Source organism: Moellerella wisconsensis ATCC 35017 (assembly GCF_001294465.1).
GTDB lineage: Bacteria > Pseudomonadota > Gammaproteobacteria > Enterobacterales > Enterobacteriaceae > Moellerella > Moellerella wisconsensis.
The window spans coordinates 1-57671 of record NZ_LGAA01000011.1; the positions used below are offsets into that span (position 1 = coordinate 1).

43 protein-coding genes (1 of these 43 running past the window's edge) are annotated in these 57671 nt (G+C 41.1%); 21 read left to right on the plus strand and 22 right to left on the minus strand.

Features of this window, described 5'->3' with window-relative positions:
• Both M992_RS05815 and M992_RS05820 read right to left on the minus strand, forming a co-directional pair.
• Window positions 1–147, minus strand: a 147-nt coding sequence (locus tag M992_RS05815; RefSeq protein ID WP_455768825.1) for a PTS sugar transporter subunit IIA domain-containing protein, incomplete at its 3' end; no start/stop codon positions are given.
• Between the two features lie 420 nt (window positions 148–567).
• Entirely contained in the window at window positions 568–1200 is a 633-nt protein-coding gene (locus M992_RS05820; RefSeq protein ID WP_053907728.1) for a response regulator transcription factor, read from the minus strand.
• 497 nt (window positions 1201–1697) lie between these two features.
• On the opposite strand from M992_RS05820, the gene M992_RS05825 reads away from it, so the two are divergent.
• Complete coding sequence (locus M992_RS05825; RefSeq protein WP_053907729.1) at window positions 1698–2693, plus strand: LacI family DNA-binding transcriptional regulator; 996 nt, start codon at window positions 1698–1700, stop codon at window positions 2691–2693.
• Between the two features lie 208 nt (window positions 2694–2901).
• Here M992_RS05825 and M992_RS05830 read toward each other — a convergent pair whose 3' ends face one another.
• Entirely contained in the window at window positions 2902–4356 is a 1455-nt protein-coding gene (locus M992_RS05830) for a glycoside hydrolase family 32 protein (protein ID WP_053907730.1), read from the minus strand.
• Between the two features lie 410 nt (window positions 4357–4766).
• On the opposite strand from M992_RS05830, the gene M992_RS05835 reads away from it, so the two are divergent.
• From M992_RS05835 to purT, 3 genes are all read left to right on the plus strand, one after another.
• Entirely contained in the window at window positions 4767–5711 is a 945-nt protein-coding gene (locus M992_RS05835) for an aminoimidazole riboside kinase (RefSeq protein WP_053907731.1), read from the plus strand.
• Window positions 5712–5966: 255 nt separating this feature from the next.
• Window positions 5967–6887: an EamA family transporter RarD gene (gene rarD / locus M992_RS05840; protein ID WP_053907732.1), complete on the plus strand. Its 921-nt coding sequence runs from the start codon at window positions 5967–5969 to the stop codon at window positions 6885–6887.
• Between the two features lie 164 nt (window positions 6888–7051).
• Window positions 7052–8230, plus strand: a complete 1179-nt coding sequence (gene purT, locus M992_RS05845; protein ID WP_053907733.1) for a formate-dependent phosphoribosylglycinamide formyltransferase — start codon at window positions 7052–7054, stop codon at window positions 8228–8230.
• Window positions 8231–8353: 123 nt separating this feature from the next.
• On the opposite strand, the gene M992_RS05850 is transcribed toward purT, so the two are convergent.
• Window positions 8354–9964, minus strand: a complete 1611-nt coding sequence (locus tag M992_RS05850) for a GMC family oxidoreductase (protein WP_053907734.1) — start codon at window positions 9962–9964, stop codon at window positions 8354–8356.
• A 671-nt stretch (window positions 9965–10635) separates the two neighbouring features.
• Between M992_RS05850 and M992_RS05855 the strand changes: the two genes are divergently transcribed.
• Entirely contained in the window at window positions 10636–12786 is a 2151-nt protein-coding gene (locus M992_RS05855; RefSeq protein ID WP_053907735.1) for a carbon starvation CstA family protein, read from the plus strand.
• 215 nt (window positions 12787–13001) lie between these two features.
• Window positions 13002–13970, plus strand: a complete 969-nt coding sequence (yjiA, locus tag M992_RS05860; RefSeq protein ID WP_047256905.1) for a GTPase — start codon at window positions 13002–13004, stop codon at window positions 13968–13970.
• A gap of 102 nt (window positions 13971–14072) precedes the next feature.
• On the opposite strand, the gene M992_RS05865 is transcribed toward yjiA, so the two are convergent.
• Together M992_RS05865 and M992_RS05870 are read right to left on the minus strand one after the other, a co-directional pair.
• Entirely contained in the window at window positions 14073–15398 is a 1326-nt protein-coding gene (locus M992_RS05865) for an L-cysteine desulfidase family protein (protein ID WP_053907736.1), read from the minus strand.
• A 329-nt stretch (window positions 15399–15727) separates the two neighbouring features.
• Complete coding sequence (locus M992_RS05870; RefSeq protein ID WP_053907737.1) at window positions 15728–17074, minus strand: MATE family efflux transporter; 1347 nt, start codon at window positions 17072–17074, stop codon at window positions 15728–15730.
• Window positions 17075–17458: 384 nt separating this feature from the next.
• Here M992_RS05870 and M992_RS05875 point away from each other — a divergent pair, with 384 nt between their 5' ends.
• Window positions 17459–18355: a diaminopimelate dehydrogenase gene (locus tag M992_RS05875; protein WP_053907738.1), complete on the plus strand. Its 897-nt coding sequence runs from the start codon at window positions 17459–17461 to the stop codon at window positions 18353–18355.
• A gap of 148 nt (window positions 18356–18503) precedes the next feature.
• On the opposite strand, the gene M992_RS05880 is transcribed toward M992_RS05875, so the two are convergent.
• Together M992_RS05880 and M992_RS05885 are read right to left on the minus strand one after the other, a co-directional pair.
• Window positions 18504–19334 (minus strand): phosphoenolpyruvate hydrolase family protein, encoded by an 831-nt coding sequence (locus M992_RS05880; RefSeq protein WP_053907739.1) that lies wholly within the window; start codon window positions 19332–19334, stop codon window positions 18504–18506.
• A gap of 66 nt (window positions 19335–19400) precedes the next feature.
• Complete coding sequence (locus tag M992_RS05885) at window positions 19401–20636, minus strand: Tm-1-like ATP-binding domain-containing protein (RefSeq protein ID WP_053907803.1); 1236 nt, start codon at window positions 20634–20636, stop codon at window positions 19401–19403.
• Between the two features lie 555 nt (window positions 20637–21191).
• Between M992_RS05885 and M992_RS05890 the strand changes: the two genes are divergently transcribed.
• On the plus strand, window positions 21192–21839 hold the full coding sequence (locus tag M992_RS05890; RefSeq protein WP_053907740.1) for a TetR/AcrR family transcriptional regulator: 648 nt from the start codon (window positions 21192–21194) through the stop codon (window positions 21837–21839).
• Between the two features lie 168 nt (window positions 21840–22007).
• Here M992_RS05890 and M992_RS05895 read toward each other — a convergent pair whose 3' ends face one another.
• Window positions 22008–22355, minus strand: a complete 348-nt coding sequence (locus M992_RS05895) for a YacC family pilotin-like protein (protein ID WP_053907741.1) — start codon at window positions 22353–22355, stop codon at window positions 22008–22010.
• Window positions 22356–22755: 400 nt separating this feature from the next.
• Between M992_RS05895 and hpt the strand changes: the two genes are divergently transcribed.
• Window positions 22756–23292, plus strand: coding sequence for a hypoxanthine phosphoribosyltransferase (gene hpt, locus M992_RS05900; protein ID WP_053907742.1), 537 nt, complete (start codon window positions 22756–22758; stop codon window positions 23290–23292).
• A 115-nt stretch (window positions 23293–23407) separates the two neighbouring features.
• On the opposite strand, the gene can is transcribed toward hpt, so the two are convergent.
• Window positions 23408–24061 (minus strand): carbonate dehydratase, encoded by a 654-nt coding sequence (gene can / locus M992_RS05905; protein WP_047256896.1) that lies wholly within the window; start codon window positions 24059–24061, stop codon window positions 23408–23410.
• 379 nt (window positions 24062–24440) lie between these two features.
• On the opposite strand from can, the gene M992_RS05910 reads away from it, so the two are divergent.
• The gene (locus M992_RS05910; RefSeq protein ID WP_047256895.1) at window positions 24441–25379 is read left to right on the plus strand and encodes an ABC transporter ATP-binding protein; all 939 of its coding nucleotides are present in this window, start codon (window positions 24441–24443) and stop codon (window positions 25377–25379) included.
• The gene (locus tag M992_RS05915; protein WP_047256894.1) at window positions 25376–26146 is read left to right on the plus strand and encodes an ABC transporter permease; all 771 of its coding nucleotides are present in this window, start codon (window positions 25376–25378) and stop codon (window positions 26144–26146) included. The genes M992_RS05910 and M992_RS05915 overlap by 4 nt, the downstream gene beginning before the upstream one ends.
• Window positions 26147–26315: 169 nt before the next feature.
• Here M992_RS05915 and panD read toward each other — a convergent pair whose 3' ends face one another.
• The 8 genes from panD to sfsA all read right to left on the minus strand — a co-directional run bounded on the left by panD (window position 26316) and on the right by sfsA (window position 33233).
• On the minus strand, window positions 26316–26696 hold the full coding sequence (gene panD, locus M992_RS05920) for an aspartate 1-decarboxylase (RefSeq protein ID WP_053907743.1): 381 nt from the start codon (window positions 26694–26696) through the stop codon (window positions 26316–26318).
• Between the two features lie 117 nt (window positions 26697–26813).
• Complete coding sequence (panC, locus tag M992_RS05925; RefSeq protein ID WP_053907744.1) at window positions 26814–27677, minus strand: pantoate--beta-alanine ligase; 864 nt, start codon at window positions 27675–27677, stop codon at window positions 26814–26816.
• Between the two features lie 126 nt (window positions 27678–27803).
• On the minus strand, window positions 27804–28595 hold the full coding sequence (panB, locus tag M992_RS05930) for a 3-methyl-2-oxobutanoate hydroxymethyltransferase (protein ID WP_053907745.1): 792 nt from the start codon (window positions 28593–28595) through the stop codon (window positions 27804–27806).
• A 62-nt stretch (window positions 28596–28657) separates the two neighbouring features.
• Window positions 28658–29149, minus strand: coding sequence for a 2-amino-4-hydroxy-6-hydroxymethyldihydropteridine diphosphokinase (folK, locus tag M992_RS05935; protein WP_053907746.1), 492 nt, complete (start codon window positions 29147–29149; stop codon window positions 28658–28660).
• A 5-nt stretch (window positions 29150–29154) separates the two neighbouring features.
• Window positions 29155–30549, minus strand: coding sequence for a polynucleotide adenylyltransferase PcnB (pcnB, locus tag M992_RS05940; RefSeq protein WP_390892484.1), 1395 nt, complete (start codon window positions 30547–30549; stop codon window positions 29155–29157).
• A 356-nt stretch (window positions 30550–30905) separates the two neighbouring features.
• Window positions 30906–31805: a tRNA glutamyl-Q(34) synthetase GluQRS gene (gluQRS, locus tag M992_RS05945; RefSeq protein ID WP_053907747.1), complete on the minus strand. Its 900-nt coding sequence runs from the start codon at window positions 31803–31805 to the stop codon at window positions 30906–30908.
• A gap of 70 nt (window positions 31806–31875) precedes the next feature.
• Window positions 31876–32331 carry an RNA polymerase-binding protein DksA gene (dksA, locus tag M992_RS05950; protein WP_053907748.1) on the minus strand — a complete coding sequence of 152 codons (456 nt, stop codon included), beginning with the start codon at window positions 32329–32331 and terminating at the stop codon, window positions 31876–31878.
• 185 nt (window positions 32332–32516) lie between these two features.
• Window positions 32517–33233 carry a DNA/RNA nuclease SfsA gene (sfsA, locus tag M992_RS05955; RefSeq protein ID WP_053907749.1) on the minus strand — a complete coding sequence of 239 codons (717 nt, stop codon included), beginning with the start codon at window positions 33231–33233 and terminating at the stop codon, window positions 32517–32519.
• 120 nt (window positions 33234–33353) lie between these two features.
• On the opposite strand from sfsA, the gene hrpB reads away from it, so the two are divergent.
• Together hrpB and mrcB are read left to right on the plus strand one after the other, a co-directional pair.
• Entirely contained in the window at window positions 33354–35876 is a 2523-nt protein-coding gene (gene hrpB / locus M992_RS05960; RefSeq protein ID WP_134473631.1) for an ATP-dependent helicase HrpB, read from the plus strand.
• A gap of 358 nt (window positions 35877–36234) precedes the next feature.
• Window positions 36235–38751 carry a bifunctional glycosyl transferase/transpeptidase gene (gene mrcB / locus M992_RS05965; protein WP_053907751.1) on the plus strand — a complete coding sequence of 839 codons (2517 nt, stop codon included), beginning with the start codon at window positions 36235–36237 and terminating at the stop codon, window positions 38749–38751.
• Window positions 38752–38944: 193 nt separating this feature from the next.
• On the opposite strand, the gene hemL is transcribed toward mrcB, so the two are convergent.
• Complete coding sequence (gene hemL / locus M992_RS05970; protein WP_053907752.1) at window positions 38945–40231, minus strand: glutamate-1-semialdehyde 2,1-aminomutase; 1287 nt, start codon at window positions 40229–40231, stop codon at window positions 38945–38947.
• Window positions 40232–40645: 414 nt separating this feature from the next.
• On the opposite strand from hemL, the gene erpA reads away from it, so the two are divergent.
• Window positions 40646–40990, plus strand: a complete 345-nt coding sequence (gene erpA / locus M992_RS05975) for an iron-sulfur cluster insertion protein ErpA (protein WP_053907753.1) — start codon at window positions 40646–40648, stop codon at window positions 40988–40990.
• Window positions 40991–41140: 150 nt separating this feature from the next.
• Here the strand turns inward: erpA and btuF are convergent, their stop codons facing one another.
• Window positions 41141–41986, minus strand: coding sequence for a vitamin B12 ABC transporter substrate-binding protein BtuF (gene btuF / locus M992_RS05980; protein WP_082335395.1), 846 nt, complete (start codon window positions 41984–41986; stop codon window positions 41141–41143).
• A gap of 121 nt (window positions 41987–42107) precedes the next feature.
• On the minus strand, window positions 42108–42800 hold the full coding sequence (mtnN, locus tag M992_RS05985; protein ID WP_047256883.1) for a 5'-methylthioadenosine/S-adenosylhomocysteine nucleosidase: 693 nt from the start codon (window positions 42798–42800) through the stop codon (window positions 42108–42110).
• A 257-nt stretch (window positions 42801–43057) separates the two neighbouring features.
• Here mtnN and dgt point away from each other — a divergent pair, with 257 nt between their 5' ends.
• From dgt to M992_RS06020, 7 genes are all read left to right on the plus strand, one after another.
• Window positions 43058–44581 carry a dGTPase gene (dgt, locus tag M992_RS05990; protein WP_053907754.1) on the plus strand — a complete coding sequence of 508 codons (1524 nt, stop codon included), beginning with the start codon at window positions 43058–43060 and terminating at the stop codon, window positions 44579–44581.
• A 431-nt stretch (window positions 44582–45012) separates the two neighbouring features.
• Window positions 45013–46347 (plus strand): 23S rRNA (uracil(1939)-C(5))-methyltransferase RlmD, encoded by a 1335-nt coding sequence (gene rlmD, locus M992_RS05995; protein ID WP_053907755.1) that lies wholly within the window; start codon window positions 45013–45015, stop codon window positions 46345–46347.
• Window positions 46348–46363: 16 nt separating this feature from the next.
• Window positions 46364–48598: a GTP diphosphokinase gene (gene relA, locus M992_RS06000; protein ID WP_047256880.1), complete on the plus strand. Its 2235-nt coding sequence runs from the start codon at window positions 46364–46366 to the stop codon at window positions 48596–48598.
• Window positions 48599–48806: 208 nt separating this feature from the next.
• Window positions 48807–49610, plus strand: coding sequence for a nucleoside triphosphate pyrophosphohydrolase (gene mazG, locus M992_RS06005; protein WP_053907756.1), 804 nt, complete (start codon window positions 48807–48809; stop codon window positions 49608–49610).
• Between the two features lie 253 nt (window positions 49611–49863).
• On the plus strand, window positions 49864–51501 hold the full coding sequence (pyrG, locus tag M992_RS06010) for a glutamine hydrolyzing CTP synthase (RefSeq protein WP_053907757.1): 1638 nt from the start codon (window positions 49864–49866) through the stop codon (window positions 51499–51501).
• Window positions 51502–51565: 64 nt separating this feature from the next.
• Complete coding sequence (gene eno / locus M992_RS06015; RefSeq protein WP_053907758.1) at window positions 51566–52867, plus strand: phosphopyruvate hydratase; 1302 nt, start codon at window positions 51566–51568, stop codon at window positions 52865–52867.
• 443 nt (window positions 52868–53310) lie between these two features.
• Window positions 53311–54696 (plus strand): DASS family sodium-coupled anion symporter, encoded by a 1386-nt coding sequence (locus tag M992_RS06020; RefSeq protein WP_053907759.1) that lies wholly within the window; start codon window positions 53311–53313, stop codon window positions 54694–54696.
• 337 nt (window positions 54697–55033) lie between these two features.
• On the opposite strand, the gene M992_RS06025 is transcribed toward M992_RS06020, so the two are convergent.
• Window positions 55034–57671, minus strand: the 3' portion of a protein-coding gene (locus M992_RS06025; protein ID WP_053907760.1) for an efflux RND transporter permease subunit. The gene runs 512 nt beyond the window's last position; the window shows 2638 of its 3150 coding nt (coding positions 513–3150); its start codon lies beyond the right edge, outside the window; its stop codon occupies window positions 55034–55036.

Here is a 57671-nt window from a genome sequence, read left to right on the forward strand (position 1 = left end):
GGCGTCAGTACCTATAGGATAGGTAGGATCATCAATACCGGCGGCAATTTTTATCTGGCAATATGCACTATTTTGCATTTCAGCAGCTAACTCTTCTATCCCTGATGCGAGTTTTTCGCTATGTGAAACAATGACTAAGCCTATCATTACTACCTCTCAACATTGGAATAATCTCTAAAGAGATAAACAATATACTTCAATAGCGTTTGAGGGGCAGGTAGGATGATGATTAATGTTAACTATCTCCCGATTTAGTCAATAAGTTAATCAAAAAATCATTCGATCGTGCAAAGGATATCTCGATAAAGATAAATAAATTAATACTAAAGGAGTGGGTATTAAAAAAGTATTATAGGGCACTAATCTTTAATCATTGCACAATAAAATTGGCATATAATTTATACAAAAATACGCCAAGTTAGTAAAGTTTTATATTTAATACCTTACTTATCAATTAATATGAAATTAACAACAAATCAAAATTAAAAGTTAAATCTCATAGCTATTTTTACTTAAAAAAATACTAAAACAACTAAATTTATTAAATTATAAAGAATGAAGTTCTAGTTATATATTTTCAGCATAAGTCATTATATAGTTATATTCATTAACTAGTTGTGGCAATGATTTTATTTTTAGCTTGGTATATATGTTGGAACGATGAACTTCAATTGTTCTCGGTGATAGGGATAATTTCTCAGCGGCTTCTTTGCTAGTATTACCATCAAATATCATTTCCATCACTTCTTTTTCTCTATTTGATAATTTTTTGAATTTTTCTGATAAAAAAGTAAATAATTGATAACGCTCAAATGATCTCTTAAATACATCCAATGCATTATTAATCGCATCTTGAAGTTCAACGTCTTTTAGTGGAAGACTAAAATATTCAAAAGCTCCATTTTTAAATGATTCACGGCATATCTCAATCGATGGGTTTTCAGTGATAATAATTACAGGTATGATATTATCTATATTATTCAATGGATTAATTCCTGATGTTGATTGGTGTTCCTCATTGTTTATATATTTAATAATACATTCTTGAGTAACGTTAGTTGCTGGATAAGTATAATTACTAATAAAGGCTTGTTCATCTTTATAAAATCTAAATTTTCCACTAATAGACCCCATTATTAATTTAAACTTATTTTTATTGACATTGTCATCGTGCATAATTATATGAATGATCTTTTCCATTATTATCTCCTTTGGTATAAACTTTTAATTTATAAGACTTAATTAAAATTAATATACATATCGACATGTAAATTGTAATTTAACAGATATTACTTAATCTTTTTTGTGTTTTATAATTAAATGTATTGATTATTTACATAAGGCAAATTTGTTATGTTGTAATGAAAAAATCAGCTAAATATACTTTTGATTAATTGTATGAAAAATGATCTTCGAATATTTTTTTGTTTATTATCAATTAATTGTGGTTTTTTATTTTTACTCGCATTTTAAACTAAGATATTGAATATTTATTATATGATAATTTTCTTTGAAGTATATTAGAATATCTAAAAGTAACAGTCATAAAAAGTAATAATTGGTTTTATATGTGTCGAATTATGTCTTACAAGCGATAGGCCTAAGCTTTTGAAATTATTTTCATGCGTATTATCGTTAACATGCTAAAATCAAAACCATATTCGATCACTGCTAACTGGTAAAAGTAGATAGACTCCATGGCTTCTTTAAAAGATGTTGCACGACTGGCATCGGTCTCATTAATGACGGTATCCCGTGCAATAAATAACCCTGAGATGCTTAAACCAGAGACCTTAAAACTGGTACAAAAAGCAATTGATGAACTTAACTATGTTCCAGATTTTTCAGCACGAAAAATTAGAGGAAAAAACTCCCGTATATCAACGTTAGGTGTACTCGCTCTTGATACTGCTACCACGCCATTCTCGGTAGAAATTATATTGTCGATAGAACAAACAGCGAGGAAATATGGATGGAGTAGTTTTGTGGTTAATATTACTTCAGGAGATTCGCCAGAAAGGGCAGTGAAACAAATTATCTCTCAACGCCCAGATGGTATTATATTTACTACGATGGGATTGAGAGAAGTTATTATTCCAGATAGCTTAAACCATACACCTTTAGTATTAGCCAATTGTGTAGATAAAGAAAAACAATATCCGGCTTATATTCCTGATGATTATCATGGGCAATACCAAGCAATAGAAATGTTGATCAAAAAAGGTTATCGCCGGCCACTTTGTTTATATATTCCACAGCAAACGATGGCGGGACTGGTGCGCCGACAAGCCGCAGAACAAGCGTGGCAAGACGCAGGGCTTTCTCTGGATGGATTAAAGCAATATCATCTTGAATGGGGTGATGAGCACTATTTAGATGTGATTGAATTGATTAACAATCATTGTCATGATAATCAAGCTGATTTTGATGTCGTAGTATGTGGGAATGATCGAATTGCTTTTTTAGCTTATCAAGTGTTGTTGAGTAAAGGCTTCAAGATCCCAGAAGATGTTGCGGTGCTCGGGTATGATAATATGATCGGTGTTGGTAAGTTATTTTATCCGGCATTAACCACAGTAGAGTTACCTCATTATCAATTAGGTAAAGAAGCAGCTTTGCATATTATTCAGCAGCGTCAATTGCAAGGTATCCAATATATTAGCTGTGATGTATTAGAGCGGGACTCTTTATAGTCGCTGATATCAGCACGTATACAGCTGCTTAGTTAGTTTAATCGCATTTATACGTGGATATTGGCATGGGAATATTTTTAGATAAAAGAGATCATAATTAATACAGTCGAATTCCTCGGATCGATAGATAAGATCCGAGGTAAAATTAGTTGCTTAGTCTCTATATCGTTACTAGCTGATGCTTACTAGTTTTTGATCATTAGCTTGGTCATTTAATTGAACCGGCTAATTCCCAGATATTCCCACTTTCTAATTTTGCTGGGCCATTAATTGCAAATATTTTTAGTGCGCGTTGATCTTTTTTAGGATAAATACGGCTTGAGAAGGTTAACTCGCCGTCATTGATGAAAATCTCGATACTTGAACGATCAATATAAGCACGAATTTTAAGTTTATCCGTTGCAGGTAATTCAGCACTACGATAATCACTAATTACATTATCAGGATAATGTCTTTCAAGGATCAAGCGATGGGATTGCCCATCAACATAGAATTGTAATCCTTGGCCAAGCCAGAAACCAAATTTCTCGGTGGTGTTATCTTTTAAATCCCATAGTAGCTCAACCTCGCAAGACTCACAATTATCTTTGAGAAGCTGTGCCGTATTTTTAGGTAATTCGATGGAATTCACAGATTGATGTTCTTGACGTAAAGTGTCTAATTCAACCACCGGCGTCATAATAACTTTATTATCTTTGGTCAGCGTTAGCTGGCGCGGCACAGTAAAGCACCCAGCCCAATTATCAGCTTTTGATGGCATACTACTTTCCCACATATCCATCCATGCTATGGCGATACGTCGACCATCTGCGGCTTCAAAGGTTTGAGGCGCATAGAAATCATGCCCATGGTCAATTTCTTGGAACGATTGTTCAATGTTATACGCTTGTCCCGGAGCCCATTGTCCAATAATATATCCACTTTGGAACATGTTACGGAATTGATAATTCTCTGGTTTTTTACCTTGAGGCGAGAATAAGGTGATAAATTTATCGCCAAGAGGGAAGAAGTCAGGGCACTCCCACATATATACATTATTATCATCAGTTTTTGCGATAACTTGATAATCAGAACTCCAATTAAGCAGATCTTCAGTATTAAATAGTAGAACTTGGCCTAGGTCATTTTTATCCCGCGCACCAACGATCATCCACCAACGACCATCCTGATACCATACTTTAGGATCACGAAAATGCATATATTCTTCAGGTGAAGGGATCACTACGCCTTTTTTCTCAAAATGAATTCCATCTTCACTGATGGCTAAACATTGAGCCTGATAGATTGCACTGTCATCATGTTCTTTTTTAAGCCAAATATGACCGGTATAAAATAGATAGAGTTTTCCATCATGGCTAACCGCAGAGCCTGAGAAACAGCCGTCACGGTCATAATCATCACCCGGTGCTAATGCGATAGGTTGATGTTGCCAATGCACCATATCGCTACTAGTTGCATGGCCCCAATGCATCGGCCCCCAGTTTTCACTGAATGGATGATGCTGATAAAACGCATGATATGTCCCATTGTGATAAATCAAACCATTAGGATCATTTAACCAACCAGCAAAAGGGGCTATGTGATAATTGGGATAAAAATTAATATCTAATGTTTTTCTTAACTCATTAAGGGCAACTGTTGCCTTTTCAATACGCTGTTTCATAATCACGCCTCTGTCTCTTCAGGGGGATCTAACTAAGAGCTGACTTAATGAATAAGACGAAGAATCCATTCATTACTCTATGTTATCATTTAGATAGTCTGTATTCGCCAGTCAGTGAATGAAATATCGATTTATTTCTCAATAAATGTTAACGTTAACAGATCGTTTTGGCTAGTGTTATTTTTATTCATTTATTTAAGATAAATAGCCATAATTTTAGTCTCGATCCGTTGATTATTTAACCGTCATGCTACTCAGTTTATGATAATAACTGAGGCGTAAGTGCATTAGAGCCTTCGTTTGCTGGCTTTCTATACCTCGGATCAATTTACTATCGTTTGAATTAAGTATAATTTTAATTCTAGTTTTGGTTTGTTCTATATATAAGAGAATAATCTCTGGGGGAATTTATGAAAGTCTGGACGTTAGGTGATGCTGTTGTCGATCTGATCCCATTGCAAAATATGCAATATGAGGCTTGTGCAGGTGGAGCGCCGGTTAATGTCGCGGCAGGAATTGCTAGGTTAGGCCAGCAAAGTGGTTTTATTGGGCGGGTCGGTGAAGATGCCTTCGGTCATTTCATGCAAAAAACGATGTTTGATATGGGCGTCGATACTAGTGCGATGGAATTTGATGAGCAATATCGCACCAGTACGGTTTTGGTTTCATTGCATGAAAATGGTGAGCGCGAGTTCTCCTTTTTAGTTTCTCCCTCAGCAGACCAGTTTTTAACGGCAAAAAACTTGCCTGTTTTTGGTAAAGATATTTTACATTTCTGTTCGTTAGCTTTGGTTCATTCAGTGTGTCGTGGTTCTTTAAGTCGTTCGATCGAGGAAATGCGTAAGTCAGAAGGGTTGATCAGTTTTGATGTGAATATTCGCCCTCAAATGTGGTCCGATCCAGTATTAATGCATCAAACCGTTGATGCTTTTGCGCGTCAGTGCGATATTCTGAAATTATCAGAAGAAGAATTATTGTGGTTAACACAATGTCCGACGTTATCTGAAGCCGTTGAAAAATTGAATCAATATCCTGCGAGTTTAAAAGTCGTCACTCAAGGTTCAAAAGGTTGTTTAGTCATTACCAAGCAACAGCGTGTTGCTATCAGTGCGTATTTAGTTGAAAGCGTAGACACCACAGGCGCAGGCGATGCTTTTATGGCTGGATTATTGGCGGCTATTGCTGAATATGGCGTGGCTAATGAGGCTGCATACTTTATGAAAATAATCACTCAAGCTTCAGCTTGTGGTGCATTAGCGACGACTAAAAAAGGAGCGATCGCGGCGGCGCCATCCCATGAAGAATTGGCTGATTTTATTCGCCAACAACCGCCACTGCATCAGCGCGAAATTTAATCTTATTATTACTGGAGATCATGATGTTATTATCTTGATCTCCAGCACTAATTTTTAGTCTATCTTTTGTTTTTTCCATTCTTATTCAAATGTTATCTGCTTAATTACTATTAGTTTATTCTCGCGGATAATTATTTATTTTATTTGTTACTCTTATCATTCTAATCATAAATAGAAAGTGTCTCTTTTAGTCAGAACAGAGTATTATGATCAGACAATTCTGTTATTAATTCATCTATTTCTGGATATCTAAATATGTTGTACCGCTCAGGGGTCGCACTGGCTATATTTTCTTATATTCTGTGGGGGATCACTCCGCTTTATTATCGATTAATGCCTGGCGCACAACCGCTTGAGTTATTAGCTCAACGTATTATCTGGTCAATTCCATTGTTGTTGATAATTCGATATTTAATAAAAAACAAAACACTTTGGCCGCAAGTTTGGCAAGACAAGCGCTCGATTATTTTATGCTTATTCAGTTCTGCTGTGATGGCGATTTCATGGAGCGCCTTTACTTACGCTTTAACTCATGGACAAGTTTTAGCCGCTAGTTTAGGCTATTTTATTAATCCATTATTTTCTATTTTGCTTGGGATGTTATTTTTACATGAGCGCTTAGCTATCGCAGAAAAAATGGCAGTCATATTTATTTTAGCCGGGGTGAGCTATCAAATATTACAATATGGTGAGTTGCCGTTATTAGCACTCGTGATGGGCAGTGCATTTGCAATTTATGGTTTAATTCGTAAATTTATTCGTTTTGATGTGATTACCTCATTGTTTCTCGAGGCATTATGGTTATTGCCTTTAGCAATCATTATTATGTTTTGGCTCGATAGGCAAGGTGAAAGCGCAGTTCTTAGTGGCGGCTTTGAGATTAAATTACTTTATATGTTGACCGCGCCAGTGACTATTTTGCCACTACTGTTCTTTACGGCAGCGATAAAACGTACCACCTTAACTGTTATCGGTCTCGCCCAATATATAGAACCTACAATTCAATTTTTATTAGCAATATTCTTATTCAATGAACTATTCGATAGTGTTAAAGGTGTGAGTTTCTCGCTAATTTGGATCGGGCTATTATTTTGTATTTTATCTTTATTCCATAAACGCTACATCGAGCATCATAAAAATCCGCCGTTTATTACTGGGCGCGATAAAACCCTTTAGATTATTTATAACAGAGAGTTAAAAACCAACAGTTTATGGAAGAATAGCTAGCGTAAATAGATTTTTGGTTGGCTTTTTAGACAAAGTTTTCTGTGCTAATAGCCAAGGCAAACGATTGCCTTTATACTCGGGCTATTATTTTGAGCATGGGGAAATAAGACAAAATGGTTAAACTCGGAACTGCATTGTGTCCATCTGCGACAAAAGTCATGTTATTAGGCTCTGGTGAATTAGGCAAAGAAGTGGCGATTGAATGCCAGCGTTTAGGAATTGAGGTAATTGCGGTAGACCGTTATGAGCATGCGCCTGCAATGCATATCGCTCATCGCAGTTATAACATAAATATGTTGGATGGTGATGCGCTACGTGAGTTAGTTGCGCAGGAAAGGCCTGATTTTATCGTGCCTGAAATTGAAGCTATAGCGACTAAAACCTTGTTCGCGTTGGAGCAAGCAGGGCAAAAAGTCGTACCGAGTGCTAAAGCTGTTTTATTGACTATGGATCGCGAAGGTATTCGTCGTTTAGCCGCCGAAGAATTAGGATTACTGACTTCAGAGTATCGTTTTGTTGATAGTGACGTAGAATTTGTTGCCGCCGCTAAGCAGATTGGTTTTCCTTGCATTGTTAAACCGGTGATGAGCTCGTCTGGTAAGGGGCAGAGTATTATTCGTAGCGAAAGTGAATTAGCTGTCGCATGGGCTTATTCTCAGGAAGGTGGACGTTCTGGGCAAGGGCGAGTGATTGTCGAAAAAATGGTTAATTTTGATTTTGAGATAACCTTACTGACCATCAATGCTGTGGATGGTATTCATTTTTGTGCTCCGGTCGGGCATCGTCAGGAAAAAGGCGATTACCGTTGTTCATGGCAACCGCAGAAAATGAGCGATAAAGCTTGGGATAATGCCCAGCAAATGGCTGAAAAAATTGTTCGCGCATTAGGCGGTTATGGCCTATTTGGGGTTGAGTTATTTGTGTGCGGTGATGAAGTGATTTTTAATGAAGTCTCCCCGCGACCGCATGATACCGGTATGGTGACTTTGATTTCTCAGAATTTATCTGAGTTTGCACTGCATGTACGTGCTTTTTTAGGTTTACCAATTGGTCAAATTCGTCAATATGGACCGAGCGCTTCAGCGGTTATTTTACCGCAATTACATAGTCGAGATGTGACTTTCTCGGGAGTGGATAGTGCATTAAAAAATAATGTTCAATTGCGTTTATTTGGCAAGCCTGAAATTGCCGGTTCCCGCCGTTTAGGCGTGACATTGGCAACGGCTGATTCGATAGATGACGCATTATCCAGTGCAATAAATGCCGCGTCTCAAGTCGTGGTTGAAGGATAAATATTTTGAAATCCGTCGAAAGATAATATCGGCGGATATGAGCGTGTGTGAAGATAATAAATGCTCAACGATTAATCGCTGAGCATTTATGACTACTACGATGATGATTAACTTCGATTAATTTTAATGCGCTTGATCTTCAATAATCATCGCTGCTGCACGCTCGGCAATCATAATAGTCGGTGCATTGGTGTTTCCACTGGTTATTTCGGGAATAACTGAGCCATCGACTACTCGTAGCTGATGTATTCCATGTACACGTAAACGCAAATCAGTCACGGATGTTTGTGGATCAGTCCCCATGCGGCAAGTCCCGACGGGGTGGTAAACTGTTTTGCAAAAATTACGTACAAACTCATCTAACGCCGCTTCATCTTGCTGTGCTTCGATCGGCGGCATTAATATTTCTGCACTCACTGATTTTAATGATGGTGATTGTAATAATGCTAAGCCAAATTTTACGGCGCGCTTACAGCCTGCTAAATCCTCGGGATCCGCTAAATAATTGGCATGAATTTTTAACGGCGCTGCTGGATCACGGCTGCGTAATTGAATGTGCCCGCGAGATTTAGGCTGCAAATAGCCTACTTTTAAGCTAAAGCCATGAATTGCAGGTAATGGTTCTCCGGGGACATCATCCCAGCTATCTAGAATTGGCAAGAAATGAACTTGGACATCAGGGCGACCTTGATTATTGGTATCAATAAATGCCGCGCCTTCTAGAATATTTGATGATAATACGCCGGTACGAAATGCTAGCCACTGTGCACCATGGCGTAATGCATTCAGTCCTTGATCTGCACCATATAGACTAATCGGCTGTTTGGTGCTCACATTGATTGACATATGTAGATGATCATGAAAATTTTTACCGACCGGAAGATCGATAAGAGGATGAATATCAAGCTCAGAAAGATGATTTTTCGGCCCAATCCCCGACAGCATTAATAATTTAGCCGATCCCATAGCTCCGGCACAGAGAATAACTTCTTGTTGTGCGATGGCTTGGACTTTTTTCCCATCAGCGCCCTGATAAATCACGCCGATTGCAATACCATCGTTGATAATAATCTGATTTACTTGGGTATTTAATTTGAGAGTCAGTCGTGGGCTATTGCTGACGCTTTTTAGATAGCTCCGAGAGGTGCTGGCTCGCTCACCGTTATGAGTGGTCGTTTGGTAATATCCCACTCCTTGCTGATTTTCAGCATTGAAATCAATTGAATAATTTAGGCCATATTCTTGCCCGGCGCGAATAAACGCCATTGATAATGGATGCCGATAGCGATTCTCACTTACGGGTAATTGTCCATTATTACCATGATAGTTATTACTTAGGCTTTCATTATTCTCGGCATGTTTAAACCATGGCAGAACATCTTGATAGCTCCAGCCTTTACAGCCATATAGTTTTTCCCAGTTATCATAATCTTGTGATTGCCCGCGTAAATAAATCATTCCATTAACTGAACTGCTGCCGCCGAGAACTTTACCTTGTGCGATTTGCATTTGGCGATTATTGGCATGAGGTTCAGGTTCTGTTTGATAGGGCCAACTTTTTTTCTCAATAATTTTGGCGACACCAGCTGGCATTTTTATAAATAGATGATTATCGCTACCACCCGCCTCGATCAGCAAGACTCGAGCTGATGTTTGTTGAATTAACTGTGCGGCAACGACGCAACCGGCGGATCCTGCGCCAACAATAATATAGTCATAGCTATTTACATTCATTGTTATTCTCAGTCTATTTTGTGTTGTTGGTATTATGTTTCCTATATGTTACATATTTTATTTATTAAGTTGTGAATAAAAATTGTAATTTGTGATTGAGTCAGCGTAAATTTGCTCACTATCATGCCAATATTCAATCATGATAGGGGCAATTATTTAGCCATAAACTGAAAGTAAAGGCGATTTTTCGCTGAAAATAGATAAGTGAGCTATTTGATTTATTAATTATTAAGTAGTTAATGAATTATGAAATAGAGAGAATGAAAGAATAACTGTCGAACTAATACTGAAATGTCCCTTCGACTGATATACCGAGCAGGAGATTAATCAAAATTAAATATATAATCACCGAATATTTTTGACTAAAAATAAACAATAAATTAACGAACATCGGTATTTTGTTAACAAAACAACATATTGAAAACAAACAAGAAATGATACCTACATCACAGTTCCACCTCCGTTAGTGAGAGTAGAAAACCATTCATCAGTTAAAAATGACCGCTTAATATTATATGTAACCGTTCAGGCAGGCTCTGCGCTTTTTTAGCCTGGATGTTTCTATCATACGCACCATGGCAGAAACTCAATCTGATCTCAGAACACATACTAACTGAACTGCCAATACTGACATTAATTCACATGTTCGTTTTACCTCAGAAGGGTGTTATATGAACAAAAATGGTATCTTGAAGCACGTTCCCTGGATGATTTTAGGGATTATAGGTGCGGTGTGTCTGGGAGTAGTTGCACTCAGACGCGGAGAACATATTAGCGCACTATGGATTGTGGTTGCATCTGTTGCGGTTTACCTTATCGCATATCGTTATTACAGCTTATATATCGCTAAAAAAGTAATGAAGCTGGATGAAACGCGTGCGACACCTGCCGTTATTAATAATGATGGCTTGAATTATGTTCCAACCAACAAAAATGTATTGTTTGGGCATCACTTTGCAGCAATCGCAGGGGCGGGTCCGTTAGTTGGGCCGGTGTTAGCTGCTCAGGTCGGCTATTTACCGGGGACATTATGGCTGCTAGCGGGTGTGGTATTAGCCGGTGCGGTGCAGGACTTTATGGTGTTGTTTATTTCTTCTCGTCGTAATGGCGCCTCATTAGGTGAAATTATTAAAGAAGAATTAGGTCCAATTCCCGGAACATTAGCTCTGTTTGGCTGTTTCCTTATCATGATCATTATTCTTGCCGTGTTGGCGCTGATCGTGGTTAAAGCCTTGGCAGAAAGCCCATGGGGTGTGTTTACTGTATGTTCTACTGTGCCTATTGCGCTGTTCATGGGGGTATACATGCGTTATATCCGGCCGGGACGCGTGGGAGAAATCTCAGTTATCGGTATTGTGTTACTGATTATGGCAATTTGGTTCGGTGGTGTGATTGCACATGACCCATACTGGGGCCCAGCATTAACCTTTAAAGATACTACAATTACTTATGTATTAGTGGGTTATGCGTTTATTTCTGCACTGTTACCAGTCTGGCTAATTTTAGCGCCTCGTGACTATTTGGCAACCTTCCTGAAAATCGGTGTTATCGTCGGTTTAGCTGTTGGTATCGTTATTCTGAACCCTGAGCTGAAAATGCCTGCGGTAACTCAGTATATCGACGGTACTGGCCCAGTATGGAAAGGTACGTTATTCCCGTTCTTATTTATCACCATTGCTTGTGGTGCGGTCTCTGGCTTCCATGCGTTAATCGCTTCAGGAACCACACCAAAACTGCTGGCAAATGAAAAAGATGCACGTTATATCGGTTATGGTGCGATGTTGATGGAATCATTCGTCGCTATCATGGCTTTAGTTGCAGCTTCAATTATTGAACCAGGTTTGTATTTTGCGATGAATACCCCTCCAGCCGCATTAGGTATCACTATGCCTAATCTGCATGAGCTGGGAGGTCCTGATGGCGCAATGATTATGGCGCAGCTGAAAGATGTGACTGTTCATGCAGCTGCAACGGTTAGTTCTTGGGGCTTTGTTATTTCGCCTGAGCAAATTCTGCAAACTGCGAAAGATATCGGTGAGCCTTCTGTACTGAATCGTGCAGGTGGTGCGCCCACTCTGGCTGTAGGGATTGCTTATGTGTTCCATGAAATTATGCCTGCGGCAAATATGGGCTTCTGGTATCACTTCGGTATTTTATTCGAAGCGCTGTTTATCTTGACGGCATTGGATGCTGGTACACGTTCTGGCCGCTTTATGCTGCAAGATCTATTAGGTAACTTTGTTCCATTCTTGAAGAAAACAGACTCTCTGGTTGCGGGTATTATCGGAACAGCGGGCTGTGTGGGTCTTTGGGGATACTTATTGTATCAAGGCGTTGTTGATCCTCTGGGCGGTGTTAAGAGCTTGTGGCCACTGTTCGGTATCTCCAACCAGATGCTGGCTGCGGTAGCCTTAGTTCTGAGTACCGTGGTATTAATCAAAATGAAACGCGGAAAATACGTCTTAGTCACTATTTTACCGGCGGTTTGGTTATTGATTTGTACGACATGGGCATTAGGACTGAAACTGTTCAGTGATAATCCACAACTTGAAGGTTTCTTATACTTAGCCAATGTATATAAAGAGAAAATTGCAGCGGGTGGTACAGATCTATCTGCACAGCAAGTTATCGATATGAACCATATTATTATCAATAACTACACCAATGCGGGCTTAAGTATTCTGTTCTTAGTCGTGGTTTATGGCATCATTTTCTTCGGTATTAAAACAGCAATGAAAGCGCTGAAAAATCCGAATCGTACAGACGCAGAGACGCCTTATGTACCAGTACCAAAAGAAGGTGTAAAAACTTCTTCACATTAATATTTGGTATTGATTAGTCAATGATAAATGCCCTACATGCTGAGTTATCACTGTGTGGGGCATTTTTTATGGGTTATCTTGATGAAACTGTTTTATTTACACAGAAAGAGTGAGCACCGCTAAGGTCGTGATCTGTTTAATAGGATACAGTTATTTCATCATAATCAATCGGCGGGTTGAGCCAAGCCAAAAAAGAAGAGAGCTGAGGATAAGCGATGAAACCAATTTCTGTCACAATTTTAACCGGTTTTTTAGGCGCGGGAAAAACCACGCTATTACGTCATATTTTAAATGAACAGCATGGATATAAAATTGCGGTTATTGAAAATGAATTTGGCGAAGTCCCGATAGATGATGAATTAATCGGCGATCGCGCGACGCAAATAAAAACATTAAGCAATGGCTGTATCTGTTGCAGTCGTTCCAGTGAATTAGAAGATGCACTGTTAGATTTATTGGACAGTGTTGATAGCGGCAAGATTGAATTTGACCGTTTATTGATTGAATGTACCGGCATGGCCGACCCAGGGCCTATTACGCAGACTTTTTTCTCGCATGAAACATTATGTGAGCGTTTTTTATTAGACGGTATTATTACCTTAGTTGATGCGGTTCATGCTGAAAAACAACTGAATGATTTTGCGATAGCACAAGCACAAATAGGATACGCAGACCGTATTTTACTGACTAAAACGGATATAAACTCAGACAACACGGTATTAATTGAACGTTTACAGCGTATTAATGCCAGAGCACCGGTTTATTCAGTAACGCATGGAGCCATTGATGTTGGTTTACTCTTTGATGTACAAGGTTTTATTTTAAATGATCAATTGAATATCAGCCAACCCAAATTACGCTTTGTACCCAAACAACAAAATGAAGTGCAATCAATAGTGGTCGAGCTCGATTATCCGGTTGAATTAATGGCGGTATCGCAGGTGATGGAAGAATTATTGCTAAGTTTTGCTGATAATCTATTACGTTATAAAGGAATTTTATCGATTGTTGATCAGCCTTGTCGGTTATTATTTCAAGGCGTTCAGCGTTTATACAGCGCTGATTGGGATCGTGAATGGCAAGAAAATGAGCCGCGTAATAGCGTGATGGTTTTTATTGGGGTTTCTTTGCCAGAGTCGCTAATTCGTCAGAAATTTGCCAGTTTAAAATTAGCTGAGCATTGATTCTAACAGTAATTGAGATCGTCATTATTAAGCCCAACAAGAAGGCGCTAAACCCGCACTTCTTGTTGTTTTTTATGGCTTTATACGGCGAATAAATGGCTATTACGCGTATTTAGCTTTGCTAGCCATAATTTCTATAATTTGCACATCTGTATGACGCATTGACCCTTTAGCAAGAGCACACAAATTAGCAATTGACTGATCGACATCATCAGAGACAATACCATCAGAGCCTCTTACGCAGCTATTATCTAACGCCATTAGTACGGCTTTATAGGCGGCACTAGCGCTGGTGGAGACTTTCATCGCGCAGCTATTAGAGGCGCCATCACAAATCATTCCACTGACATCGCCTATCATGCTAGAGATTGCCATGGCGACTACTTCGTAACGCGCTTCGAGTAGCCACGCAATTCCTGCTGCTGCCCCCATTGCTGCTGTGGTTGCTGCACAGAGTGCCGAAAGCGGCGGTAATTGACTGTGAATATAAATGGCCATTAAATGCGATAACATCAGTGCTCGAGCGAGCTGCTCCTCGCTAGCATTTAAATGATCGGCAGCCACTAATACTGGCATGGTCGCTGCAATTCCTTGATTTCCAGACCCCGAATTACTCATCGCCGGCAATACCGCACCGCCCATACGTGCATCGGAGGCGGCCGAGGTACGGATCATGATTTCTGACAGTAAATCTTTAGATAACAGTCCGCGTTCACGCTGCGCCTGTAATGTCCTGCCAATGTGCAGTCCATAGACATTTTTGAGCCCCTCTTGCGAAAGTGCATCATTGAGGGATGCAGCGTGTAAAATAAAGCTAATATCCTCAAAAGGCGCCTCGGTGGCAAAATGATAGACTTGTTTGGCAGTCACTTTTGGCAATGGAATATCTGCGGCGCAATCGATAGGCGTATCGATATCTGTCTTTGCGGCAGTTAAATCCAGTACGGTTATTCCATTATGGATAATTTTCACCACGCGAGTGTGTGTGCCGGCAATCACTACCGTCGCGGAGCCAGTAGCACTAAAAACGCTGGCTTCAGAATAGATAATATCTTCGCATGGGAATTTAATATCAACGGTCACTTGGCCTTGAGCTAACATTTTTTTACAGTGTTCAATCGAGTGAGGAGAGGCTGATTTTAATACTTCGAGTCCTGCATCAGCATCTCCGGCAATTGCACCCAATGCTGCGGCGATAGGTAATCCAACCATGCCGGTCCCTGGAACGGTTACACCCATGCCATTTTTCATCAGATTCGGCGAGACAAAAGCATTGATACGAATAATTTCGCCATCCAGATATGCAGCAGCTTTAGCCGCGGCTAAAGCGAGAGAAATCGGTTCTGTACACCCTAACGCAGGTTTTACTTCTTGCTTTACGGCACGAATAAAATATTGCCACAGTGCTGAATGTGTATGATTGTCCATGTCGATAACTTAGCCCCAAAAAATACCATTAGAATCTATCTGTATTTTAATCAATTATTGAGAGAAAAGTTTTACCAAGTTTGTTGTCTTTAATCTATTTAATAGAATTTATTTCTCTTTTATTTCACTGAAATGGATTATTTTTCTTTGTAATGGTGTATTTGCATTATCTCTAGCCTAATATTGGCATAAAAAAGCCCAGCACGAATAAAGCGATGTATCAGCAATTTACTCGGCTAGGCTATGACGGTATTTACGCCATTATTTATATTTACTGGCTGTGGTTAACTAGTTCAGGAGCACTGAAAATTACTAATCCTGGCAGTGGATTAGCTTTCAAGATCTAAACGTTTAGTTTGCCATTTCTTCGAGCGCCAGCGCCAAGCATTGGTGAGCCCTCGTAGCCATTCGTCGGCAAAGAAACCGAGCCAAATACCGAGCAGACCCATTTCCATTTTAATCCCGAGGAAATAGCCCAGTGGAATAGCGACTCCCCACATAAAGATGATGGCAGTAAACAGTGGGAAACGTGCATCACCCGCGGCGCGTAGAGCATTTACCATGATAATATTGATGGTACGACCGGGCTCTAAAAATACCGATAATAAGAACAACGGTAATAATAGCTCAGCGATACTTTTATCTTCAGTTAGAGCGTCTAAAATCGGATGACGCAATGACCAGAATACCAACACGATACCGATGGTGACAAAAAAGCCCATTTTCAGGCTTTTAACGCCGCGAGAAAACGCATCTTGAAAACGTTTAGCGCCGACTAAATGGCCGACCATAATTTCATTACCGATGCTTATCGAGATACCGAACAGCATAATAAATAACGATAATTGGAAATATAGCGTTTGAGCGGCTAACGAGGTTTCGCCCATTAGACCAATGAAGGCCGATGCGGTCATGAAGTGTAGGATCCAGACTAAATTCTCACCGGCAGAAGGCAAGCCAATATGCAGGATTTTACCCAGCATTGATTTCGACCACAGCAGCAACAGAGAAAAGGAGAATTTAATACGTAATCCGAGGAATAATAAGCAGAAAAGCAAGATGACAGCGACAATACGTCCAACGACTGTTGACCATGCGACTCCTTCTAATCCGTACTGTGGTAATCCAAAGAAGCCATATAAAACAATCATATTACCGATAACGGTGATTATATTCGCTATTAAGGTAACCCACATGGCGGGTTGAGCTTTGCCGTGAACTCGTAAGCAAGCCGCGAGAATAATACTGATGGCTTCTGGAATTAAACAAATACCTAAAATATGCAAATAAGCATATCCATCATCCATTAAATGGGCAGGGGTATTCATTATACTTAGTATTTTGTAGCCAAAAAATAAGGCGACGAGTGCACTTAAGAAGCCTAATAATAAGTTAAAGGCAATCGAGATATGAATAGCTTGACTGGCTTTATCGCGTTTTCCTGCCCCTAGATATTGAGCGATAACCACACTGCATCCAACACTGATAAAGTTGAAAATGGTAATGAATAGATCAAAAACCTGATTACCCACCCCCATGGCAGCAAGATACGCCGTAGAGACATGGCTGACCATATAAGTATTGATAAGCAGAGTGGCCAGATGAAGAAAAATATCGATAAATATCGGCCAGCTCAGGGAATAGAGCGAGCGCTCAGTGACATCTGACTGATGCATTTAAAACCTTCATTAATTAAATTTATCCCTATAGGTCGAGTTGAAAGCGCGTTATTTCTCTCGGCGAACCACAACGTAAACTCGAATTATCTAGGATATTGAGTGAGATAGAATATAAAAAGTTTGCGGATTTTACACGGATTAATCATTGCTTAACAGTATTAAAAACAAACAATCTTATTAAGTTGATTTTTTGCTTAATTATCACTGGCTTGATGGCTCCATTTTTTGCATGATGGTGACCTATTTTAGGGGATTTAATGATTTATATATTGCGTTATTGTGCAATTATCCAAGAGATCGTCAAGCTTGATTATGAACGATACGAAATAAATATTAATTTAATTAATGTGCATGCATAACATGTATAAATAGGAGCGCGGAGTGAAAAAAATAAAAGCGGCTATTGTGGGTTATGGCAATATTGGCCGATATGCCCTTGAAGCCTTACAAGCCGCCAGTGATTTTGAAATCGTGGGGGTTGTACGCCGTAATACAAGCGAGATCCCTGTAGAATTAGCTGATTATCCTGTCGTTAATGAGATTGAAAAGCTGGGTATGGTCGATGTTGCTCTGCTGTGCTCACCGACGCGAGCTATTCAACCACTGGCAGAGAAAATACTAAAACTGGGTATTAATACTGTCGACAGCTTTGATGTTCATTCCGATATTGTGGCGTTAAAACATGCTCTTGATGCCGTGGCTAAAGCGCATAATAGTGTCGCTATTTGTTCCGCGGGTTGGGATCCAGGCTCTGATTCAATTATCCGTACATTGATGCTGGCAATGGCGCCTAAAGGTGTGACATTTACTAACTTTGGTCCCGGTATGAGTATGGGGCACAGTGTGGCTGCTAAGGCAGTTACTGGCGTTAAAGATGCATTATCGGTCACTATCCCTTTGGGGACCGGAGTGCATCGTCGTATGGTGTATATCGAGCTAGCGCCAGAGGCTGATTTTGAGACTGTAGCTACGGCGATTAAAGCGGATAGCTATTTTGCCTCAGATGAAACACATGTGCGTCAAGTTGATAGTGTTGATGCGTTGAAAGATGTGGGACATGGGGTACAAATGAGCCATAAAGGTGTTTCTGGCGGCACACATAATCAATTATTTGAATATTCTATGCGCATTAATAATCCAGCGTTAACCTCTCAATTTATGGTTTCCGCGGCGAGAGCTAGTATTAAACAACCGGCGGGGGCATATACTGTAATTGAGATCCCACCCGTGAATTTTTTACAGGGTGATTTAGCTACGCTGATCGCGAAATTGGTATAAATTACGATAGGTATAAATAAAAGGTTGTGTGGATAAAAAACGCCTACAATAAATATGTAAGGCGTTTGGTCTGGTGTTGTTTAAAAATATTGCTTTAAATATATTGTTTTAAAAATAGAATAATAAATATTATAAATAGCTTTTTATTTTAGTCGCGCTTAAGCGCTTTAAACTCAGTGGTGGTTTGGGTTAATGCAACTTCTGTTGGTAAACGTTCCATTGAACTAGCGCCATAAAAACCATGGCAATCAGGGCAATTATCCAGAATATACTGAGCATCTTCCGGCGTAGCGATAGGTCCACCGTGGCATAGCACAATAATGTCTTCTCTAATGGATTTTGCGGCATTAGCCCAATCATTAATTAAGGGCACGCAATCTTTCAGCGTTAATGCGGTATCTGCACCAATATTACCGCCGGTAGTTAATCCCATATGTGGAACAATGATATCGGCTCCGGCTTCTGTCATGGCTATCGCATTCTCACGATTAAATACATAAGGCGTAGTGAATAAGCCTTTTTCATGAGCGAGACGGATCATATCGACTTCTAAACTATAGCCCATGCCCGTTTCTTCTAAATTCGCGCGGAAAACGCCATCAATCAGCCCGACGGTCGGGAAGTTCTGAACGCCAGAAAAACCAATAGCTTTAACGGCATCTAAAAACTGATCAAATTGACAGAAGGGATCGGTACCATTCACGCCCGCTAATACCGGCGTATGTTTCACCACCGGCAAAACTTCTTTGGCCATATCCATCACAATTTCATTGGCGTTTCCGTAGGCTAATAACCCCGCCAATGATCCTCGACCCGCCATACGGTAGCGCCCCGAGTTATAGATAACGATGAGATCAATACCGCCTGCCTCTTCACATTTTGCAGATAAACCGGTGCCTGCACCGCCCCCGATAATCGGTTCTTTACGCGCTATCATCGATCTGAATTTGCTGAGTAATTGATCACGGCTATGCTTCATGTTATTGAACTCCGTTTGGCTGAAATATCTCTCATTTTTAATTGGGATCTTTCACATTTTTAGAATCTAGCTGACCAATAATGCTGATTTGTTTTGGTCGTCATGTAAACTGAGGAGCTGCTGATTAAATTCGACTGAGTTAATGTGGTAAGGACTCAAAACTAATTTTCGCTTGGTAGTCAGTTTATAGTGTTGGGTAAAAGAATTGATAAATGCTTGATTAGCCTCTGGTAACCAAAATGGGCCCCCTTCAATATCTAGCGCGGAAAAACCAGCCGTAGGAATAATAAATGTGATATCCCCCGTGCAGCGATTGAGTTTTTCAGCGATCCAAATACCCATTTTATGATTTTCTTCTTTGTTGGTACGCATCAAGGTAACTTGAGAATTATGGTTGTAAAATAATCTGTCTTGGTGTGCCACTGGGATAGTTTCCGGACGACCAAAATTGATCATATCTAAGGCACCACAAGAAATTATACTTGGAGTCTGAGTGCGGGCTATTGCACCAAAACGATCGTCATCACAGGCTAAAACGCCTCCAAAGAGATAATCGCAGACTTCGGTCGTCGTGATATCTAATACCGAATGTAATAAATGACTATCAATTAGTTTTTCCATTGCTTTGCCGCCACTGCCAGTGGCATGAAACACTAAGCAATCAAAATTACTTTCTAGCTGTTGGGTCAAAAGCTGGACGCAAGGAGTAGTAACTCCGAACATAGTCAATGCCACCGCAGGTTTGCTTTTAGTGAGCTGTTCTTGGTGCAGATTAAAATAGATTGAACCTGCAATCATATAGGCGGCATTTTTTAAAACTTTACGAGAAATAATATTTAGCCCAGAAATATCGGTTACTGAATACATCATCGAAATATCACTCGCGCCGATATACCCTGAAATATCACCAGAAGCCATAGTTGATACCATTAATTTAGGAATACCAACCGGTAGGGCTTGCATGGCCGGGGTTATCAATGCGGTTCCCCCTGAGCCCCCTAGCCCTAAAATGGCAAGGAGATCATCTTGTTGCAATAAATAATGCTCAAAAGCCAGTGCCATAGCAGCAATTGCATTGCCTCTATCGTTGCAAAAAACTGCATCTTTTCCTTCGGGATGATAAGCGGCGATGGTATCCGCATTAACATCAACAGTAGGAGGGATAACACTAGGTTTGGTGGTTAAATCAACAATTTTTACTGGTAATCCAGCATCTTGTATTAATTGGCTAAGATAAAAAATCTCAGCACTTTTAGTATCTAACGTCGAGGCTAGATAAATGAAACCCTGGTGTTTGCTCAGAAGATAATCCTCATTGATAAGATCAATTCGTGAATGGATTATAACCACAATGAGACTATAGTATCATTTGAAATTTGTCAAATATGAGATGTTTGTCTCATTAAACTTGATGTTTGGTAATTAATAATCGTAAAATGACGTTAGAAGTCATAAAACGATTGTTGATTTAATGTGATAAAAAATAAAAATAAAGATTATTTAAATTAACGATGAATATAATGAGATATAAGCAATTAATGTGCTACTTTATATCTGATAAGGTGCAGAATATATATTTATAATGATTTATCGCTGCAAATGCCTATTAAAATTTTAAAATTGAGTGATAAATCAACGATTACTTATAATATTAACTATATGAATATGTTAGGTAGACGTTTATATAGTGAATTACCAAGATTAAAATGAAGCCTAGGATTAATATTATATTTATTAGCATATGGACTAATATAATTAGTAAAAAAGACACGCCAATAGTTTAATGATATTAATCAATTGATACGATTAATGAGAAATAAACTATAAATAGTTTAAACACTGAGCAGGATTTTATTTATGCTACAAGATAAGCCAACCCATAATTATACCGGTACACGTAAACGGACCTATCATTTACTTATCGGAACGGCAATGGCGATGTTTGAGCAGGGGGTCATGCCATCGATTTCTGAATTAGCTACCGAGGCTGGAGTATCAAGAGCCACCGCGTATCGTTATTTTCCCACCCAAAGCGATTTAATTACAGCAACAGTCAATGAAAGTCTCGGACCTATTTTAACTTGGCGCCCAAAAAGTGATAAAACAGAAGAGCGTATTAGCGAATTAATTAATTATTCGTATCCACGTATGTTTGAACACGAAGGTGCCTTGCGTGCTGCGTTGCAAGTTTCACTGCAACAATGGGCTGACACTCGATCACAACATAATCATAACGATCTCAAGGAAAAGCACTTTCAGCGCGGAAATCGTAAAAAGATATTATCGATGGTTACTGAGCCAATGGAATCCGAATTCTCGCCAGATATTATTGATAAAACGATAAAAGCTTTTTCTGTTATTTATGGCTCAGAAATTTTATTAGTATTGAAAGATATTTGGAAAATGGATAATGCGCAAGTTATGAGCATGATACAATGGATGGCTAAAGCGATTTTAAATCAATCAATTATTGATAATCAGAAAGCCAAAAAAGCTGAAAAATAAGAAAAAATAAGTTTCGAAAACTGCACATATTAACTGCCTATATTGGTTATGACATATTGGTTGTGCAGTTTTAAGGCAACAATTTAAAAAGTATTTTAAAGAGCAGGCACATAATGGTTATTATAACTGCAAGCTGCCCAGCCAATATATCATCGGTATATAAGATAATTATTTAACATAGGCAAATAATCCCAGAGAATCGCGTGCTAGAGACTGGCATTTAAATTCACTAGAGAGTGGAATATCTTTTAAATCAGTATAACTTTCTTTATTGAGTTTCGACATATCCAGAGAATTATAATTAGTCAGATCCCATTTATTAGTTTGGGCGAAATAGATAATCGCACGTTCAATTTCTCGATCAGGAATTTGTGAATAACCACAGTCATATTTAAGATAAACGAATACCGCTGTTAGATCGGCGAGATCTTCAGCTTCGCTAGGTGATAGTGCTTTCGCAACACCACTAAAACTGAGTAGTGAAACTATGTATGAAAATAAGATAATTTTGTGCATTCAGTATTCTATACCGTTTTTATGTCAAGTTACGTGAACATAATAATAGAATTGTTAGTAACCTACAGTTTTATCGTTATCGGAAAATAACCACAATAATTTATCCGATATTCCAGATCTATCAATGAGTTAGCGCAAAGATTTGGTGGAATATTTATTAAAATCATCATGTTATTACTAATATATTTAAATTGAATTAAGTTTATCTGTACAGATTAAATCATGTTTTTGAAGAAAATGATATTGTTCTATCGGTTAGATAGGACTTAGATTATTTTGTAACTATATGATTTATATTCAATATTTAATTCAGTTTGTCATTATTGGCAATATTATCGCGTCTGCATGCGGCCTATGTTAAAATGTCATGCTTTCCATTTCCTATAGATACCAATAGATCATGAAACATATTTTAGAAGTGATGATCTCTGAAGAAGAGATTGACCAGCGCGTGAGTGAGTTAGCCGAAAAAATTACGGCTCATTATCAAGATGTTGACGGTGACTTAGTCTTAGTTGGTCTGTTAAAAGGATCGTTTGTTTTTATGGCTGATTTATGCCGTAAAATCCAAGCGCCGCATGAAGTCGATTTTATGACCGTATCTAGCTATGGCAATGCGATGAACTCTAGTCGTGACGTTAAAATTGTCAAAGATCTGGATGAAGATATCCGTAATAAGCACGTATTAATCGTAGAAGATATCATTGATTCCGGTAATACGCTGAATAAAGTTCGTGAAATTCTGGCTTTACGTGGACCAAAATCTGTAGCTATCTGTACTTTATTAGATAAGCCATCACGCCGCGAAGTCGATGTTCCTGTAGAGTGGATTGGCTACTCTATCGAAGATAAATTCGTTGTTGGTTATGGTATTGATTATGCTCAACAATACCGTCACTTACCGTATATTGGGCATGTGACTCTGTTGGACGAATAATTTTTACACACTAATAGCGATAAAAAAAGGCCGCAATTCAATGATTAGCGGCCTTTTTGTTGGGTTGCATTCATCTAATGGGATGCGTGGAGCAGTACCAACAGAGAGTGGGTATTTATTTTTTCTGGGTTAAGTTAGCAATTGATTCACGATAACGTAACTCTAATTTTTCACGGCTATCCGCTGTCACATATAAATCATGTAAACGACCATTATTGATGCCGTAAACCCAGCCGTGGATCATGATTTTTTGCCCACGTTTCCAGGCGGATTGCATGATAGTTGAATGGCCAAGATTATATACCTGTTCAACGACATTAAGCTCACATAGCCGATTCAAACGTTCACACGGTTTCAGTTCCCCGAGCATTGAGCTGTGTCGATACCAAATATCGCGAATATGTAATAGCCAGTTATTAATTAAACCGAGCTCGGTATTATCAACAGCAGCTTCGATACCACCACAACCATAGTGACCACAAACGATAATATGCTCAACTTGTAATACATCTACCGCATATTGAATAACTGAAAGGCAGTTAAGGTCTGTATGGATCACTAAATTAGCGACATTACGGTGAACAAATAGATCACCCGGTGCTGCATTAATTAATTTTTCTGCGGGAACACGGCTATCTGAGCAGCCGATCCATAAGAAACGCGGATTTTGAGCCTTGGATAATTCTTTGAAAAATTCAGGACTTTCTTCGTTTACAGAGGCTGACCACTTTTCATTGTTAGCGAACAGCTCTTCGATTTTCTTCATCATGATCTATGCCTGGTTATAATTCTTAGCGTTAAAATTATTTTATTAATCATACTGCAAGTTGCATAATTGTTAACTAATTTTAGCGATAAAAATAGTCTACTTGAATCTGCATATCAACCAATTATTAACAATTGTTGGCAGCTAATTGTAAACAATTAGCATATACAAGATTAATTGATTAATTAATAATTTGTTGCGAAATTTTTTATATTTACTGTAAGTTATTAATTTATAATTAATTTTTAATATACTTAACTTATCGATATTGGTCAATATTTGGCTTTAACCTTTTTCGGCATAACAAATGTAGTAAAAAAATGGCATCATTCATACATATTTTTTTTAAATCAGTTCAAGAATAAAAGGTGTTTTTATATATATGACATATGCACTTGAATTATCGCAGCTGACAAAAACCTATGCTGGTGGCGTGAAAGCATTGCGTGGCATTGATTTGTGCGTAGAAGATGGTGACTTTTATGCATTGTTAGGCCCTAATGGCGCTGGAAAATCGACCACCATTGGCATTATTAGTTCATTGGTTAATAAGACTAGCGGCTCGGTTAAAGTGTTTGGTTACGATCTCGATAAAGAGGTGGTTAATGCCAAACGACAATTAGGGTTAGTCCCGCAAGAATTTAATTTTAATCCATTTGAAACGGTACTACAGATTGTTCTGAATCAAGCGGGTTATTACGGCGTTACTCGGTCGATTGCGCACCAACGCGCCGAATTATATTTAACACAATTAGATTTATGGGAAAAGCGTAATGAACGTGCGCGTAACTTGTCTGGCGGTATGAAACGCCGTTTGATGATTGCTCGTGCACTAATGCATGAACCGCGATTATTGATCCTTGATGAGCCGACAGCAGGGGTCGATATTGAATTGCGTCGTTCAATGTGGGGTTTCTTAAAAAATCTGAATGATCAAGGTACAACAATTATTTTGACCACTCATTATCTGGAAGAAGCCGAAATGCTATGCCGTAATATTGGTATTATCCAGCACGGTGATTTGGTTGAAAATACTAGTATGAAACAACTACTTAGTCAGTTGGAATCAGAAACATTTATTTTTGATTTAGGCGCTAAAAGTGCGATCCCGCAATTAAAAGGTTATGCTTCCCGTTTGTTAGACACCTCGACTTTAGAAGTCGATGTTAAGCGTGAGCAAGGACTTAATGGGTTATTTTCCCAGTTAGGGGAGCAAGGTATCCAAATTTTGAGTATGCGTAATAAAGCGAATCGCTTGGAAGAATTATTTGTGAATTTAGTTAAAAAAGAATCAGATTCAGTACAGAAGGAGGCGCAATGAACGCCTTGTATTGGGTAGCATTAAAAACTATCTGGATAAGAGAAATTACACGATTTGGTCGAATTTGGATACAGACATTACTGCCTCCTGTGATAACTATGTCTTTGTATTTTATAATTTTTGGTAATTTAATCGGTTCACGAATTGGTGATATGGGGGGCGTAGATTATATGCAATTCATCGTCCCCGGGCTTATCATGATGGCGGTGATAACCAACTCTTATTCCAATGTATGTTCTTCGTTTTTTGGTTCGAAATTTCAGAAAAATATTGAAGAACTGCTCGTGGCACCGGTACCGACCCATGTGATCATCGCTGGATTTGTTGGCGGTGGAGTAGCTCGTGGTATTTTGGTTGGCTTTTTCGTTACTCTAGTATCACTATTTTTCGTGCCATTACAGATACATTCGTGGCCAATGATCATCATTACTTTGTTATTAACCGCAATTGTTTTCTCTCTAGCGGGTCTATTAAATGCGATTTTTGCCAGAACATTTGATGATATCAGCATTGTCCCGACGTTTGTGTTAACACCATTAACTTATCTTGGAGGAGTATTCTATTCTCTAAGTTTATTGCCTCCATTCTGGTTAGCGGTGTCAAAACTGAATCCGATAGTCTATATGATAAGCGGTTTCCGTTACGGCTTTTTAGGTATTGCTGATGTATCGTTAACTGTGACGTTAAGTGTGCTTATGGGCTTTTTAGTGGTTTTTTATCTGTTAACTTGGTATTTAATTGAGAAGGGTCGTGGCCTACGCAGCTAATCGATTGTTCTTATTAAGATAAGCTAGCGTTTTAACACCATAATATTAACGCCATGGGGAAGTCTGTGGCGTTAATTTTTATGGCAGGTAAAAGACAAAAAATTCCCCGTAATATTGATTAACGGGGGAGATTGCAGATAACGGAGCGAATCAATGTATATTGCGTTGATTAAGCGACCTGTACTGGTACCGCTTTAGCTATTCGGCTCATGGTATTATCCGCATCAAAATAAGCGACTTTCGGTTTATGTGTCCGCGCTGCGCTGTCTTCCATTTGAACGTAAGAGCAGATAATTAATTTATCACCAACGGCTGCCAGTCGAGCCGCCGCCCCATTGACTGAAATTATTTTTGAGCCGCGTTCAGCCGCAATTGCATAGGTTGAAAAACGCTGGCCATTATCCACATTATAGATATCAATGGCTTCATATTCGAGTATCCCTGCCGCTTCCATAAAATTGAGATCAATGGCACAAGAACCTTCATAGTGCAGGTCGGCTTGAGTCACGTTAACACGATGTAATTTACCTTGGAGTACGGTACGTAGCATGTATTTCCCCTAATAACTTATTGAATAATATAGCCATAGCTCGGCAAATCTATGATCGGTAGTCCGATTGATAGCCCCACCGACTAATAAATGCAAATCAATGCAGTAACAGTTTTTTTAGTCTATTTGCGGCGGAAGAGAGACTGATAAATTATCAATTAGACGGGTTTGTCCTAACCAAGCTGCCATTAATATGACTGCAGTGCCGCTGGTGGCAGTTAATGGGGCTAACGTTTGTGCATCGCGAATAAATAATTCATCGGGAGTAAAGCCAACGGCACGTAATTTATCTTCAGCTTCAGTCAGTAACGAGGGAATATCTGCCGTAGAGGATTGCAGTTTTAAGCCGATTTCTTGCATAATTTCATACAATTTTGGCGCTATTTTTTTTTGGTCAGCAGAAAGATTATTATTGCGAGAACTTAAGGCTAATCCATTTTTTGCTCTGACTGTTGGCACAGAGACGATAGAAATATCCCATGACAGATCAGCGACCATCTTGCGAATTAATTGCAATTGTTGGTAATCTTTTTCGCCGAAAAAGGCAATATCTGGCTGAACTAAGTTAAATAGCTTAGTAACTACTGTGGCGACACCGCGAAAATGACCAGGGCGGCTAGCACCTTCTAATATTTCCGACAGCTCAGGCACTTCAACGTAGGTTTGTTTCTCCATCCCTGTGGGATAAATATCTTTGGCTGAAGGAGCAAAAACTAAATCAATATTGCGACGTTTAAGTTTCTCACAATCTTCTTGCAGTGTTCTTGGATAATTATCTAAATCAGACGCATTGTTAAATTGTAGCGGATTAACAAAAATACTGGCAATCACAATATCCGCGTGCTGTTTCGCTTCATCGATTAGATTTAAATGCCCATCGTGGAGATTCCCCATGGTAGGGACAAGCGCAATACGTTTACCTTCTTGTTTCCAGCGGCGAATTTCACGGCGTAAAATTAGCGAAGTCTCAACGATAAGCATATTCAAGTTCCTTTTCTCGTGTCATAACTGAAATTATCTGAACTATAAGAAGACCACAAATAACTACACTCATAGTGTATTAGCATAGTGCATTAGCGAGCGCAGTCAGTAACCGTAATAAATCAATTATTCGAATGAATGTTCAGCATCAGGATAACTGCCGTTTTCGACTTGCTCGATATATAAGTGAATAGCATCACGAATATTACCGGCTTCAGCCAAAAAGTTTTTAGCAAATGTCGGGGCTTTCGGCGTGATCCCTAGCGCATCGTGCATGACTAAAATTTGTCCATCGGTCCCACTACCAGCACCAATTCCGATAACCGGAAGCAGTAATTCTTCGGTGATCAGTGATGCCAACGCACTTGGGATACATTCTAAAACCAATAATTGAATACCCGAGTTTTCAAGAGCGATCGCATCTTTTATCAGCTGGTTAGCGGTAACTTCATCACGACCTTGAACTTTATAGCCGCCAAGAACATTCACAGCTTGCGGGGTTAAGCCAAGGTGGCCGCAAACCGGTACCGAGCGTTCGCTGAGCATTTTAACTGTATCACACAACCAGCTACCGCCTTCCACTTTGACCATGTTTGCACCAGCTTGCATTAAGATGGCTGCATTTTGGCAGGCTTGCTCTGGGCTTGAGTAACTCATAAAGGGCATATCTGCAATAATAAATGCTTCAGGTGCTCCTTTACGAACACAACGAGTATGATACGCAATGTGTTCAACAGTGACCGGGAGCGTAGAGTTTTCGCCTTGCAGTGTCATTCCTAAAGAATCGCCAACCAGCATCACTTGAATGCCTTGTTCTGCAAATAATTGGGCAAAACTTGAATCGTAGGCTGTTATGGTGGCAAATTTACGTTTTTCTTTTTTTAACTGACTTAGATAGGCCAGAGTGATTGGTTTCATGCTAATAACCTCCGTAAGTTACGTCTAAAACAGCCACAGTGGTCGAACGTTGACGGGGGCTGTTAGGATGATTGGTGCCAGAGCATCAATCCGTTGCGGGGCACAAGAGAGAGTCTTTTTGACAGCGGTTCACCATCAGGAAAAATTAAATCAGGGGCGATTTCAGCTAAGGGATAAAGCATGAATTCGCGTTCTTTTAGGCCATAATGTGGAACGATTAAACGTGGTGTGGCAATGGTTTGGGTACCAAATAACATAATATCGAGATCGAGCGTTCGCGGTCCCCAGCGTTCATCTTTGCGTACACGCCCATGTTCGAGCTCAATACGCTGTGTTTGTGAAAGTAGTTCTTCAGGCTGTAGCGCCGTGATTAATAGCGCTACAGCATTGAGATAATCCGGTTGATCCTGCGGTCCGAGGGGCTTGGTCCGATAAAAGGAAGAAACCGTTACAAGTTCACTGTGAGGAATTGTTTTTAGCGCTTCAATAGCCGCATTAATCTGTTGAAGCGGGTCATTTAAATTACTGCCAAGCGCAATATAAACAGATTCCATAGTGATTACTCATTATCCTGTGGTTTATTACGCGGTTTACGTGGAGCACCAGAATGCGATTTTTTAGGACGAGTCCGGCGACGTGCTGGCGTTTGTCCTAGCTCAGTGATCATCTCGCGTTGTTGGCTATTATTAGCCACTTGGAACTCATCCCACCAGCGTGCGAGTTCAACCAATTCTTTGCGATGCGGTTCGGCATTAGCCCGCAGTTCCAGTAAATCAAACGCTGCCCTAAACTTAGGGTGCTCCATTAATTTATTGGCTCTACGTCCTTGACGGCGCGGCAGACGCAGTTGTAATTGCCAGATATCTCTCATGGTACTGGTGATACGTTTCGGGATAGCAATCGAGCGGCATTGTTCGTCAAGAATATCATTCATCGCCAAAGCAAAGGCTTCATAATAGGCTAATCCACCTTCTTGAGATAGTTTTTCAGCGTGTTCAGCGAGGGGATACCATAACATGACCGAAAACAAGAATGCTGGATTAACGCGTTGGTTATTGGCCAGTCGAGAATCGGTATTTTTTAGTACCTGATCAATAATATATTCCATCGGTGAATCACTGTGTTCAGTGAAGTTTTGCTGTAAAAGAGGGAATAATTGCTTGAACAGGCCATATTGGCACAGCATTTTATAGGTCGCATACCCCTGGCCAGCTTGCAGCAGTTTTAGTGATTCTTCAAACAGACGCGCAGAAGGAATATCTTTTAACAGTGGTGCTAAACGAGGGATCGGCTCTGCGGTTAACGGCTCTATTTTCATATCCAGTTTACTGGCGAAACGTACCGCTCGTAACATGCGAACTGGATCTTCGCGGTAACGAGTTTCTGGGTCGCCTATCATACGGATAACACCGTCTTTTAAATCTTGTAAGCCGTGAACATAGTCGCGAACGGTAAAATCAGCGATATTGTAATATAAGCTATTGATTGTAAAATCACGTCGGATAGCATCGTCTTCAATTGAGCCGAAAATATTATCGCGCAGCAGCATGCCACTTTTGGCTTGCTGAGACAGATTTTTATCTTCTTGCTCTTCGATTGTCTGAGGATCATGATGCCCACGGAAAGTGGCCACCTCAATAACTTCAGGACCAAACATAATATGTGCCAAACGGAAACGACGCCCGACTAAGCGGCAATTACGGAATAATTTACGAATTTGTTCGGGGGTGGCGTTGGTCGTAATATCAAAGTCTTTTGGCTTTTTGCCTAATAATAAATCGCGAACGCCTCCGCCAACGAGATACGCCTCGAAGCCCGAATTACTCAGACGATAGAGGACTTTCAGCGCATTATTGCTGATATCATTGCGTGAAATACAGTGTGCAGCCCGTGGAATGACTGTCATCGGTTCATCCTCGACTGGCGTATCAGCTTGCTTATGACGACGAGTCACTTCTGGCGTCGATGCTTTCGTCGGTCTATCTGCCGATCTCTGTGGGCGTTTTTTAGTTTTCTGCCTTTCAGAATATCTATCGTCAGACTGCCTATTTGGCTGGCGCTCAGGCTGCTCATTAGGCTGTTTTTCCGCTGTAGTCAGTCGGTCAGAATTAGTGACTGGCCTTTCACTGGCTGCCTGTAGTTCACGTTGAGCTTTATCGTCACGTGCTAATAAGTTACGGCAGAAATTTGCTACTCGGTTAAAAATAGTACACCTCGATTTAATCACTAATGTCAAAAAATAAAAATAAGCGGCTAATCATAGCCTACAGAACTTTTTTTGAGAATGGTCAATCTCATAAAAGTGACTGATTACTGAAATTTTGTCGTGACAGAGTCATAATCCGGGACTAATGATAAGTCCCAATTTTTTATTGCCAGTGCCAATAACTGTTCAATGCTTATTTCTTGCCAGCCATCTATATACGGTTGTTGCAGAAAATTCAGCGCTTCAATCAATACCGGCCGTGGGTCTGAGACGGGTATTGGCTGAGCATGATTCTGCTTCGATAGCTTATTATTATCTATATTCAATGCCAGAGGCAAATGGGCATAAGTTGGCTCTGGCAGCGATAAATGTCGATACAGCGATATCTGATGCGATGTCGGGGCAATTAAATCGGCACCACGCACTATCTCAGTCACTCCCTGATAATGATCGTCAATTACCACCACCAGATTATAAGCAAATAGCCCATCTTTTCTATGAATAATAAAATCTTCTTCAGCGATTGCCGGTTCAGTATGCACGGTCCCCCGGATCCTATCATTAAAATCATAAATAGGATGGCATTGGCTAATTCGCAATGCGGCATTGGTTGCCGGTAAATTCAGCCAGCGGCAACGACCATTATACAGCCCTCCCATCTCATGGATACAATGGCGTGTGCATCGGCAATAATAACATTGATTATTATGGATAAGCTCAGCCAAAATTTCACGATAAGCGGCATGACGTTGAGATTGATAAACCACCGGACCGTCCCAGTATAAACCGTAGCATTCTAAGGTAGCGAGAATACTGTCTGCGGCGCCGGGAACTTCACGTGGCGGATCAATATCATCGATGCGTAGTCGCCATTGGCCATGTTGAGATTTAGCTTGTAGGTAACTACCAAGAGCAGTAACTAGCGATCCAAAATGGAGATCATCTGAAGGAGAGGGGGCAAAGCGGCCAATGTAGGGTTTTGAAGATGAATTAGCGGTTTTCATGGCGGTGTAAATATTCCTATAACGGCGCATAACCACAGTATGCGCCGTCGAGGACTCCATAAGTCAGTAATTAGCCAGCCATTTGCTTTTCACGAATTTCTGCTAATGTCTTACAGTCAATACATAAATCAGCTGTAGGGCGAGCTTCTAAGCGGCGAATGCCAATCTCAACCCCACAAGACTCGCAGAAACCGAAGTCATCATCTTCAACTTTCTTTAAGGTCTTCTCGATTTTTTTAATCAACTTACGTTCACGATCTCGGTTACGTAATTCAAGACTGAATTCTTCTTCCTGAGCGGCTCTATCAACAGGATCTGGAAAGTTAGCGGCCTCATCTTGCATATGAGTAACTGTCCGGTCGACTTCATCCCTGAGTTGATTGCGCCATGCTTCGAGAATGAGCTTAAAATGAGCCAACTGAGCGTCGTTCATATATTCTTCGCCAGCTTTTTCTTGATAGGGCTGAACCCCAGCAATGGCGAGAATGCTTAAGGACGAGGTCTTACGTTTTTGCCCTTCTTGCATAATACTTCTCCTACACACGCAATTTAACACTAACCCCAATGGGGAAAAATAAAGGTCGCTATAAATAGCAGAAGCCCGCCTTCTTGGCAATCGTTCCTGCTATGAGTTTTGCAATGCTGTGAACAGACGCGTGTTTGTCTTTTTCTTAGCCACAACGCTCAGCTACCATTATATTGATGAATTAACTACTCTTTTATCATCGAAACAAAGTCAATTTTCTTAGCCAGCAAAAGTTCCTTTTCTGATATATCTGCTTGATAACAAATGACTTCAACACCACACTCAATCGCTTGCTGCAATAATGATGCATATTGCTTATCAATATGCGCTGCCGCTGATACTTGCTGAATACCCGAATGCATTACAGCGAACAACAGTATGGCCTTTTTTCCTTCTTTAGCAATAATTGTTAGCTCACGTAGGTGTTTCTGTCCTCTTTGGGTAATGGCGTCGGGAAAATATCCTTGACCATTCTGTAGCAAAGTCACTGATTTTACTTCAATATAACATGCTGGCAGTTTGTCTCCGGTCAATAAAAAATCAATCCTACTATTCTCATCTCCATATTTAATTTCTCTTTGGACAAATTTATATTCAGATAATTCTGGAATGATCTTTTTTGTTAGAGCCTCGGCAACTAATTCATTGGCGCGTAGCGTGTTAACCACTATCCAATCGCCGGTTTGTGTTTGGGTTAATTCCCAACTGTGAGGGTATTTACGTTTAGGGTTATCGGACGTTGAATACCAAACTTTATCGCCCTCGGTAGCACAACCTGTCATTGCGCCGGTATTTGCACAATGAATCGTTATTAATTGACCTTCTGGCGTAACGATATCTGCTAAAAATCGTTTGTAGCGTTTGACTAATATCGCCGGTTGCAAAGGAGGAATGAATTCCATGAAGGCTCCGCTATTGGATAGAGTTAATAAACTGGCGGGCAATGCTACAATGTCGGCCATTAAAAGTTAATCATTTTGCCATGATGGTGAGTGAAAAGAGAACAATTATGAGGAATAATAGTGTCATTATTACCTATATATCAAGTAAGTAACTCTTTACTTGCCGCATTAAAAAATAGCAATCAAGTACTATTACATGCGCCAACAGGTGCGGGTAAGTCGACGGCACTGCCATTAGAAATTTTAAAGAGTGGGGTCATTGAGGGGCGAATTATCCTGCTGGAGCCTCGGCGTATTGCAGCGCGAAATGTCGCTTACCGTTTGGCCGAGCAATATGGCGAACCCATCGGAGAGACAATTGGCTACCGTATGAGAGCCGAGAGTCGAATCAGTGCGAATACGCGCCTTGAGGTGGTAACCGAAGGCATATTAACCCGCATGTTGCAGCAAGACCCATTATTAGAAGGTGTGGGGTTAATTATTCTGGACGAGTTCCATGAACGTAGTTTACAGGCTGATCTTGGTTTAGCGCTATTATTGGATATTCAGCAAGGATTACGCGAAGACCTACGTATTTTATTGATGTCAGCGACATTAGACAGCAAGCGTTTAACCAGCTTGTTCCCAGATGCTCCAGTGATTGTTTCTCAAGGGCGCTCTTTTCCGGTAGAACGGCATTTTCAGCGTTTGAATCCGCATAGACCCTTTGCGGCTGAAGTTGCTTCGGCTGTTTGGCAATTGATGTGCTCGCACTCGGGATCGCTGTTGTTATTTTTACCGGGAATTGGCGAAATTCAGCGGACATTAACCGAGCTTTCGGCGCGTGTAACACCAGATATTTTGCTTTGTCCCTTATATGGCGCGTTATCGATACAAGCGCAGCAGCAAGCTATTCTGCCAGCGCCTGTCGGACAGCGAAAAATTGTGTTAGCCACGAATATTGCTGAAACCAGTTTGACCATTGAAGGTATTCGGCTGGTGGTCGATAGCGGTTTGGAACGCATAGCCCAGTTTAATCCGCGTAATGGTTTAACGAAATTAACTAAACAGCAAATTAGCCAAGCGTCGATGATCCAGCGGGCGGGGCGTGCCGGGCGTTTAGAGCCGGGAGTTTGTTGGCATCTTTTCAGTCGCGAACAGGCGGAGAGAGCCCCTGAGCATAGCCAACCCGAGATTTTACACAGTGATTTGAGCGCGTTATGGCTATCGATTTTACAGTGGGGATGCCAAACCCCCCAACAATTATCGTGGTTAGATTATCCACCAGAAATGCATATTCGGGCGGCGAATAAATTACTGGCGCAATTAGGCGCCGTAACAAGCACCGCTCGAGGTCAGGATAATCATCGTGCCTACGATTTATTGAGTCATAAAGTGACACTGACGCCGAAAGGGCAAAAAATGGCTGCGGCTGGAAGCGATCCCCGGTTATCCGCCATACTGTTTTATGCACAACAAACAGATGATAACGCATTGATTAAATTGGCTGGATTAATAATCGCTATATTAGAAGATCCGCCGCGCAGCAAAGGTTTGTCTGATATAGCAATTTGGCTAGCAACGCCAATCGACAAATGGTGTCACCGTGCCTCACAAATCTGTGGTCTTAAAGTAACGGGGCAAGATAGCCGACAATTGGCGAGCCATCCCGCATTGGCCTTATTATTGGCGCAAGGATTTGCCGATAGAATCGCTAAAAATCGTAATAATCAGTCACGTTTTCAATTAGCTAATGGTTCTGGAGCACAAATTGAGCCACAGGATAGTTTGGCGGATCAAGCGTGGGTGATTGCCGCTCAATTATGGCAAGGAGACTACAGCGCGGATGCCAGCATTGGGCTGGCTGTGACCGTTGATATTGAGCAATTAGAGCATCACTGCCCGGCGTTATTTAACCAGCAAGCAGCGGTAGAATGGGATGAAAAACGTGGAACCTTAATTGCTTGGCGGCGTACTTTGTGCGGTGAATTAATTGTCCGCTCGGAGCGTTTAGCTAATCCCTCAGCGAAGGAGATAACTCAAGCGCTATTATACTGGGTAAAAAATAATGGATTACAAGGCTTTGTCTGGAGTGATGCCGCCTTGCAGTTGCGTATTCGTTTACAATTAGCGGCTCAATGGTTCCCTGAGATGGATTTGCCTGCGGTCGATGATGAATCGCTATTAGCTTCCCTCGATGAGTGGCTATTGCCATTTTTATCGGGAGTAAAAGATTTAGCCGCATTACGCGCAATTAACTTACAACAAGCGCTAACTCAGCGGTTAGATTGGCAACAAAAGCAATGGCTTGAAACTATGTTACCGACACATTATCTCACACCGACTGGAAATAATGTACGCATTGAATATTCATTGGATAAACCGCCAGTTATTGCGGTACGCATGCAAGAAATGTATGGTGAGTCGCATAATCCAACCGTTGCGGGCGGAAGAATAATCGTGACATTGGCTTTATTATCACCCGCAATGCGCCCGTTGCAGATTACCCAAGATTTAAATGCGTTCTGGAAAGGTAGCTATCGTGAAATTCAAAAAGAGATGAAAGGTCGTTATCCGAAACATTTATGGCCTGATGATCCCGTAAAAACTTTGCCGACGCCAAAAACTAAAAAAGCACTGGATCGGCGTAATGAGTCGATTTAATCTAGAAAGTAATAGGCTATTGATTATTAGGTAATTAATTGAATTAATTTGATATTATTTGATTTTTAGGTGGGACTTTCACTGTAAGCACCCCACGGTTTATTAGAGTTTTGTGTCTATTTGGGAGCTTTCCTCTGTGAATTAAGGGGCAATGTAAGCCAAAATCGTCAATAAGTTAAGATTACTTCAACCAAAGACTGAATAGATTAAAAATCAAGCCGATGCAGAGCCCGTAATAATCAGTGCAAAACATTTATTTTAAGCCGGTTAAATAATTGTACCCTATAGCTTAAAAAGATAGTTGAATATGAACGGTTAAACGTGAAAAAACGTAAAAAATTGAATATGATAGGTGCAAATGTCAGGTAAAGATTTTGAACCCATAGGCAAGCGTAAAAAAACACGCCCAACTAAAAAACCAGCGAATTCTCGTCGCCGTCAGCGGCGGGATGATTATGATGAATCTCCATTCGATGATGAACAATTTAATGAACATACAGAGTATCAGCAAGAGGACGAACTGATGGCGAAGAAAAGCAAAAAAGGGCGTCCGAATAAGCAAAAAAGTAAATGGCGTTGGTTTTGGCTATTGGTCAAAATCGCCTTGGTTATTACGCTGTTAGTCGGCATTTATGGGGTTTATTTATACCAAAAAGTCAGTGAACGCCTTGACGGCAAAGTGTGGGATCTTCCTGCCGCGGTGTATGGCCGTATGGTCAACCTCGAGCCAGGCATGGATTATAGTCAAGCCGAAATGGTACGCTTGTTGAATGGCATGCAGTATCGACAAGTCAATAAAATCACCCGCGCTGGGGAATTTGTGGTGAAAGGCAACACCATTGAGATGTTGCGTCGGCCATTTAATTTCCCTGATCAAAAAGAAGATCAGATCCTTGCTCGTTTATATTTTGAAAAAGGGCGCTTAGTTAAAATTGAGAATATGGAAAATAACCGTATTTTTGGTTTCTTCCGTCTCGATCCAAAATTAATCACGATGTTACAGTCGCCAAATAATGAACAGCGATTAGTACTACCGATTGAAGATTTTCCTGAATCGTTAATTAAGGTGCTATTAGAAACTGAAGATCGCCGATTCTATGAGCACGACGGTGTCAGCATTTATTCTATTGGCCGTGCAGTGATAGCCAACTTAACCGCTGGACGTGCCGTGCAGGGGGGCAGTACCTTAACGCAGCAATTAGTCAAAAACTTATTTTTAACGAACGAACGCACACTTACCCGTAAAGCCAACGAAGCCTATATGGCGGTACTGATGGACTACGGTTATAGCAAACAACGTATTTTAGAATTGTATCTCAATGAGGTGTATTTAGGCCAAAGTGGCGATGATCAAATTCGTGGTTTCCCATTGGCGAGCTTATATTACTTCGGTCGCCCGGTTGATGAACTCAGTCTTGATCAGCAGGCTTTATTGGTCGGCATGGTCAAAGGTGCCTCATTATATAACCCGTGGCGCAATCCTAAATCTGCCTTAGAACGCCGCAATGTAGTCTTGAAATTATTGGAATCGCGCGGTGTTATTGATCAGGCAATGTACGATGTTCTTAGTGCTCGCCCACTGGGCGTTAAAGCCAAAAGTGGCGTGATTACTCCACAGCCGGCATTTATGCAAATGGTTCGCCAAGAACTAAGCGAAAAGCTGGGGGATAAATTTGATAATTTATCTGGGGCTAAAATATTTACTACTCTCGACCCTGTTTCGCAGGATGCAGCCGAAAACGCGGTAGAAAAAGGTGTAGAAAATTTAAGAGAAACACGAAAAATTAATGATTTAGAAGGCGCCATTGTTGTCGTTGATCGAATTAATGGTGAAGTTCGGGCTATGGTCGGAGGTTCTCAGCCGCAATATTCAGGCTTTAATCGTGCTCTGAATGCTCGTCGCTCGATTGGTTCATTGGCCAAACCTCCGGTCTATTTAGCCGCATTAAGTGAGCCTGATCGCTTCCGTTTAAATACTTGGCTATCCGACGAGCCATTAGCATTGAAAGTGGGTAATCAAACATGGAAACCAAACAATTATGATCGCCAATTCCGTGGCCGAGTGATGTTGGTTGATGCGTTAGCTAAATCGCTAAATATTCCAACCGTTAACCTCGGTTTAGAAGTAGGGCTTGATCAAGTGGTTAATATTTTTGTGCGCTTAGGTGCACCGGCCAATGTATTAGAAAAAGTCCCGGCCATGCTACTTGGCGCGATAAACTTAACCCCTATTGAAACAGCGCAGGTGTATCAAACCATTGGTGGTAACGGTAATCGCGCGAAGTTATCGGCATTACGCTCAGTTATTGATGGTGATGGTAATGAGATTTATCAAAGTTACCCTTCCGCGGAGCGAGCTGTTCCTGCTCAGGCTGCCTATTTGGCATTATATGGTATGCAGCAAGTGGTCGATCAAGGAACTTCGCGTGCATTAAAAACTAAGTTTGCAAAATATAACTTAGCTGCCAAAACCGGAACAACCAATGACTTACGTGATAGTTGGTTTGCGGGAATTGATGGTAAGGAAGTTACCATTGTTTGGGTAGGCCGTGATAATAATGGTCCAACTAACCTGACGGGCTCTACAGGCGCTCTGAAGATTTATCAACGCTATTTAGATAATCAAACGCCTTTAGAACTGATTAATCGTCCGCCAGAAGGTATCGTTGAGATGCGCGTTAATGCTGATGGACAATTTAATTGTTCAGAATTTGGCGGAGGGCGTGTGTTGCCAGTGTGGACTGAAAATCCACAATATTTATGTGAAACACAGTCCTCACAACAACCAAATTGGAATTTAAATAATAATACTAATCCACCACAAGAAAATGATGCACCGGATTGGGTTAAAGAGATGTTTGGCGGTAATAATTAACCTTGTGGCTTACGCTGTATTGAACAAGTAACAGTGGGTTAATTATTAACCTGAAAATAGAGAGTTAGGTTATTTGTAACTCTCTAAAATCAGTTATTTGATAGCCATAAAAATGCCGCGTTGTATAAATACAGAGCGCGGCATTTTTTTATGGGCTGTACTGATGCCGATTAATGAGCATCAGTAAAAACGATTATTTGTCCATTTTGGCGAATGCTTCGCGTGCTGCCTCAAGAGTTTTATCAATATCTTCATCGCTATGAGCAATCGACATAAAACCTGCCTCGAAGGCTGAAGGGGCTAAATAAATCCCTTTTTGCAGCATTAAATGGAAGAACTGTTTAAAGCGTTCGGTATTACACTGCATCACATCTTGATAGCAAGTTACGCGTTTGGCATCGGTGAAGAAAATACCAAACATGCCGCCAACATGATTGACGACCAGCGGGATCCCTTCTTCTTCGGCTACTTTTTCTAATCCACGCGCCAGTTTGTCGGTTAATTCCGCGAGTCGAGCATGTACGCCAGGTTGAGCGACTTCATTTAAACAGGCTAATCCCGCCGCCATCGCGACAGGGTTACCGGATAAAGTCCCTGCTTGATAAACTGGGCCAATAGGAGCCAGTTTTTGCATTACATCAAAACGCCCACCAAATGCGCCGACAGGCATACCGCCGCCAATAATTTTACCTAGGCAGGTTAAATCTGGCACTACGCCGTAGTAGTCTTGAGCTCCACCTAGGGCAACGCGGAAGCCTGTCATGACTTCATCAATGATAAGCAAGGCACCGAATTCATCACACAGTGCGCGTAGGCCCGGTAAAAAGTCTTGATTTGGCGGAATGCAATTCATGTTACCTGCGACCGGCTCGACAATAATACAAGCAATGTCCTCAGGGTAGTTTTCAAACGCTTGACGCACTGAAGATAAGTCATTATAAGTACAGGTCAGCGTATGTTTTACAAAATCTTCTGGCACGCCCGGAGAATTAGGCTCACCCATGGTTAGCGCGCCTGAGCCCGCTTTAACTAGCAAGCAATCCGCGTGACCATGATAGCAGCCTTCAAATTTAATGATTTTGTCACGTTCGGTATAACCACGGGCTAAGCGGATTGCGCTCATAGTCGCTTCGGTTCCCGAGTTAACCATACGTATCATATCAATGGATGGCATTAATTCGCAGACTAAATCTGCCATTTGTACTTCAGCTGCGGTTGGTGCACCAAAGCTCAGGCCTTTATTAACCGCTTTTAGTACGGCATCACGAATGGCTGGGTGATTATGACCTAAGACCATCGGGCCCCATGAACCGACATAATCAATATAAGATTTACCATCTACATCATAGATATAGGCACCATCAGCCCGCTCAATAAATAGAGGGGTACCGCCGACACCGTTAAAGGCACGTACCGGTGAATTTACGCCGCCGGGGATAAGTTGTTGTGCTTTGTCATAAAGTGTTTGAGAATGGCTCATTCAGGGCTCCAAGTAAGAAGGTGAGCTAATTAATACCGCCATTCTAATGCACTGTAGGGGTTAAGCCAAATACTCCGCAGCACTGTTTTCCAAAAGTGCCAAAAAGTGTCACAATAGTTGAACCCATTGGTCGGGTATTAGATAATTACGATACTCGCCATACTTTAGGTTGCAGGTGTGCTCAGCATAAGGCGATGAATAAAGAGGGCTCAAATAGAAATAACAAAAAATTCAAATTGATGTTATTTCATTAGATTACCTTGGGTTTTACCGGGCTATCTTGTCGGACTATTGTGAATTTTTCATGTTCTGCAACTGCGCCAGTTTAAGGGCAGTATTTAGAGTAGAGACAGATCAGAGTAAGCCTTGCTGGCTTCTGAATGAGATTACCGGTTTCCGGTTTGGAGTAATGAAATGAGTGATAATGTAGCACTGCCTCTGCAATTTACCGATGCAGCAGCGATTAAAGTTAAAGACTTGGTTTCTGATGAAGAGAATCCAAATCTGCGTTTACGTGTCTATATCACCGGCGGCGGATGCAGTGGTTTTCAGTATGGGTTTACCTTTGACGATAAAGTCAATGAAGGTGATTTAACAATCGAGAAACAAGGCGTTGAACTGGTTGTTGATCCGATGAGCTTACAATATTTAGTCGGTGGCTGTGTTGATTATACCGAAGGTCTTGAGGGCTCTCGTTTTATTGTAACCAACCCGAATGCTAAAACGACGTGTGGCTGTGGTTCATCTTTCAGTATCTGATACGGGTGAAAATTCGATTAGAATCCCCCTTATTTCACTATATTCAGCCCACTAATCTTCGTGGTACTGAATGCTTAGTTGTCAGCGAGCTACAAAATGACCAAGGGGATGAGCTCCGCCCCTTGGTTTTTTATCGCCATTAAATTTGGTTTATTGGTTGATAGAATTGATTTGCGCGCACAATTGCTGAGCGGCTAGTAGACTTCTCGGACCGGCTCGGTGAAACCAATCTTGATTTAATGAGATAATTTTGGCCTTCATTTGAGGTTGCCAAAACCGCTCAATAATTGATTTTTGATCTTCAGAACCTGCGATAATAATATATTCCGGCTGACGGACTAAAACTTGTTCGCGGCTCACTTGCGGCCAAGGAATTTGGCTGTTGGCAAAAATATTCTGTCCCCCACATAAAGCCACAATTTCATTTTGTAAGGTTTTCCCTCCGGCGGTAAACAGTGGCTGCGTTCCTAGCTGAATAAATACCGGTTTATTTAGAGTGTTATTTTGATATTTCTGATGTAAATCATCTAATTGCTGTTGCAATAATTGTGTGGATTTTTTAGCGATATCAGGATGTGGGCTATATTCTGCTAGCGTATTTATTGCCGCAATAATTTCATTGATTGAATTGGGATCAAAATAGATCACCGGAATACCCAAGGCTGCGATTTGGTCGAGCGGCCGCTGCGGATTCCCTCCGCGCCATGCGAGAATTAAATCAGGTTTTAAGGCAATAATACGTTCTAAGTTAATCCCTTGCCAATCAGCAACTTGTTCTAGTTTTTTGGCTTCAGGGGGATAATCGGAATAGGCACTAACTGCAATTAAACTATCTCCCATGCCTGCGGCGTAGGCTAGCTCTGTATTAGCGGGTGATAAACTAATAATACGTTGTTTTACCTCTGCATAACTTACTGTGATTGAAAATATACTGGTAAATAACAGGGTGAAAATAACGGCTGCGATTGGGGGAATTCTAACGTGTATTTTATGCATCGCGCGCGATCCGTGATAGGTAAAATTAGCGACAGTTAATAAAACCAATAATTCACTGTGTTATCAATAACGCCTATTATTTTTATCGCGCAAATTAATAGCACAGTGATTAGTATGATGATTAATTAAGCTCAGTGAGCATCGCAGTAATCATTAATGAAGATTGGCGTGCGGCTACAGGTAAGAACTCATCAAAACTGGTGTGAGATTGTTTATCTGCGACATCAGAAATTGCTCTAACCACCACAAATGGTACGTTAAATTGATGACAAACGTGGCCGACAGCTGCGGCTTCCATTTCTACCGCGGCCACTTGCGGGAAGATATGGCGAATACGTGCTAGCGGCTCAGAGCCATTAATAAAGGCATCGCCACTGCAAATTAAGCCACGAACCGCATTTAAATTTAATTGTTGGATGCATTTTTCTGCCAGTGCAATTAATTTTTCGTCAGCGATGAACGCGGGTGGACATTGTGCCATTTGGCCTGGTTCATAGCCGAAAGCAGTGACATCAGCGTCGTGATAGCGCACTTCAGTAGAAACCACAATATCGCCAACATTCAATGAGGCGTCTAATCCCCCGGCAGAGCCAGTATTGATAACAAAATCGGGTTTGAAGTGCTCAAGTAATAAAGTGGTGCCAATTGCCGCCGATACTTTACCAATACCTGATTTTAGTAGTGCGATATCAATCCCGTTTAATTTACCGCTGTAAATTTCACAGCCGCCAAGAGCCAGTGTTTGACATCCTTCAATTTGAGCGCGCAGAAGGGTCACTTCTTGCTCCATTGCACCTATAATACCGACTTTCATTATGTGATACTCTTTGTTGGTTAATTAAACACTTACGTCTGTATACTCGCTCAATTATGGTAGATTATTTAGCGGGGATGAGTAAATATAAAAACGAGTCATAAATTATGAAAATAATAAACAGCCTCCCGAACCATAATATGAGCCGTTACAGCGCTAATGCCATTAAGTGTAGCATTGAAAAGTCGGGTGGCTATAAGGTTTTATCATTAATTAAGTGATGATGAGATACCGCCAAATAAGCCAAGGGGAAATCAATGGCTGAGATTAATTTCAAACAAAAACTGAGTTACCAGCGCAGTTATAATAGCCAAAAAAATATTACGTTAATTCCAGATGATGAAGATTTAATTAATCGCCAATTTGAAAGCGATCGCGGTCGAATTATTAATTCCGCAGCTATTCGCCGTTTACAACAGAAAACCCAAGTCTTTCCACTAGAACAAAATGCAGCGGTAAGAAGTCGTTTAACTCATTCCCTTGAAGTTCAACAAGTTGGGCGCTATATCTCTAAAACTGTATTTGCTGAATTAAGAAAACGCGGTTTGATTGAACACTATGGATTAACTGATCGAATTGATGCTTTTGAAAGTTTAGTCGAAATGGCGTGTTTGATGCACGATATCGGTAATCCACCGTTTGGACATTTTGGTGAAGCGGCGATTCAGAGTTGGTTTAAACAGCTATTATCACCAGAATATCAATGGGATACCCAGCAATCCGACCCCTGTTTTATTGCGCCGCTAAAATTAACGGGTGAACCAAGGGGGGATTTATTTCGTCGCCAATTACGTCGCGATCTGTGTTTATTTGAAGGTAATGCGCAGGGACTACGTATGGCTCATCAATTACTTAAATTGAATTTGACCTATGCCCAGATTGGTTCCATTTTAAAATATACTCGAGGAGCTTATGATTTAGCGCCAGTCCCGGCTGAATTTAATTATCTAATGAAAAAACCCGGCTATTACTGGTCAGAATCTGCGTTTATTAGTGAATTATGCAAAGCGTTAAATATGGGTAAATATTGCCGCTTCCCATTGTCATATATTATGGAAGCTGCCGATGATATTTCGTATTGTATTGCTGATCTAGACGATGCAGTTGAAAAAGGCATATTTACCGTCGATCAGTTGAAGGATTATATTCGCCAAGAATGGGGCGACGTTACACCGGGTGATTTGTTTGAGCAAACAGTTATTCGAGCGTATAAAAATATTAGCAATAATCATACTCGGCGTATTCAGCAAGATCAGTTTTTTATGTATTTACGGGTCAATATTACGAGTAAATTAGCGCCTTATAGTGCCCAGAGATTTATCGATAATTTGCCAGATATTTATTCTGGACATTTTAACAGCGCATTATTAGAAGATAAAAGCCAAGAACATCGATTGTTATTGGCATTAAAACGCGTTGCTTCTCGTCATGTTTTTAGTCACCCTGAAGTTGAACAACTTGAATTGCAAGGTTACAAAATTATCAATGGGCTGCTGGATGCTTACCGTCCGTTATTATTGATGTCTCGCGTCGATTTTATGGCATTAGCTAAAGATGATCACCACCCAGATTATTTTATTGAAACTCGATTATTGCATAAGTTATCCAATAAGCATCGGCTCTCTTATCGAGAAGCTATTGAACAGATCGCTGCAACTGATGATAAAGAGAAAGATATGTTGGAATTTTATTATCGAGCACGATTAATTCAAGATTATATCAGCGGCATGACTGATCATTATGCATATGAAGAATATCGTAAATTTATGGTGAGCAATTAATTAAGGTTAATTATCAACTTAAAGTTTGGTTAATGGTTTCATTATGACTATTAATGATGGATTCCCCCTTTAATAAAGGTAAATCTGATGTGTTTTATTATGTTACCTCAATTTGACTCACAGTTTTTTAGTTAAAGTACTCGGGGTAAATGATACACTTAAGAAAAATATGACATTCTTAGATACGTTATTTTTAGTCAATAAATGAAAAATAATATTTCGATGATAATAGCGATAGAGCTGAGGCAAAATAGACTAATATCCGCCGTTGAGTATCGATCATGATGTATTAATTAATGCGCTGTTCTTACCGATGAATTATGTCTTTGCTTAACTAATTTACAGATTCTTTTTAAGAAGTTCGGTGCCAGAAAGTTAATTTCCCCTTATAATAGGGTTAACTTAAAATTTTATTCCTCGTAGTGACTAATATGGTGCAATTTTACTCGCCACATCGCCGTTCCATTCAGCGCCGTACTCTCACGGTTTGTGCAGATAATTTAGATGCCGCAGGGCAGGGAGTTGCTCGTGCTGAGGGTAAAACAATTTTTGTTGCCGGTCTCTTACCCGCAGAAGAAGCCAGGGTTGAATTAATCGAAGAAAAACGTCAATTTGGCAAAGCGAAAATCATTAAACGCTTTTCAGACAGCCCTTGGCGAGTGGTGCCTAAATGTCAGCATTTTGCTAAATGTGGCGGATGCCAGCAACAACATGCGGCAATTGCTTTACAACGAAAAAGTAAAGCCGATGTTTTATCTCGTTTAGTCGCCCGAGAAACCGGCGTTGAATTATCCGCTGAACCGGTAATTTGTGGTGCCGAATACGGTTATCGGCGCCGAGCACGTTTGGGGCTTCAATACCAAGCAAAACAACGGCATTTGGTGATGGGCTTTAGGCAAAGTCAGTCGAATACGCTAGTGGACATAAAAATGTGCCCAGTCATGCAGCCTGAGCTAGAAAATATTTTATTGCCATTATCAAAATGCCTAAATCAACTAAAATCCGCCCCGCGTTTGGGTCATGTTGAGCTAATCTATGCCGATAATGTGCTGATGGTGGTATTACGGCATCTCGATCCGCTTCCCAAAGCAGATAAACTACAATTGCATCAATTTGCATTGCAGCATAGTCTCAAGGTGTTACTAAACCAGGGGGATCGCCAGCTTGAAACGTTAGATAGCGCAGAAAATATTACGCCAATGTATCAGGTTGCGGATACCCTGCTGACCTTCAATCCGCTGAATTTTATTCAGGTTAACAGCCAAATTAATCAGCAGATGGTGGCTCAAGCGATTGAATGGTTAGCGCCACAACGTGATGATCGAGTTTTAGATCTGTTCTGTGGAATGGGGAATTTTACTTTGCCTCTGGCGCGTTATGCCGGTGAAGTGGTGGGCGTTGAGGGGGTTGAAACATTGGTGTTGAATGCTCAACATAATGCGCGGCTTAATGAATGCCATAACGCCACATTTTTTCATGAAAATCTTGAGGCCGATATTCAATCTCAACCTTGGGCGCAACAAGGTTTTAATAAGGTTCTGCTAGATCCCGCGCGGGCAGGAGCTGCGGGGGTTATGGCGCATATCGCTAAGCTGTTACCGGAAAAAGTAGTCTATGTTTCGTGTAACCCGACAACATTGGCACGTGATAGTAAAATTTTATTGGATGCCGGCTACAATTTAGTAAATTTACGGATGCTGGATATGTTTCCGCAGACCGGTCATTTAGAATCAATGGCATTATTTGTCCGTACTCCGACGATTTAATAGGTAGGGAGATATTATGGTTGCTGTAAGAAGTGCGCATTTAACCCCCGCAGGTGAGTTTGCTCCTGAGAAGTGGGTAAGCAGTCTAGGGTTAAATAATTCTCAATCAGAAGAAAAACTTATCCATACCTGGCAATATTGTCGCGATAAAACGCAAACGCAGGAAAATGGTGAGCTGCTGTTATGGCGTGGTATCGAAATGGTGGAGATTTTATCCACTTTAAGTATGGATATCGGTAGCCTACAAGCCGCAATGTTATTTCCTCTGGTGGAAGAAAAACACCTTACAGCGCCTACGGTGACTGAAGATTTTGGTCAGCCTATTTATGACTTGGTCAAAGGCGTATTGGAAATGGACGCAATACGCCAATTAAAAGCCACTCAATCGACAGAAACCAGCTCGATTCAAGTGGATAACGTTCGGCGCATGTTGTTATCCATGGTAGAAGATTTTCGCTGTGTGGTAATCAAGCTAGCAGAGCGTATTGCTCATTTGCGTGAAGTTAAAGACGCGACAGAAGATGAACGCGTTTTAGCCGCTAAAGAATGTTCAAATATTTACGCCCCACTGGCTAATCGCCTCGGTATTGGTCAGCTAAAATGGGAACTTGAGGATTTTTGTTTCCGCTATCTACACCCCGAAGAATATAAAAAAATCGCTAAATTACTGCATGAACGGCGTATTGATCGTGAAGGATATATTGATACTTTCGTCAGCACCGTGCGTAAATATATGCAGAAAGAAAATATTCAGGCAGATGTGTATGGACGACCAAAACATATTTACAGTATTTGGCGCAAAATGCAGAAAAAATCCTTGGCTTTTGATGAATTATTTGATGTTCGCGCCGTCAGGATTGTGGTTGAACGCTTGCAAGATTGCTATGCGGCTCTTGGTATTGTACATACCCATTATCGCCATATGCCTGATGAATTTGATGATTATGTGGCTAACCCAAAACCGAACGGTTATCAGTCTATTCATACCGTGGTATTAGGCCCCGGCGGTAAAACGATTGAAATCCAGATCCGTACCCGCCAAATGCATGAAGATTCGGAACTGGGGGTAGCTGCGCACTGGAAATATAAAGAAGGTGCAGCCGCGGTAGCAGGCCGTGGCAATAGCTATGAAAATCGAATTGCATGGCTGCGTAAATTAATTGCTTGGCAAGAAGAGATGTCAGATTCCGGCGAGATGCTGGATGAAGTGCGTAGCCAAGTTTTTGATGATCGTGTGTATGTGTTTACCCCGAAAGGCGATGTGGTTGATTTGCCAGCCGGTTCGACGCCTCTGGATTTTGCCTACCATATTCACAGTGATGTCGGCCATCGTTGCATCGGCGCGAAAATTGGTGGCCGTATTGTTCCGTTTAGCTACCAACTTCAAATGGGGGATCAAATTGAAATTATCACCCAAAAACACCCAAACCCAAGCCGTGACTGGTTAAATCCAAATCTGGGATACATTACTACTAGTCGTGGACGTGCCAAAGTACATAACTGGTTCCGTAAGCAAGACCGAGATAAAAATATTTTGGCCGGGCGTCAAATTCTCGACAACGAGATTGTGCATTTAGACATTAGCTTGAAAGAAGCCGAGAAACTGTTGATCGCGCGTTATAATGTACATTCGTTAGATGAAGTATTGGCAGGAATTGGTGGCGGCGATATTCGTATTAATCAATTGGTTAATTTCTTACAGAGCAAATTTAATAAAACCACCGCAGAAGAAGCTGACCGTGAGGCATTAAAAAGCCTAGAAAATAAAACCAGTGCCGTGCGTCAACCACCGAAAGACAGTGGTCGAATCGTGGTCGAAGGCGTTGGTAATTTAATGCATCATATCGCTAAATGCTGCCAGCCAATTCCGGGCGATGATATTGCCGGCTTCATTACTAAAGGTCGGGGCATTTCTATACATCAACTGGATTGTGAGCAGTTGGCCGAGCTTCAAAGCCATGCCCCTGAGCGGGTTATTGATGCCGTTTGGGGTGAAAATTATTCCAGTGGCTATTCATTAGTGGTGCGTGTGCAGGCCAACGATCGCAGCGGATTATTGCGTGATATCACCACAATATTAGCCAATGAAAAAGTCAATGTGCTGGGAGTTAGTAGCCGGAGCGATGTTAAGCAGCAGTTGGCGACTATTGATATGACGATTGAAATTTATAACTTACAGGTACTTGGCAGAGTATTAGCTAAACTGAATCAATTACCTGATGTTATTGAAGCCAAACGTTATTCCCAGTAATTGAACCTAACATATTGAATTTAATCCTGAGCTATAACCACCATATTGTGGGTTGCTATAAGGCCATAACTTTTGCCCTGATGATCGAAACTGATCAGGGGGCAGAAGGCCAAGCAGCTTAATTTAAGGCGGCGATACTCAGGATTTATTATTTTTATGGCTTATAAATAGAAAATATATACAGAGCTGAAAATTAAGAGCAAAAATTATGACAAAATCTGAAACACAGTTAACTCGATTATTGCAAATTATGGTGCAACTGCGTGATCCAGAATCAGGATGCCCGTGGGATAAACAACAAACGTTTGACACCATCGCTCCATATACCTTGGAAGAGACATATGAAGTTTTAGATGCGATTGAACGCAAAGATTTCAGTGACTTAAAAGGTGAGTTAGGGGACTTGTTATTCCAAGTGGTCTTTTATGCTCAAATGGCTCAGGAGCAAAATTTATTTGATTTTAATGATATTTGCCAAGCGGTTAGCGATAAATTAGAGCATCGTCATCCACATGTGTTTTCAGCGACAGCGACTGAATTAGATAAAGCACAAATATTAGCCGGTTGGGAGCAACGTAAAGGGCAAGAACGCGCATTGAAAGCGCAATTTTCAGTATTAGACGATATTCCTAACACGCTACCAGCATTGATGAAAGCCTATAAAATTCAAAAACGCTGCGCATCTGTAGGGTTCGATTGGGATACGCTTGGTCCAGTGCTGGATAAAGTGTACGAAGAAATAGACGAAGTGATGGATGAAGCGCAGCAAGCGGTGGTCGATCAGCAACATCTGGAAGAGGAGATTGGTGATTTATTATTTGCGACCGTTAATTTATCACGCCATTTAGGGCATAAACCTGAAATGGCGCTGCAAAAAGCCTGCGATAAATTCGAACGACGCTTTAGAAAAATCGAAACTATGATCTCTGACAAAGGACAAACGCTAGAAACTGCTACACTAGAAGATATGGAAGATTGCTGGCAGCAAATAAAACAGCAAGAACGCCAGTGAAACATAAGGCTGAAAGGATTTAGCTAAGAGTATTAAAATACGGGTTAAAGTGTGTTAATCTAAAAATAGATAATAAATGGGCTAATTAACCGGCGTAAATATTTTTACGTATAACTTTTTGATATTATTAGGGTATTGATGAAACTAAACCTTATTATGCTCAGATCATTTGTAGCGAATTTAAGGTTCGGGTATACTGTTTTCCCGTCCTGTTATATCCATCATCTTTTAAACCTAAACTTTCAGGTTCAGCATGAAAACTAATTATATTTTTGTGACCGGCGGGGTCGTATCCTCTCTGGGTAAAGGCATTGCCGCAGCCTCTTTGGCGGCTATACTCGAAGCCCGTGGACTCAATGTCACTATCATGAAACTGGATCCGTATATTAACGTCGATCCGGGGACCATGAGTCCAACCCAACACGGGGAAGTTTTCGTTACAGAAGACGGCGCTGAAACTGATCTTGATTTAGGTCATTATGAGCGTTTTATCCGTACTAAAATGACACGTCGTAATAACTTCACGACTGGGCGTGTTTATTCTGAAGTTCTGCGTAAAGAACGTCGTGGCGACTATCTGGGCGCCACTATTCAAGTTATTCCTCATATCACCAATGAAATTAAAGACCGCATTATTCGCGGCGGTGAAGGCCATGACGTAGTATTGGTTGAGATTGGTGGTACGGTCGGTGACATCGAATCACTGCCATTCCTCGAAGCGATTCGCCAAATGGCGGCAGAAGTGGGTCGTGAGCATACTTTATATATGCATTTGACTTTAGTTCCTTATTTGGCTGCGGCAGGTGAAGTAAAAACTAAACCTACTCAGCATTCAGTTAAAGAATTATTGTCTATTGGTATTCAGCCTGATGTATTGATTTGTCGTTCAGATAGGGTTATTCCAGCGAATGAACGTGCAAAAATTGCTTTGTTCTGTAATGTGCCAGAAAAAGCAGTTGTTTCACTCAAAGATGTTGATTCGATTTATAAAATTCCAAGCCTATTGAAATCACAAGGCTTAGATGAGTATATTTGTAAACGATTTAACTTAGATTGCCGTGAAGCTAATTTGTCTGAATGGGAACAAGTTATTTACGAAGAAGCTAATCCATCAGGTGAAGTAACTATCGGCATGGTCGGTAAATATGTTGAGTTACCAGATGCCTACAAATCAGTTATCGAAGCATTAAAACACGGTGGGTTGAAAAATCGCCTGACAGTCAATATCAAGCTGATTGATTCTCAGGATATCGAAACCCGTGGTGTAGAATTATTAAAAGGATTAGATGCCATCCTGGTTCCGGGCGGCTTCGGTCAACGCGGTATCGAAGGCAAAATTATGACTGCCAAGTATGCGCGTGAAAACAACATTCCATATTTAGGAATTTGTTTAGGTATGCAGGTAGCCCTGATTGAATATGCGCGAAATGTTGCCGGTATGGAAGGCGCGAATTCGACTGAGTTTGATCCAAACTGTAAATTCCCTGTCGTTGCGCTGATTACTGAATGGCGTGATGAAGAAGGGAATATTGAAGTTCGCAGTGAAGAAAGCGATCTGGGTGGCACTATGCGTGTGGGTGGTCAACCATGCCATCTCGTCAATGACAGCCTAGTACGCGAAATGTATGGCAATAGCACGATTATTGAACGTCATCGCCATCGTTATGAAGTGAATAACATGATGCTAAAACGCATCGAAGATGCTGGTCTAAAAGTCGCTGGTCGTTCAGTTGATAACAAACTGGTGGAAATTATTGAGAACCCGAATCATCCATGGTTTGTGGCATGTCAATTCCACCCTGAATTTACCTCGACACCAAGAGATGGGCATCCATTGTTTGCAGGTTTTGTAAAAGCCGCTGGTAACTACCAGAAAGGCCAGTTGAAATAAGATATGGGAGGGCTAGCAACGGTTGCTAACCTTCCGAAATTTAACTTGTACTGAGGAAAACCTAATGTCCAAAATCGTAAAAGTGATCGGTCGCGAAATTATTGACTCTCGTGGTAACCCAACAGTTGAAGCAGAAGTTCATCTGGAAGGTGGTTTTGTTGGTTTAGCGGCTGCTCCATCAGGCGCATCAACAGGTTCTCGTGAAGCGTTAGAATTGCGTGATGGTGATAAATCACGTTTTCTGGGCAAAGGCGTACTGAAAGCAGTTGGCGCGGTTAACGGCCCAATCGCTGAAGCGCTGATTGGTCAGGATGCTAAAGATCAAGCTAACATCGATAAAATCATGATCGAGTTAGATGGTACTGAAAACAAAGCAAAATTCGGTGCTAATGCGATTCTGGCAGTTTCTCTTGCTAACGCAAAAGCAGCGGCAGCAGCGAAAGGTATGCCTCTGTATGAGCATATCTCTGACCTGAACGGTACACACGGCAAATACTCTATGCCTCTGCCAATGATGAACATCCTGAACGGTGGTGAGCATGCGGATAATAACGTCGATATCCAAGAGTTTATGATCCAGCCAGTTGGTGCTAAATCACTGAAAGAAGCTGTTCGTATGGGTTCTGAAGTTTTCCATTACTTAGCTAAAGAACTGAAAGCGAAAGGCATGAGCACTGCAGTAGGCGACGAAGGGGGTTATGCACCAAACTTAGCCTCTAACGCAGAAGCGTTAAGCGTTATCAAAACTGCAGTAGAAAAAGCGGGTTATGTTTTAGGTAAAGACATCACTTTAGCTATGGACTGTGCAGCTTCTGAGTTCTACAACAAAGAAACAGGTAACTATGAGCTGAAAGGTGAAGGCCGTACATTCACTTCTCACGAATTCTCAGATTATTTAGCAGAACTGACCACTCAGTATCCTATCGTTTCTATCGAAGATGGCCTGAATGAATCAGATTGGGATGGCTTTGCTTACCAGACTAAAATTCTGGGTGATAAAATCCAATTGGTGGGGGACGATCTGTTCGTAACTAATACCAAAATCCTGAAAGAAGGTATCGATAAAGGTATCGCTAACTCTATCCTGATTAAATTTAACCAAATTGGTACACTGACAGAAACTCTGGCAGCAATCAAAATGGCTAAAGATGCAGGTTATACTGCGGTTATCTCTCACCGCTCTGGTGAAACAGAAGACGCCACTATCGCGGATCTGGCCGTAGGTACAGCAGCAGGCCAAATTAAAACAGGTTCTATGAGCCGTTCTGACCGTGTAGCTAAATATAACCAGCTGATCCGTATTGAAGAAGCTCTGGGTGAACGTGCCCCTTTCAATGGTCTGAAAGAAGTTAAAGGCCAAGCATAATTGCTGATGCTTTAAATGCTGAATAATTGATTGAACGGGAAGGTATTTTACCTTCCCGTTTTTTATATTTAATCGTTAATTTTTGCTTAACTAAATCCCTCGTTATGTCAGATCCCCTCGGAGTATTTTCCTTTATTTCCATTAATAAATGTTATCATTTTGTTGATTTTTGGACTCTAAATTGATGGCTTTTTCTTTCACGCTGATGACTGATTTTTTTAGCTGATGACTCTTTTATGTGATGTGAATCCAATAAAGCGGATTATCTTTTGAGTTTTAAACATTAGATAAGCTAAATCTAGAGGCATAGATCGCACTTTTCATTTTTGTACATTTAATTTTCATAGATTTAACTCTATATTTCCACGGACATAATTTTAATTAACATAAAATACTTGGGTAATAGTCACTTGTGATGATTAACCTAAGTTAATGGAGTCATCATGGACGCTTCTGAAACTCTAACACCTGCAGTTGGGCCTGCTCTGTCAAATAAACGAGGTTGGGCTATTTTAGCTGTTGATATTTTGGTGTTGTTTTTACTATTAAACTATCTACCATTTGACGATAAAGCCAATGCGGGGCTGGCATTAATGGTGTTTATCGGCGTGCTGTGGTTGACGGAAGCTATTCACGTAACCATTACTGCGTTATGTATCCCTATTCTGGCGGTGTTGTTAGGGTTAATGAATACCGGGGATGCGCTCAAATCTTTTGCTAATCCGATTATCTTCTTGTTCTTCGGGGGATTTGCATTGGCGACAGCCTTGCATATTCAGGGTATTGATAGGCTGATTGCCAACCGTTTATTAATGATCGCCCGTGGTCGATTATCTGTTGCGGTAATTTTATTATTTAGCGTAACCGCACTGCTTTCAATGTGGATCAGTAACACAGCAACCGCGGCGATGATGTTGCCTTTAGTGTTAGGTATTTTATCTAATCTTGATATCCGTCACGAACGTAATACCTTTGTTTTCGTCTTATTGGGCGTTGCATACAGTGCCAGTATTGGAGGTTTAGGAACCATTGTTGGCAGTCCACCGAATGCGATTGCCGCTGCGGCGTTGCAGTTAGACTTCTTAACGTGGATGAAATACGGTATTCCGATGGTGGTAGTATTACTGCCGATGATGTTCGCATTGATGTATATGATGTTACGTCCAAATTTAAAGCACCGCTTTGAGCTAGAACTGGAACATATTAAATGGACTGGGCATCGTATTACCGCGATGATTATTTTCTTATTGGCGGTAGGTTGTTGGATCACTAGCACATTCATTAGTTCGGCTTTTGGTGGTGTTAAAGATCTAGATACTATTATCGCTATCAGCGCGGCTATTTTGATTTGTATTACCGGCGTTGCGAGCTGGGCACAAATTCAAAAAAATACCGAGTGGGGTGTATTAATGCTGTTTGGTGGGGGGCTAACACTAAGCGCGATTTTACAAACTTCAGGGGCGAGCGGCATTATGGCCGATTGGATGAAGGATACTTTTGGGCAAAGTCATTGGTTTATTATTATTCTTGCGGTGACTACGTTTATCATTATTTTGACCGAATTTACCAGTAATACCGCCAGTGCGGCTTTGTTAGTGCCTATTTTTGCTACCGTCGCAGAAGCGTTGGGCATGCCAGTTATGGTGCTGACCATGATTATTGGTATCGGCGCCTCTTGTGCCTTCATGCTCCCGGTCGCCACCCCGCCAAATGCGATTGTATTTGGCTCCGGTTATATTCGCCAAATTGAGATGGTGCGCGTTGGCGGCGTATTAAACTTAGCCTGTATTTTGGTTATCTCACTATTTGCTTGGTTCTTTTGGATGTAACCGTAGCGATAGAGTTTAACTCTTAATTGTTTAAATAACGGCTTCGATTGGAGCCGTTATTTTTATATATTAGAGCCATTCTTTGTCGCCTATCTGTGGCCTAACAAGTTTTGCCACCGTGCCTCTCGTTATATTCAAATGGTTTTATTTAACGAGTTACTTGTCGGTGACACTGTCTATTTAACTAAAGCTTTAATTAAAGCGCTATGAGTTGTAGTGATATATCAGGGCGCGATACTTTTCTATCGGTTCAAATGCACACTAGACAATAATCTAATATTCAGCATGCCAAAAAAAGGGCCACATAATGTGGCCCTTTAGCGTTTACAGATACAACTTATTGTACTGGATGGTTATGTTCGATATCTTCAGTTTTCTTACTGAAGCGGCGACGGATAACCACAAAGAACACTGGAACAAAGAAGATAGCCAGTGAGGTCGCTGCAATCATACCGCCAAGAACCCCTGTACCGACAGAGTTCTGTGCGCCAGAGCCTGCGCCATTACTGATAACTAATGGTAATACCCCAAGCATAAAGGCCAGTGAGGTCATTAGAATTGGTCTGAGACGCATCTTCACGGCATCAAGTGTCGCTTCGACTAAGCCTTTTCCTTCTTTATCCATTAGGTCTTTGGCAAACTCAACAATTAGGATGGCGTTTTTCGCCGACAACCCAATGGTGGTGAGTAGGCCCACCTTAAAGTAAACGTCGTTGTCTAAGCCACGGATTGAGGTAAACAGCAATGCCCCAATGATCCCGAGCGGAACAACTAACATAACTGAGAATGGAATTGACCAGCTCTCATACAATGCCGCCAAGCATAAGAAGACGACAATCAGTGAGATAGCGTATAACGCCGGTGCTTGGTTACCAGACAGACGTTCTTGATACGACATTCCTGTCCATTCGTAGCCAATACCTGCTGGCAGCTCTGCGGTGAGTTTTTCCATCAGCAGCATAGCCTCACCAGTACTTTTACCCGGTGCAGCATCCCCTTGGATCTCCATTGAAGGCACACCGTTATAACGTTCTAAACGTGGTGACCCGAAAGTCCAAGGATCTTGTGATGTATCAACAAAGGCAGAGAACGGCACCATTTGTGCTTGGTTATTACGAACGTACAGCGTAGAAATATCCGAAGGTAACATACGGCTATTTGCCTCACCTTGAATATACACTTTCTTCACGCGGCCACGGTCAATAAAGTCATTGACGTAATTACCACCAAACATAGTACTCAGCGTGCTATTGATATCACTGATTGAAACACCTAGCGCTTCGGCTTTTTGTTGATCAATCCGTAAACGGTACTGCGATGTATCATTTTGACCATTAGGGCGGACGTTTTGCAATAATTCAGGATGCTGAGCTGCTAACCCAAGTAACTGATTACGTGCTTCCGCCAGTTGCTCATGGCCTAAACCACCACGGTCAACCAACTCAAAGTCAAAGCCACTGGCTGTACCTAACTCAACAATCGCTGGAATATTAAAGGCGAAAATAATTGCTTCTTGCTTTTTAGACAATGCAATATTGGCACGTTGAACAATCGCACTAACGTGGTTTTCATCCCCTTGACGCTCACTCCAGTTTTTCAGAACCACGAACGCGAGACCCATATTTTGCCCCTGACCGGCGAAGCCAAAGCCATTAACGGTAAATACAGATTGTACGTTGCGCTCTTCATCAGTTCTAAAGTAATCGCTGACTTCGGACAGTACTTCTTGAGTTTGTTCTTGTGTTGAGCCTGAAGGTAACTGCACCATGGCTAAGAATACCCCCTGATCTTCCTCGGGTAAGAAAGATGACGGTAAACGTAAGAACATAAACGCCATTCCCGCGACCAATACTACATAAATCAATAGGTAGCGGCCGGTACCATTCAGCATGCGAGCTACGCTGTCGGTATAATGATGCGCTTGTTTTTCAAAAGTACGGTTAAACCAGCCAAAGAAGCCTTTAGTTTGACCATGATCGCCTTTTTTGATCGGTTTCAGCATGGTTGCGCACAATGCTGGTGTCAAAATCATGGCTACCAGAACCGAAAGTACCATTGCAGCAACGATAGTTACCGAGAATTGACGATAAATAGCACCGGTAGAACCTCCGAAGAAGGCCATTGGGATAAATACGGCTGATAGCACCAGCGCAATCCCCACCAAGGCTCCTTGGATTTGTTCCATGGATTTTTTGGTTGCCTCTTTCGGGGGCAACCCTTCTTCTTGCATCACACGCTCAACGTTTTCAACCACCACGATGGCATCATCCACCAGAAGACCGATGGCGAGCACCATGGCGAACATCGTCAAGGTATTGATGGAATAACCGAGCATCGCCAGTATGGCGAAAGTCCCTAAGAGCACCACTGGCACGGCAATTGTTGGGATAAGTGTGGCACGGATGTTCTGTAAGAACAGATACATGACCACGACCACCAACATGATGGCTTCAACCAGAGTTTTCACCACTTCGTTAATTGAAATTTTAACGAATGGGGTAGTATCGTATGGATAAACCACTTCCAGCCCTTGCGGGAAGAACGGTTCCATATCTGACAGCGTTGTACGCACAGCTTTCGCTGTATCCAGTGCGTTAGCCCCAGTGGCTAGCTTGATCCCGATACCGGCAGAAGGTTTACCATTATAGCGAGCTAAGATGTTGTAGTTTTCTGCACCTAGTTCGACAACGGCCACATCTTTCAGGCGAACTTGAGAGCCGTCTTGATTAACCCGCAGTAAAATATTAGAAAACTCATCCGCATTATTCAGACGGGTCTGCGCAATGATAGACACATTCAATCGTTGATTAGCTACCGATGGAGCACCACCAATTTGCCCAGCAGCAACCTGATTATTTTGGACTTTTATCGCATTGATAACATCCAAAGTACTCATGTTGTATTTGACTAATTTATCCGGATCGAGCCAGATGCGCATGGCATACTGTGAACCAAATAACTGCGTCTCACCGACA

Coding starts and splice junctions, on each gene's coding strand:
- M992_RS06020 (WP_053907759.1), top strand. CDS start 53,311: ATGGACGCTTCTGAAACTCTAACACCTGCAGTTGGGCCTGCTCTGTCA.
- purT (WP_053907733.1), top strand. CDS start 7,052: ATGGTTAAACTCGGAACTGCATTGTGTCCATCTGCGACAAAAGTCATG.
- eno (WP_053907758.1), top strand. CDS start 51,566: ATGTCCAAAATCGTAAAAGTGATCGGTCGCGAAATTATTGACTCTCGT.
- mrcB (WP_053907751.1), top strand. CDS start 36,235: ATGTCAGGTAAAGATTTTGAACCCATAGGCAAGCGTAAAAAAACACGC.
- yjiA (WP_047256905.1), top strand. CDS start 13,002: ATGAAACCAATTTCTGTCACAATTTTAACCGGTTTTTTAGGCGCGGGA.
- M992_RS05910 (WP_047256895.1), top strand. CDS start 24,441: ATGACATATGCACTTGAATTATCGCAGCTGACAAAAACCTATGCTGGT.
- gluQRS (WP_053907747.1), bottom strand. CDS start 31,805: ATGAAAACCGCTAATTCATCTTCAAAACCCTACATTGGCCGCTTTGCC.
- M992_RS05825 (WP_053907729.1), top strand. CDS start 1,698: ATGGCTTCTTTAAAAGATGTTGCACGACTGGCATCGGTCTCATTAATG.
- mazG (WP_053907756.1), top strand. CDS start 48,807: ATGACAAAATCTGAAACACAGTTAACTCGATTATTGCAAATTATGGTG.
- panD (WP_053907743.1), bottom strand. CDS start 26,696: ATGCTACGTACCGTACTCCAAGGTAAATTACATCGTGTTAACGTGACT.
- M992_RS05915 (WP_047256894.1), top strand. CDS start 25,376: ATGAACGCCTTGTATTGGGTAGCATTAAAAACTATCTGGATAAGAGAA.
- btuF (WP_082335395.1), bottom strand. CDS start 41,986: ATGCATAAAATACACGTTAGAATTCCCCCAATCGCAGCCGTTATTTTC.
- panB (WP_053907745.1), bottom strand. CDS start 28,595: ATGAAACCAATCACTCTGGCCTATCTAAGTCAGTTAAAAAAAGAAAAA.
- M992_RS05855 (WP_053907735.1), top strand. CDS start 10,636: ATGAACAAAAATGGTATCTTGAAGCACGTTCCCTGGATGATTTTAGGG.
- rlmD (WP_053907755.1), top strand. CDS start 45,013: ATGGTGCAATTTTACTCGCCACATCGCCGTTCCATTCAGCGCCGTACT.
- dgt (WP_053907754.1), top strand. CDS start 43,058: ATGGCTGAGATTAATTTCAAACAAAAACTGAGTTACCAGCGCAGTTAT.
- M992_RS05895 (WP_053907741.1), bottom strand. CDS start 22,355: ATGCACAAAATTATCTTATTTTCATACATAGTTTCACTACTCAGTTTT.
- M992_RS05880 (WP_053907739.1), bottom strand. CDS start 19,334: ATGAAGCATAGCCGTGATCAATTACTCAGCAAATTCAGATCGATGATA.
- M992_RS05830 (WP_053907730.1), bottom strand. CDS start 4,356: ATGAAACAGCGTATTGAAAAGGCAACAGTTGCCCTTAATGAGTTAAGA.
- erpA (WP_053907753.1), top strand. CDS start 40,646: ATGAGTGATAATGTAGCACTGCCTCTGCAATTTACCGATGCAGCAGCG.
- pyrG (WP_053907757.1), top strand. CDS start 49,864: ATGAAAACTAATTATATTTTTGTGACCGGCGGGGTCGTATCCTCTCTG.
- hemL (WP_053907752.1), bottom strand. CDS start 40,231: ATGAGCCATTCTCAAACACTTTATGACAAAGCACAACAACTTATCCCC.
- relA (WP_047256880.1), top strand. CDS start 46,364: ATGGTTGCTGTAAGAAGTGCGCATTTAACCCCCGCAGGTGAGTTTGCT.
- rarD (WP_053907732.1), top strand. CDS start 5,967: ATGTTGTACCGCTCAGGGGTCGCACTGGCTATATTTTCTTATATTCTG.
- M992_RS05835 (WP_053907731.1), top strand. CDS start 4,767: ATGAAAGTCTGGACGTTAGGTGATGCTGTTGTCGATCTGATCCCATTG.
- panC (WP_053907744.1), bottom strand. CDS start 27,677: ATGCTTATCGTTGAGACTTCGCTAATTTTACGCCGTGAAATTCGCCGC.
- M992_RS05890 (WP_053907740.1), top strand. CDS start 21,192: ATGCTACAAGATAAGCCAACCCATAATTATACCGGTACACGTAAACGG.
- M992_RS05870 (WP_053907737.1), bottom strand. CDS start 17,074: ATGCATCAGTCAGATGTCACTGAGCGCTCGCTCTATTCCCTGAGCTGG.
- sfsA (WP_053907749.1), bottom strand. CDS start 33,233: ATGGAATTCATTCCTCCTTTGCAACCGGCGATATTAGTCAAACGCTAC.
- M992_RS05850 (WP_053907734.1), bottom strand. CDS start 9,964: ATGAATGTAAATAGCTATGACTATATTATTGTTGGCGCAGGATCCGCC.
- M992_RS05865 (WP_053907736.1), bottom strand. CDS start 15,398: ATGGACAATCATACACATTCAGCACTGTGGCAATATTTTATTCGTGCC.
- M992_RS05820 (WP_053907728.1), bottom strand. CDS start 1,200: ATGGAAAAGATCATTCATATAATTATGCACGATGACAATGTCAATAAA.
- hpt (WP_053907742.1), top strand. CDS start 22,756: ATGAAACATATTTTAGAAGTGATGATCTCTGAAGAAGAGATTGACCAG.
- mtnN (WP_047256883.1), bottom strand. CDS start 42,800: ATGAAAGTCGGTATTATAGGTGCAATGGAGCAAGAAGTGACCCTTCTG.
- can (WP_047256896.1), bottom strand. CDS start 24,061: ATGATGAAGAAAATCGAAGAGCTGTTCGCTAACAATGAAAAGTGGTCA.
- folK (WP_053907746.1), bottom strand. CDS start 29,149: ATGGAATCTGTTTATATTGCGCTTGGCAGTAATTTAAATGACCCGCTT.
- dksA (WP_053907748.1), bottom strand. CDS start 32,331: ATGCAAGAAGGGCAAAAACGTAAGACCTCGTCCTTAAGCATTCTCGCC.